This is a genomic window from Ralstonia sp. 110700041-2 (genome assembly GCF_056280165.1).
Genome location: NZ_JBSFAI010000010.1, coordinates 1 through 53,266, shown reverse-complemented (window position 1 = coordinate 53,266; position 53,266 = coordinate 1). Strand labels below are relative to the sequence as shown.

Below are 53,266 nucleotides of genomic sequence, written 5' to 3'. Positions count from 1 at the left end.
ATCGTCACGCCGTACGACAACTGCGTGCTGCTGCAGCCATCGCTGCGGCATCTGGCCCCCGGCGTGACCGTGGTTCGACTGGGCAGGCTGGAAGGATCGGCCTAAACGCCCAGCATGGCGCGCAACGTGCCGAGCACGACTTGCCGGCAGTTGCGCACCATCTTCTCTTCGGGATCTCGATAGCCGGTCAGAAGCCACGCAGCACCGACGTTGGTCAGGGCGCCCACCAGCGCCAGGCCGATGATGCGTTGGTCGGCGCGCAACTCGGCGTCATCGTCATTGTGGGCGCCGGGCAGTTGGGCATTCGCCATGATCTGCTTGCCGAACTCCAGCAGGTTGCGCTGGTAGGTCGCGTCCGTTTCCGGGCTCACGCCCATCACTTCCAGCAGCAGCACGCGCGCCGCACACGGTTCACGCAAGAACACGAAAAACGCGTGCAGGCCGGCGTCGATACGAGCTTCCAGCGTGCCTTCCGCAGCGGCGGTGGCTTCATACACCTGCGCGCGCAAGTCTTCGGCATGCTGCTGATAGGTCGCACGCAGCAGGGCTTCGGTGCTGTCAAAGGCGGCGTAAAAGTACCGGTCGTTGAGCTTCGCTTCCTGGCAGATTGCGCGTACGGTGGCCTTGCGAAAGCCCACCGTGCCGAAGACGCGCGTGCCAGCACGGATCAGCGCATCGCGGCGCTCCGCTGCACGTGCCTCCGGCGCCACGCCGCCATACGGGCGGCCTTTTCTGACTGGGGCGTCGTCTGTTTCAAGTGTTTTCTCCATTTCGCTATTTGACGTCAGGACGCCTGAAAATTAAAGTGGTGACGAATCACACCACATTTAGAGCGAAATTTGCCACGCCTGCCCGCAAGGCTGCAAACAGGAGACCGCATGAATACGACGATGGAGCGAAGCGCCAGCCCCGGCGTGCCCCGCAACCGGGCAGCCGCGCCGGATACCGACCTCGACGTGCTCATCGTCGGCGCGGGCCTCTCGGGCATTGGCGCGGCGTATCACCTGCGCGAGCGCTGCCCGTCGGCGCGTTTCACCATCCTCGAAGGGCGCGAATCCATCGGCGGCACGTGGGACTTGTTCCGCTATCCGGGCATCCGATCGGACTCCGACATGTTCACGCTCGGCTACAGCTTCCGGCCGTGGCACAGCAGCAAGGCCATCTCCGACGGTCAGACGATTCTCGATTACATCCGCGACACCGCAGGCGTGTTCGGCATCGACAAATCCATCCGCTTCCGCCATAAGGTGACGGGTGCGAGCTGGGATTCCGCCGCCGCGCGCTGGACCGTGCAGGCGCTACGCTGCGATGGCTCGCGCGAGGAACCGGTGCTGTTCACCTGCAAGTTCCTCTACATGTGCAGCGGCTACTACGACTACGAAGAGGGCCACGCCCCGACGTGGCCCGCGATGGACACTTTCCAAGGCCGCATCGTCCATCCGCAGCATTGGCCGAACGATCTGTCGTACGGCGGCAAGCGCGTGGTGGTGATCGGCAGTGGCGCCACGGCGGTCACGCTGGTGCCCGCGATGGCCGGCACCGCGCAGCACGTGACGATGCTGCAGCGCTCGCCCACGTACATCGTTTCGCGGCCCGAGCAGGATGCCGTGGCCAACACGTTGCGCCGCTGGTTGCCGTCCGGCCTGGCTCACCGGCTGGTGCGCACGAAAAACGTGCTGCTGACGATGTACTTCTACAGCCTCGCCCGTCGCAAGCCCAAGGCATTCAAAGAGTTCATCATCCGCATGGCCGGCAAGCAGATCGGCCCCGGCTTCGACGTGCGCAAACACCTGACCCCACGCTACAACCCGTGGGACCAGCGCCTGTGCCTCGTGCCGGACGGCGATCTGTTCAAGACGATCCGCGCTGGCAAGGCGTCGATTGCGACCGACGAAATCGAACGCTTCACCCGCACCGGCCTGCTGCTCAAGAGCGGCGAGCATCTTGATGCCGATGTGATCGTCACGGCCACGGGGCTCAAACTAAAAGTACTGGGCGGGGCGGCCATCACTGTCGATGGACATGCCGTGAATCTGGCAGAAACCGTGTCGTACAAGGGCATGATGTACAGCGGTGTGCCGAACCTGGCGTCGTCATTCGGCTATACGAATGCATCGTGGACGCTCAAGGCTGAGTTGATCGCGCAGTACGTCTGCCGGCTGCTCAACCACATGCAGTCCAACGGCTTCGATACCTGCGTGCCGCGTCTCGATGACGAAGCCATGAGCCGCGAACCCGCCGTCGATCTGACGTCCGGCTACATCCAGCGTGCGGCGGCCATCCTGCCCAAGCAGGGCGACAAGCAGCCGTGGAAGTCATATCAGAACTACGCGCGCGATCTGATGATGCTCAAGTTCGGCACACTGGCCGACAGTGCCATGCAGTTCGAACGCCGTGCCCAGCCGACCGGCGCGGCGCAGCCCGCCTAACCGCCTCCCGCTTTGGGGACACTATGACCTACACCATTCTTGGCGTCATCGCGCTTGCCATCCTCGCGCCTGTTGCGTTCACGTTTTTCATCGCTCGCCGCGTCACCAAGGGGTTTCCGCCCGAAGGCAAGTTCATTGATATCGGCGGCGATCGCGTGCATTACATCGATCGCGGAACGGGCCCTGCCATCGTGTTCGTTCATGGCCTGTGCGGCAACCTGCGCAACTTCGCGTACCTGGATCTGGATCGGCTGACGCGCTCGCACCGCGTGATCGTGATTGACCGGCCGGGGGCGGGGCGGTCTGTGCGCGGTGGGGATTCGCCTGCCAACGTCTACGCGCAGGCCCGCACGGTCGCGCAGTGCATCGAGCAGCTTGGGCTCGACAAGCCCGTGCTGGTGGGACATTCGCTTGGTGGGGCGATTTCGCTTGCGGTGGGGCTGAACCATCCGCACGTTATCCGCCGGCTCGCGTTGATTGCGCCGCTCACGCATGCAGAAAGCACGCCGCCCGGTGCGTTCAGGGGCTTGGTGTTGACGTCGCCGCTGGTTCGCAGGCTGGTGTCATGGACACTGGCGATCCCGCTGTCGATCATCAATTCCCGCAAGGCCATCGCTGCGGTGTTCGCGCCCGAGGCCATGCCGAAGGATTTCCCGTTCAAGGGAGGCGGCTTGCTGGGGCTGCGTCCGCACGTGTTCTATGCGGCATCGTCGGATCTGGTCGCTGCACCGGAAGATCTGCCCGACATGGAGCGCCGCTATGCCTCGATGACGGTGCCTGTCGATGTGTTGTACGGCCGCGGAGACCGCATCCTAAACGTCAAGCGCCAGGGCGAAGCGCTCAAGCAGAAGCTCGACCTAGTGAACCTGCGCATCATCGACGGCGGCCATATGCTGCCCGTGACGCAACCGGTATTGACGACGGATTGGGTGTTGGCGGTGGCCGCCGAGGTGCCTGTGCTAGCCGAGGCGCTTGCGTAATGTGATGACCCTGGCGGTCGCCAGGGATGCAGCAGAAAAGCAAAAAGCCCTGCCGAAGCAGGGCTTTTTGGTATTTGGTGGCGAATCAGGGACTCGAAAAATTGCCGTTGAACATTTCAATCGGAATTATGTAAGCCCTTGATTTGTATCGCTAAATTTCACTGGTTGACCGTGTATAAATCAATATACCGACGAATTGCTACGGTTTCAAGGGCTAAAATTGTCACGGTCTGCCGTGGGCAAAAGTCCACGGTATGTGCCGAGCCAAAACAAGCTTGGCCAGCACCTTCTTCCCGGTCGGGTTTGGACCGAGTGCTATCTTCCTGGGGCTGGCATTGTAGAGCTGGAATCGCGCTGAAGCGTGCCTGTCAGACTCTGACAGTACGCGCTAGTGTCGCGCGAGCAAACGTTGCCAAGTGGCGAATGTTCAGCCGGATTGAGTCAGCGCCACTCGATATGAGTTGGGGTTGGGTGGTCTGCGCGGGCCTCTATGTCGACGATGTGGATGCGGCTTTCCGCCAAATCCTGCTGGCGCACTTGATGTGGGTACTGCTCGCCGGCACTGCTGCATCCGTGCTGATGGCGCTCATCGTCCGCAGTATTCGAAACAGCCTGGGCGCAGACCCGGCCCATGCCGCCGATATCGCCAACCTCATCGCGGACGGTGACCTGAGCGTGGTGCAGAACATGGCCACAGGTAAGCCCGGCAGCTTGCTTTACGCGATGCACCAGCTCGAAAAGCAGGCAGCGACGGACGCCTTGACGGGCCTCAGTAACCGCCTGTGCCTCGAGCGGGAAATCGCGCGGGCGTATCACACCCAGGACGCCGAGGCAGGGCAGGCCGCACTTCTGCTCATTGACCTGGACGGATTCAAGCAAGTGAACGACACGTACGGTCATGCCGTGGGAGACGCGCTGCTGAAGCTCTTCGCCAGCGCCCTGCAAGCGCGAATGCGTCGTGGCGACACGCTCGCGCGCTTGGGGGGCGATGAATTCGTGATACTGGCGCGCGATGTGAGCGGCAAGGCTGGAGCACAAGCACTTGCCGACAGCGTTCTTGTCATGCTGGACAATATTCAGACGATTGACGGGCATTCGGTTGCTGTTTCAGCCAGTATTGGCATCTGCCTGTTGCCCGCCCGAGCCGGTAACAGCCCTCTCGATACACCTGGCCTGCTGCGGCAGGCCGACGGTGCCATGTATCGCGCCAAAACAAACGGAAAAAGGCAGGCGGTATTCGCCTAAGACGCCAGCTCCGGGTGGGGTGCGGGACCACCAAGGTGCCAAGGTCGAACCTCCATGGCCTTGCACGATTGTGGCGCGTGGCGACCCTCAGAGGCGCTAGAGCGCTTCGAATCCAAGCTGCAAGGCACCATGGGTTCGGAGGCCGCCTGCCGCAAGCAGCGCCGACGTCGTTCGGGTCGGGTAGTTCAATCTGCGCGCATTGTTCTTGACGTGTTGTTGGCAGTTGCGCTGCGCGAACCGCTTTCTTCAGCGTGCGAAGCGAGCCAACGCTCGATAATCGCTTGCCCCTCAAGTATCCCAGCGGAGATGGCGGCATCAGCGCTATCGAAATCGGCGGCGGTATGGTGGAAGCGCTCGAGCTGAGGGTAGACCATCGCACCGGTTTTGGGAGCGCAGACAAAGCCCGTGTAAGCATAGCCAACTCTGGAGCGGTGCCCCAACACCGACAGCACATGGATGGAGCAGCCCCGGTACTCCTGAACAATCCATGCTTGCATGCTGCTCCCCTTGGTGTTTTTCTAATGCAATTTTGGGTGGGGATGACCGACAGTGCAATGAGAGAGTGCTTCAATCACATATGTAACAAATTTTTGTCATAATTTATTTGTAACTTTCCGCTGTAACGAGCGTAGCCTCCTTCTTTGTGTGAGAACACAGCAGGGTGGCTGTTCTTGGTTATGGCGATGCGCTGCGCACGTTGTCTCCTCCTGCCATCGTCTTCAGGCGCTGCAACATTGCAGCGCCTTTTTTATTACGGGGCAAGCGCGACTGATAGCGCCGCTTCCATTTGGGTGCCGACCGATTGCTTCATGAATTTTCCGTGACGCAGAGTAAACATTCCTCAACGACTGACGTTAGCGGAACTGACATCGCTTCCGTTGGAATCTTTAAGTGCTCCACCCTCCCGAGCTACCCTGGGGGGCGTTGACCTCGGCCAACACTCCGCAAAGCGACAGGGTGCGAGCAGCTGTAGCGTCGCAACACCTTTGGGGGCGGCTCAGATTCGCTGCCCAGTCACTTTTGCTTCTGCCGCCATCATGACGATATCCATTGCAGAGTGCATCGAAAAGCAGCTCCTGAGCGCAGTGTTCCAGCCAATCGGAGACCTCGCATGCGGCGAGATTTTCGGATATGAAGCGTTGATTCGGGGACCGGCCGGCTCGCCCCTTGAACATCCGGTCGGGCTCTTCGAGCGAGCAAGGCAGGAGGGCTGCATGGTGGCACTGGAGCGACTCGCCGCTCGCGTGTGTATTCGGGCGTTCGCAAAGGCCGAGCTAACGGGCAAGCTCTTTGTCAATTTCAGCGCGGATGCACTCAGGGAAATGGTCCAAGACGAGGACGATGTTCGCTCTTTCTTCGAAGAAGTGAATCTTCCGCTCGAGCGCATTGTCATCGAACTCACCGAGCAGCCTCCTCCTGAGCCACTTGGTTCTCTCAAAGACGCCCTGGAGGTCACAAAGCGGGCAGGCGTCCAGTTTGCTCTCGATGACTACGGTACGGGGAACGCAAACCTTAGCTTGTGGGCAGCTTTGCGTCCGAACTTCATCAAGATTGACCGCTCCCTTGTTGACGGGGTTGCGACCTCGGCGTTCCACAGCAGCGCGCTCAAAAGCCTTCAACAATTGGCGTCCCTGGCCGACGCGCTATTGATAGCCGAAGGCGTCGAATCGGTCGATGACTTGATGGTCTGCCGCGATATTGGCATCGCTTACGCACAAGGCTATGTCCTCGGCAAACCTGCGCCCGACCCCACACTCCGACTCGGTGAGCCGGCACTGGCGGCAATCAGAACCAATTCGATTGTCGTGTTTCCGGAGGTGGCCAAGCTGACGACTCGTACTTTCTCTGCAAGCCGACTTTTGATTGACGCGCCCAGCGTGTTGCCAGACACGCGTAACAACGATGTTCTGGCACTATTTTCCAGGCATCAAGACCTACACGCTATGGCTGTTGTCAAGGACGAATGCCCAGTCGGCATCATTAGCCGCCGTTCTTTCATTGATTGGTATGCGCAGCCTTACCACCGCGACCTGTTTGGCAAGAAGCCGTGCATGACCTTTGCGAACTCGACTCCCGTCCTCTTGGAAAAGAGTGCGACGATGGAAGATGTGGTCAATCTGCTGGCCAGCGATGACCAACGCTATCTCGCGGATGGACTGGTGCTCGTCGAGAATGGACGTTATGCAGGGCTTGCACGAGGAGAGGACCTTGTTCGCGCGGTCACGGAAGTGCGTATCGAGGCGGCAAGGTACGCAAACCCATTGACGTTCCTGCCGGGCAACTTACCAATTGACGCCCACATCAAGCGGCTGCTAACAAGCGGAGCTCCCTTCCACGCGTGCTACTGCGACCTAAACAGCTTCAAGCCGTTCAACGACCAGTATGGCTATTGGAAGGGCGATGAAATGCTTAAGTTGGCGGCTGCGGTCCTGAGTGAGGCCTGTGACCCACTTCGTGACTTTCTCGGGCACGTTGGCGGCGACGATTTCCTGATTCTCTTCCAGAGCGAGGATTGGGAGTCGCGCATCCGCACCGCCATGGCGGACTTCAATCGCAAAGCGGTGGAGATTTACACGCCAGCGGACATCAAAGCGGGCGGCATCAACAGTGAAGACCGTCACGGCAACCTCCGCTTCTATGGCTTCGTGACGGTCGCCGTGGGAGTCGTCTCGGTGCCCTCGGACTCTCAACTCGATAGCGATGCGATTGCGACGCTGGCGGCGTCTGCCAAGCGCGAAGCCAAAAAAGCAGTTGACCACTTCTATGAGTGTTCGTGCGACCCCCTTGTAATGAACTGCTGTAGCTGACCTTACTGGGATGCACTCGTGCTCTCCTTTCGGAAGCAAAGTTCTGGCGACGCTACGCTCCCCCCGGCAATGTGTGCATAGTATGCACACTTGCTTGCAAAACGAGCTCCTTGCTCGTCACCCCACGTCATGACGTGTCGAATCAGTCGTCAGTTCCGGATTGATGCCGCAGTCGCGGGCACAGCAATGTGGGTGTTTGCGTGATGTATCGAACGCTACGCAAAGGCGGGAGCACATTTGGCAAGAATCCGCTCAAAAATTGACTAGAATCCGCTCAAAAGTGAGCGGATTCTGAGCGGATTTTTGTGGACACCTGGGTCGCAGAGGCAGGAGCCACACATTGAATCCGTCGGCAGGCGCTCATCGTTGGGTGAATAGCCCATGAAAGCGGCTACTCGGACCAGACCACGTCGGCCGCTGGCAGCAAGTGACCACCGAGCACGTAGTCGCCCAGGCTTGCCGCCTTTGCTTCGAGCCGCTCCAACTCGCCTGCTGGCAGTCGATTCAAGTCAAATCGGCAATAGAGGTTGCGTTGCCGGAATGTCACCTTGGGACGCGTCAAGCCAGCCACCAGCGCCGTCACGGAGCTAACCGCTACGCTCTCGTGACCACGGAATTCGACACTGATGCCAACTTTCTGGCCCAGCCGGCCGAGTTCTACGGCATCCTGCCAGCCGGATTCATAGTCCAGCTCGACGGTCGCGACGCCTTGTGTCTTAAGCAGTCGCAGTGCCTCTTCCCGAGTGCCTGCGCGCGCTGACGCTGGCCCCGTCGGGTTGCTGTCCATGTCGATTTGGGAAGGCATGCGCGCCACCTGTGCTGTTTGCATCATCTGGGTCACGGCGAATCCGTCCGGACTCGCCTGATAAACGTAGTTGACTGGACCGAGGCTGACTAGCCTGACGGAAAAAGGATGTACAAACGCTTGCTGTTCGCTTGCGGGGGTGTATCGGTCACATCTTTGCGGCTCTCATTGACCAAGTGCCGCTAGCTGAAGATACTGTATATATATCCAGTATTAGACCATGGCGGCACGTGACTTTCCAACTCCTGAGACCCAGCGCAAGAAGCTTTCTGCAGCTGCGCTGCGGGCCATATGGCAACGCAATCCCACGCCGGAAGTGCGCGACTTGCTGTGGGAAATCTATCGCCTGCAAGACATCGCTAGGCAGGCGTACGGCGTTGTTACTTTGACCCGCATGTGGGGCATCGATAAGCCGTTCCTGGCGAGATTGGACGCGCTGGATTCAGCGTTGTTTGCCGAGCCCTGTTTGTGGGAGCGGCCGCTTGGTTGGTCGACAGCAGAAGAGCAGGCATTGAAGCGGCTGTCGCGCGGCCGTCGGTAGCTCGGCCAAGTTTGAGGTTCCACAATGACCTTCCCACTGCGACAACGCTTCCCCGCGCTCACCCGGAAGCGCCTGCGCGAGATTCAGCTGCAGTACGGTCACGACCCAGTGGTACGCCGTCTCCTATGGGAAATCCGGTGTCTGCAAGTTGTCATTATGCGGGCGCGTCAGCTCGAGCAGTCGATGGGGCCGGGTGAAGGCACGACTGACACGGGCATCATCGTCGGTGCCCTTCGCAGCGAACTTGCGGGCGAGTCCTGGCTGCAGGAATGGGAGATTGAGTTGGACACCTGCGGAAAGATGCCGCCGTAATGATTGCCTACAACGGGCCATCGCTTCGTGGGTATGGGGAGGAGCATCATGTGTACCAACTACTCGCCAGCGAAGGTCGAGCGCCTCCGCGTTCTGTTGGGCCTCGGCCCTGTAGTGGACTATCCACCTGAGACGTTCCCCGACTACGACTCGCCGCTCGTCTTCATCAACAAGGACGGTAAGCAGGATTGCGTCGTGGCGAATTTCGGCTTTGCGCCAGCCGAGTACGCTCGTTCAGGTATGCCAAACCCCGTCAACGCCCGTGCAGAGACGGTCAGCACCAACCGCATGTTCGGGAAGTACTGGAGAGCGTGCAACCTCTGCATCGTGCCGGTCGATGCCATCTATGAGCCGTGCTACGAGACAGGTCACAACGTTCGGCACAAAATCTGGATTAAAGGTGAGAGCGAGTTTGGCATCGCCGGCATCTGGCGTACCTGGCAAACATCCGAGGGAGTACCACCGCGCTACGCATTCGCCATGCTGACGCTTAACGCGGATGACCACGCCATCTTCAAGCGAATGCACAAGCCGAGCAATCCGGACGGTTCTGCGAAAGAAAAGCGCGGTGTCGTCATGCTGACGCGCGAAAAATGGGACGAGTGGCTGGCTTGCCGGGACCCAGAGGTGGCGCGCAGCTTCTTGTCGCTGTACCCCGCAGACAAGATGGAGGCAGCGCCACCGCCGGCTGACCGGAAGGCACCCAAGACACCAAAGCCGCCGGCATGCGGCTAGCCGTTCGGTTAAGGAGTTGATTAGGAGCCTTAGACAGCTCTAGACTGGGCCCCAGTCAATGACTGAGGCCCTTTCTTGTCTGAGGAAAAATCTTCTTCAGCTTCGGCTGGTTGGCCAGGGCGCTATCCGCCAACGGCAGCAGGCAGGTCGACAGCACCACCACTGGGCGTGGGTGACTATCTGGACATCAAGATTGCAGAGTAGCTTGGCGATTGCTGAGGAGCTGCTGTGGATTGGCGTTTATCTTGAACCCGAAACACCACCGTGCCCGAACGACCAATGCCCGTGGGCAACCTGCTTCGGATACCCTTTGAGACGCAAGTGCGTGAGGTAGGCGATAAGGAGCGCTCCGCCAGCCACTCAAAACTCGAGCGGCTTAATCCTCATTCGCTTTGCATTGCGGGCCAGTACATCATCGAGCGTCGCCATGGCCTTGGCCTTGGCCTCCAGCGCAGACGCAAGGTGCAGTGCATCACCCGCACGGAGCCCCATGGACGCATCCAGGGTTAGCACGGCAGCGCGATGGAACGTGTACGGTTCGACAGGCAATAACTGTAGGTCGCCAGCACACAGGCGTTCGAATGCCTGCCATGCAGATGCCCCCTGTTCGGCTGACAATTGTTTTGTCCGTTTCTTGATGCCGAGGGCGCTCGCGAATTCGGTCACACACCACGTGGCAGAGGCCATTTCGTCGGTACACGCCGCGTACCACTGCGAAACAGCGGGACTCCTCGGCTCATTCACGCAGAGCGCCACCAATACACTCGTGTCAACGTACACCATCAGTAGCGCGCTCCGTGCCGCAGTTCCTCCATGACTGACTGTGTCATCGGCATCGCCTCGCGAGTCGACGCCAGTTCTTGCGCGAAAACCTTCCGGTCCCATTTGGCCGCGTGAATGCTTATTCCGCCATCCACGGTCAGGTTGGCCTGCACTTGGTCGCCCTCCTTGAGGCCAGCGTGGCGAACGTAATCAGCGGGGATACGCAGCGCGAGGCTGTTGCCCCATTTCGCGATTTGCAGGTTCATCATCATCCCTCCATTGATATACATCGACGTGTATACATACTAGTACGTCGCGGATTCCGGGGCAACACGTGGCCAGGAGCAAACGTGCGACAGCTACCGATACATGTGTGGGACCTGCCTCGTCACGCCAGGTTCGGCTACATCGAACGCTCGCTTGAGCCTTTACGCGTAAAAAAGGGCTCAAACCGGGCTATAGATTGCTGACGGTAAGGTAGATGCTGCGCGCCGGGACGTGAAAAAGCCCCCTTGCTCGCGCAAAGAGGGGCTTCGAATAATGCAGGCGAACCTGTCCTTATCAACTCTTTAACCGAACGGCTAGGCCTTCGGTGACGGGGGTGTTCGGTAGCGGGACGCAGGAAACCTGCCCCTCCTCATTGGGCCTTGCTAGTCACCTAGCAATCATGGCAATGACAGTTGCTGCAGCCACCAGTACGCCAAAGACAGCGACGCCCGCACCTAGCCGTGTTGCAACCCAGTCGATATTCTTTTGCGACTCAGCGAAGTGCATTAGTTTGTTCATGCCATAGCCCTCCAGTTTTCATAGCGTAGCACCAACGGCTGTGCCCTACTCATCAGCTAGCCATTAGGGGGCTCATCAGCCACGCTCATTGCCGGCATCAGGCATTTCATCCCAGCCTTCCGCTCGCGGGAAACCGTCGGGCATTTCCGCCAACAGGTCAGCCAACTTGCAGCGTGGTTGGTCCCGAACTTCTATCGTCAGCTTGTTGCCAGCAATTCGGAGCTCGACCTGCGAGCCGGCCCTCAACTGATTCTGTTCGATGAATTTGGCCGGCAGTCGCAGCACCAATTCTCGACCGACTTTTTGAAGCGTTTGGCGCATCGAGTCCTCTTACTTGATGGCAATGCAACAGTGCAATTTCTACCGTTTCTCGTAGGCCTCAGCGGCCTGCTCCACCTGGTCAACATTTCCGCGCGACAGGGTTTGCAGCGGGGTAAGGTTCCTGTCGCTATATCCCGCAGACAAGATGGAGGCAGCACCAGCGTCGGCTGACCGGAAGGCACCCAAAACACCCAAGACACCAAAGCCGCCGGCAAGCGGTGACTTGTTCTAAGCTTTCTCCTGGTCAGCATGAACTGCCGAAAGGCCAAAGCACGGCTTTGTAGTCGTCGCTGAACATAGACTCATTCATCAGATGTCTGTCTACAGGGTTCCTCACGCCACTCCTCGGCCTCGTCGGCGCCAATCAGACCTCGCTCCAGCAGAGCGTCGACATGGGCCGTGCTGAGTTCCCCGCCATTCCGGAAGGTCTCACGCGCGGCATCGAGGAGGGCAGTCTCGATGCTACCGTCGATGTGGACGTGCGCCCTCCGAGCCTCTGCCCGCAGGGCTCTGGCGGCAGCTTGCAGTGATTCATCGCACCACAGGGACGTCAGTTGATTGTTGGCAAACAGCCAGTCGCTTACGTCCCAGACTTCGGACAGAGACTCGTTGTCCAAATTGAGTAGAGTCTCCTCAAGGGTTTCTTCGGCGTCTTGGGCATCACAATCAACCTTGCCCACGAGGTTATTGCCGTCCCAGACGATTTTGACCCCTTGGTACACCCGCCTCGCTAAATCCTGGAATTCATCGGAGTCGAGCAAATCGGCCAGCGTCTCGCCGCTCGTCTCGGCTGGCACTCTGTAGCGCCGGGTTCGTCCGTGGTAAACCTCTTCGGGGACCGCGTTACCGATTTCGCGGGAATACCCGATGGTGACCATGCCGCATTCGCAGTCGATTTCGATATGTGCCGCCTGGGGGTATATCTGACCGCTATAGCGGTGATATAGAGGGGAAGCCTCGCTACGCAACGCATCGGAGTCGTAGTCGAACTGCAACACGCGCTTTGGCGTCGCTTTGGAGCGTGTTTTTGATGTCGTGCTGGTCGGGGCGTCCCCTTCGCAATCATTGCGGTGGGTTACGGTTGGGTCGGATTGCATTGCTGAATCAGAATTCTTCATGAGTAATTGAGTAAATTATTAGACGAGCCTAGTCAACGGCGCGTAGGGCCGCGCCTTCGGTTACTCGTCGTTCAATATCCGTTCGGCCTGCATCAAACGCTCGACCCATCCATGGTCCAGCCTGTCTATCGCCTCCGCAATCGTGTAGCCCATCGAATCCAACCAATCCGGTCGATTCAGCACTAGCGCCGCTGCGAGTTTCTCTCCTGTGGAAAGCCGGCAAAAACCGCCAATCCTGGCGGCACGAGCCTTCTCGGTAATGTGTTGCAGTTGGGAATCCATAAAACCTCTCTTCTCTACGTGTTCGCATAAAAATGGTCGACGCCAAATCTTGCGCGACCGTCCGTCTTTGTGTTTCGATGTCTTTGCGTCATTCAATTTAACGTTGCATGGCGCCAATGTAAATTGACTGACGCGAAATATTTTGTCTTTCAAATGTAGACTAACGCAACCAAATACATCACAACAATAACGTTGCCGGGATGCGACAATTGGATGTTGATAAGAAAAACTACTTTTAATTAGACTGTGTCGAGCGTGGCGACTCCAGTATTGCGTTTTCACTTTTCTGTTACATCGTGGAGCACTGATGTTGTCGCTATACGGATTGCGTCAATCCGACGCATTTCAATAAGGACACCCATGAAGCACACCATCAAGCAGTGCACCTCCGGTGTCGTTGCGCTACCGCCGTTACGCGCGCAATTTGTTGGCGATACCGGAGCGCAGGCAGCGCACCGTCTCTTCGAAATATGCTGGCACCATGCGGGCGGAAGCACGACCGCCCTCGCTCAATTTCTCATCGGTCTGTACAACAAAAATTACGCCTCAGGTGACCCGGCGTCGCTGTGCAAATGGTTGGACGATTCTGCGTTTGAGGACGTGGTTTCGACGATGCGGTGGATGCGTGCCAACCGGCACGACGAAATCCACAACATCTTCACCGACGGTGATGAGGTGATGGCGGAACTGATGCAGAGATTTGGCCTATGGCCGCCCCAATCTTGCAATGCCTGACGCTTGCTGCACTGACTTGAGCATCGGGTCTTTAAGCGTGGGCGTTAGTTAGGTACATCGCGGAGCACTGATGTTGTCGCTATACGAATTGCGTCAATCCGACGTATTTCACAGAGGACAACATGAACGTCGAGTCGTTTGATTTTTACGGTTCGCAAGTGTGCAACGCTCGCTTGATGGAGCCCGCTGAGGTACTGGACGCGGTCCGTAGCCGAAACGGCATTCCCGGTGTGTTTGCGGGTTGGTGCCTGTGCGGCGATACCACTGAGCCGATGTTTGACACCATTGCCACGCGGGGTGAGGGCGTAGACCTGCGATTGTCAGGTTTCTTTGGCTCCGCCAAAGGCGCTTACGCGACCATCACGCAGCAGGTCGGTGGCATGCAACATCGATTCCTCCTGCCACTGTTTGAACCGCAGGTCATCGCGTATCTAGAGGCGCTGGAGCGGCAGCCGATTCAGGTGATGCTCGGCCGCGCAGGGCAGAGCCAGGCACTGATGTTGCACAATTTGTTGCCCTGGCGAACCATTCTGCCTCTGGTTGGCATGTGTCAGCGGGACAGGTGTCTCAGCGTTGGGGAGGCGCTGGAAGAGATGGCCGAGGCCATTCACTCCATCTGCCGGCCAGAGACGATACCAAGCATCTACAAGGGCATTGACCTGACTGAGGTGAGCGTGTCGGTCCTCGCGCCCGCGATGTATTGCGCAGAGGGGGAGGTCGACCTGGCGGGAGAGCCGATATGAAGGCGGAGGGACTGCTGCTGGCGTTGGAACCCGACTGCGCGTACTACGTTGTGAGCGACCCACCAACGCAGGACGTCATCGCGGTGGTCGAGGCGCGCGACGAGCCCGAGGCCAAGGCGTTTTTCGCAGCGCTGCGGCTTATGTTGAGAGCGGCGCCAGAGGTGGATATCCGAATGCTGGGGGATGCCACGCCGCCAAATGGGGCCCCCGTGTTTCGGCTGCGCTACCTCAAGGCCATGCAGGCAAGGGCAGAGGAGGAAGGGCGGATGCCAGATACGACGCGGCACTGACGCGTCCTAGCTTCCGTTCATCGGAGTTGATTCTGCGGCGACCGTACCTGCCTGGGTACTGGTCGCCGCATTTTTATGGGCTCTGTTCGCGATTCGTATTGATTTGACCTAAAATTCGGCCCCCTCATAGGAGATGTGGACCATGAAGGCCGAGTCGTTCTAAGCCTTGCTCGGGCAGGTGCTGCCCCTTACCGAAGGCCAGTTCGACGAGCTGGTGCGGACGGTTGAGAAGCGGCGGTCCAAGACCAAGGCTCTGCGTGTCCTTGAGGGGTGCCTGGGGCAAGCGCCCGCAGTGGTGCCTTGAATTAAGGCCGGACAATGAGCTGGTGGTGAGCGGTCACGCCAATTTCACCACGCAGCTTCCCATGCGATTTCCCGTCTGAGTGATAAACCAGCAAGACGGCATTGTCATGAGTAAGGGGGGCCGGCGATATTGTGGTAATAACAGCTTTGCCTTGCGCATCGGCAACAAAATTGTTGTCGGTGCCGTTGCCGTCGAGCGGTGTGAATCCAATGGGCTTCTGGTCGAAGTGATTCTCGAACAGGCTGTAGTGCCCATTAGGTTTCAGGCCGGACATGGCCACGCTGACTTGTTCGCGGCCGTCGGGCAGACGCGTCAAAATAACTTGTCCCTTGGCGCCAAGCCAGGCGCCAAGCGTCATGTTAAGCGCTTGGCCCGACGCATTCACGATAGGCAGCGTTGGCGAATCGCTCAGTAGCGCATTGCGCAAGTCGGCAACGTGCTTGATGTTCTGCGGGCCAACGACCGCTGGCGCGCCGCGCTCGGCAACGAACACCTGCGGGTCCAGCGTCGCCTTTTGGTGAGTTTCGGCGGAAAAGAAGGCCGCGTGCGTTTCGAAATCGAGCGCACGCATCTCGCCGTCCGCGTGTGCCACTGTGGCTATCAAGCCGGCGAGCCCCGCCAAACAGACGCCAATAATACGTTTGTACTTCAGATGAGTTGCGTTCATCGTTCTCTCCTGGGTAAAGAAAAACACTGCGGGGGACGCGTCCATTGACGTGGCTACGCTTGCTCCTGTTGATATGGCAGCGCTCCGCTGAGCATTCCGTTTTAGCGCTGCCAGGATGCGGCAGTCGTCCAGCGGGAGCACGCTGTGAGTGTATTTACCCATAGGCTGGTCCATGGCGCCCATACGTTAGATTGCAGCCGCAGGCTTGGGAATGCCGCTACCGTAGATTCGCAAGCTTACGTGGCGGTCGAAGTCCTTGGCAGCGACATCAACCTCGATGTTGCCTGCCGCCATCCCGAGGATGCGGTCAGCCCAGCTTCGCGCAAAATCCAACTGATGCAGACTGCAGATGACGGTCACTCCATCATTGCGGCATATGTCGTGCAGCAACGCGAGGACATTGGCACCGCTTTGCGGGTCCAGACTGGCGACGGGCTCATCCGCGAGGATGATGTCGGGACGTTGGGCGAGTGCGCGTGCAATGGCCACGCGCTGTTGCTGTCCACCGGACAACGTGTCTGCCCGCTGTTGGGCTAGCGACAGCAGCCCGACGCGGTCCAGGCACTCCAGAGCGAGCAGCCGGTCCTCTCGGGAAAAGCGGCGCAATAGTCCACGCCAGGCAGGGACGTGGCCGAGCCTACCCGCGAGTACGTTATCCAGCGCTGAGAGCCGACCGATGAGGTTGAACTGTTGAAAGACGACGGCAATCCGGCGCCGCTGCGCTCCGCCGAGCTCGCCGACCCGAGTGCCGTTGAAGAAAATCTGCCCAGCATCAGGCGCATCGAGACCCGCCATGCAGCGAATGAGTGTTGTCTTGCCGGCGCCGCTGGGGCCGAGCAGCGCCAAGCACTCACCTTGCATGGTTTCAAAGGATAGGTCTCGCAGGACCGAGCTGCCGAGGTAGCGTTTGTTGAGCCCGCGCACTTCGAGAATCGCACGGTCGTCGGGGAAACGCGCTGGCACCAGCCGTGCTGTTTGGGAATCATGCATACCTAAACCAACCTGCGACGCATCCATCCGGATAACTGGTCAATCGCGGTAACCACAGCCAAGATGACCAAGATGATTGTGGCCAGGCGAGCGAAGTCCAGCAGGTCCATGCTGTTCTTGAGCTCCTGCCCGATACCGCCTGCTCCGACCACTCCCAGCACGGTCGACGCGCGCACATTGAATTCAAACAGATACAGCGTCGTCGACAGGGTGACGGGGAGCACGTCCGGAATCAACGCGTACGCTGCGGCAACAATACGGCTGGCGCCTGTTGTCTCCACCGCTCGCATTGGCCCGAGGTTGGCGTTCTCGACGTGGTCTGCGATGAGCTTGGCAGCGCTTCCCCAGGTATGTAGTGCGATGCCCAGCACGCCGGCGAATGGCCCCAGTCCGACCGCCGCCACAAACAACAACGCAAACACGAAGGCGTCGATGCCGCGTAGGGCATTCAGGAACCATCGGGCAGGCAGATACAGCTTTGGGAGCGGTGTGATGTTTCGGCTCGCCAGAATCGCCATGGGAATGGCCAGGAACGTCGCCATCATCGTGCCGATTGCGGCCATCCCGACGGTTTCGGCCGTGCGCTCGAGGAAGACGGGGAGTTCATCCAGTTTCGGCGGCCATGCCATCGCCAGCCAGTGTGCAAGCTTTGGCAGGCCGCTGACAAAGCGCTCCAAGTCGACTTGTGCAAGTCGCCAACTTTCAACGAAGAACGCCGCAATCGCGACCGCAAGCGCGTAACGCTTCGCTCTTTGGTACCAGGTCCGCTCTCGGCGGCGCTCGATTGCTTCGAGCGCCCGGCGCGCTGCAATTTCGTGAGTCGACATCAGAAATTTGTCCGCTGCACGCGACCGCCAATCGCGTGTCTCAGCCCAAATTCGGGTCCCTTGATAATGCGGCTGTGGTAAGCCTCGTAGGCGGGTGACCCCGGTGGCCAGTTCGCGAAAAACCGTCGGAGCCAAGCCGTGGTGTCGAAACGCACGGGGACAGCATCAAAGCGCACGCCATGCATGTTGATGCCGTAGAGGCTTTCCGGGGGAATCCGCGTGTCGGTCGAGATGCGCGTGATAAGACCGAAGCCGGTGTTCGCAAAGTTTGGCAAGCCGGCCGCGCCGTTGTTGATGATGAGGCGGTCACTGCCGTCGACGCGATAGTCGCGCGCGTGAGCGAGGCACGTGTGGGTGCTGGCGAAGGCGTGGACTCCGGAATCTCTGAAGTAGCGCTCGATTGTCTGCAGCGGAGTCGGCTCCACATCAGCTTCGTCGCCGGAGCAGCACTTGCCAATCGGCGACAGCCGCTCGGCGGCAAACGCCCAGCCAGAGAGTGCCTCGGCGTCGCCGTGCACAATGCCAATCCGGCATTCGCCGACTTCCAGTACACGAAAGTACGGCAGTCGCCCGAGCGCCTCTCGCAGTTCTGGCGCTTGGGCTGCGGTGTCGTTGAGTCGGCGCATGATGGCGTTCGAGCGCGCAACGTATTCGGCGTTGACGTAGTCAGGGTAGTTGCAACCGCATCCTGCATCCGTGGGCGCCGACAGCTCCGCCTCCACGTTGCCGCGAATGGAGGTGCTCTCAAGAGCAACCTGATTGACCTCTCTGAAGCTCTCGATGTCCGTGTTGAACCAGTTGTGGTCCCCGTTGAACACGAGGTCGATGTGGATGCCACGCTTGGCCTCCGATTCCCGCATGCGCAGAATTTCGTGGAGTGCCTCGAGATTGCCATACAGCCCACCGACGACGTATGCAGTCTCCGCGCGCGAGGTCGTCGCGCGTCGGAATTCGCGTGCGTCGTAGTGATACTCAATCGGGCATGATTGTCCGGGCCTGTTCATTGGTATAGCTCCGGGAACGCGGCTGGTGCGCCGCTGACCAAGCAAGAAGGCCGCCAGAGTTTCGGCTCGCCTCCCGGTGCCGTCAGCTCTTGGCCTTGATACGCCCAACGGCAATGCCCGCGTCTTCAATCATCTTGTAAGTCGCGTGTGTCGCCGAGACGAAGCCGGTATAGCGGGGTGGCATGACCTCCTTGGCTTGCTCGGTTGTCAGCGAGGTGAGAACGGCCTGCAGCTTCTGCGCAAACTCGCGCGGTGCGGATTTCGGCACTGCGAAGGCGTCATTGGGTAGCGGCTCCGAAGTCCAGATAACCTTCGTGCCGTCCGGCTTGATGCGGCCTGCCGCAATCATCGCGTTGCGGTTGCGGTCGTAGTCGGTTGCCAGGTCGACCTGCCCGGCGGCCACGGCAATCTCGTTGGCCGGATGGGCCGCACCCTCGCTGTATTTCCAGAACGCCTTTGGGTCAATCTTCCAGACTCGAGCGGCGTAGTAGGTTGGAATCAACCAGCCCGATGTCGAGCCTAAGTCCGCAAACGAAATTGAGCGACCGCGCGTATCGTCAGGAAAGCGCGAGACGTCCATATCCGGTCGGCCGATGATGATTGCGTGGTAGGTGGGCTTGTCGTCGTACTTGACCGTGGCAATTGCCTGGCAATCGGTCGCGTTGTTGGCAATCACGTAGCCCCATGGCCCCATCCACGCTGCGTCCAACTGGCCCGAGCCCATTGCCACTGCGAGACCGGCCCAGTCTGAGCTTACGGCGAGCTCGAAATCCGGCGCGCCCATCTGCTTGGCGATATATGAAAACAACGGGGTAAACGCTCGCTTGGTGTCTTCCATGGTCGGCATGAAAGGACCCACACCGAAGCGAAGCTTGCGCTGCTGCGCGAAAACTGCCGGGGCGGCGAGTGTAGTGGCGACAATTGCAGCGGACTGCAACAGGAAGGTTCTGCGTGACATTGAGCGTTCCTTGGTTGTGGGTAGAGTGACTTGCTGAGCGAGCCAAGTCCTCGTCCATGCAACCTCGCCGGCCCTCGTTTCAGCTTCGGGTGCCTAGGACTTGCATGAGCGAATGCTGCAGATTGGACGAACGACGCCCAAAATTCCTTACACCGCGCGCAGGGCAACGATACGGAGGCGAGTCACGAGTGGAAGAGCGCGCGGACGGGAGGCCAGTGCGCGGTGGTGAGTGAGAGACATGGCTTGAAGACTACCTCTGCAATTGCAGCGCCTGACGCGGCCACACGATGCGCCGTCCCGTCAAAGGCAACGCCCCATGAGGGCGATGTTTGAGGGAGTAGGTAACGTGCAGGTGGACGCGACACCAAGCGAATAGCCGAGAGTACCTCTCCAAGCGCCGATGGGGCGGTTACTCTTGCGAGCCGTCGCCGACAAGCCTATCGCCGTTGGTAAATCTCGCGCTATCTGCCAATGCGTCGCACCTGTCCGAGACTTAATTGCCATCACCGTAGACATCGAACCTGGATGACTTTGCACCATCTGAGTACACGTTGAACTTGCCGTCACTATAGACATCGAACTTGGATGAGTTTGCACCATCCGAGTAGACGTCAAACGTCGCGGCTTTCGCTCCATGGGTATAGGGGGACGCAGGACCTTGGATGCCAGCATAGGCGGACCAAGAGACAAGCGCGGAACCTGTCACAGCGAGCAAGAGAATTCTCTTCAACATTTTCAATCTCCTTTTCAGGTAGTTACTCCCCCAGTCAACGCTGGGGCAAGACTTCAGACAGCAGTTGCCTCATTACCCAATTCCAGCCAGGTGCCTGCAGCACTGTGGTACTTAGGGCCGACTGGAAGTTGCGGCCCGACACCCTGGCCTTGCTGGTTAGTTCGGTTAACTGCCGGTGTTGGAGATTGGACGGCCGGCGCCCAGACTTCCTTACACGAGGAGCGGGGCAGCGGCTTCGTTGGTGGCTGGCGCAGGTTGATGGATGTCGCTGCGTGGAACGTGATACACGACTATGGTCTTCTTCGTTCGATGTGGCCTCTTCTGGAGGGCCGCGTCCGCGCCGGTCGAGTTCCTTTCAGTGTGTCCGGCACGCCAGTTCTCGTCAGCGGAAATCAGCCCGGTAGAAGGGATTGAATGATTGGGCAGCTACCTTGCTGATTCCCTAGTTCGCACTGGAGCACCAAGTCTGCCAGCGCTTTGCGCATGCTGGTCAGGTCAGCAATCTTGGCGTCAATGAGTGTCAATTTGCGCACGGCCAAATCATGCGTATCGCCGCAGCAGTCGGCTCCCTCAAGCTGCAATAGATTTCCGATTTCTTCCAGTGTGAAACCGAGTACCTGCGCACGCTTGATGAAACTCAGGCGATGGACATCGTCCACCGAGTATTTCCGCTGACCGCTCACCGGCTTTTCCGGCTCCCGAAGCAACCCGCGCCGCTGGTAATACCGCACCGTTTCAACATTGACGTTCGCAGCTTTCGCCACCTGTCCAATCGTCAACATAGTCAGTCTCTCGTTGAATTTCCGCTTGACTCCGTACCTAAGTACGGAGTCTATGCTTTTAGCACGTAGATGACGACTGGAGCTTTCATGTCTTTCTTGGATTCGAAACGCTCACTGACCCTTGGTGTATTCGCCGCGATTGGTGCGTCGGTGTGCTGTGTTGGGCCCCTGGTTTTGCTCGCCCTTGGCGTCGGCGGTGCATGGGTTGGCAATCTAGTCGCGTTTGAGCCTTATCGCCCGGCTTTCATTGCCCTGACACTGTTATTTTTCGGTCTGGCGTTCCGTCGACTGTACTTGGTCAAGCCGGTGTGTGCGCCGAACACTTCCTGTGCCAAGCCCATGGTGCGGACGCGGCAGCGTCTGATTTTCTGGCTGGCAGCCGTGCTCGTACTTGGTCTCTTGGTCACCCCTCTGGCCGCGCCCCTCTTTATTTGAGCGGAGTCTCTATGCGATTCATTACCAAACTTTTCGCTATCGCGCTGCTTCCGATGGCGTCCGCGTTCGCGGCCACGCAATCCGTTGTCCTCGACGTGCAGAATATGACTTGCCCCCTATGCCCAGTGACGGTCAGAAAGGCATTGCAGAGGGTCCCTGGCGTCGAGGACGCCAAGGTCGACTTTGACCATAAAACGGCGACCGTGAGATTTGACCCGACCAAGGCCGATACCGCCATGCTGGTCAAAGCCACGACCAATGCCGGTTACCCATCAACGCCCCACAAGTGAAAATCATGGCCACTGTCAATCTGAATTCGGTTCTGACCTGCCCACACTGCGGATTCGCGAAACAGGAGACCATGCCGACCGATTCTTGCCAGTTCTACTACGAATGTGAGAATTGCAAGACGGTCTTGCGGCCAAAGCCTGGCGATTGCTGCGTCTACTGCTCCTATGGCTCAGTGAAATGCCCGTCAATTCAGGAGAAACAGGGTTGTTGCGGCTGAACTAGCGAGGGGTTGGATGCCCGGATACAGCGTTGTCTATCCGGGCCTCGTGCTTTTCAGCAACCAGCCTTATCGACGCCGAAGTTCCGGCACTGTGGCGGTGCCACTGGCTTGGCCAAAGACGGCATTCACGGGGTCTCCCTCCTTGAAGCTCTTCAGGCTTCCGGCATCCTTAACCGGGAAAGCCATCGTCATCGCTGGCATGCCGAGATTTTCAATCGGACCATGCTTGAGAGTGACCTTGCCAGCCTGCAGGTCAATCTTCTTGATTTCGGCGGTTACGGGCTTGGCCGCTTGGCTGGCCTGCGTCGATGGCTTCATATCCATCGAATCCGTCGAACTTGCGGCGTATGCGCCCGAAGCGATGGCAAAAAGTAGCGAGAGTACGAGGGCGGGTTTCACTTGAACTCCACGGTGAGAGAAGGCTGTTGGGAGCTACTCTTGAATTTCAGTTGCCGCCTGCGTAGCAGCAAGTAGCCAGCCGGCACAACGAAGAGCGACAGCAAAGGGGCGGTGACCATGCCGCCAAGCATGGGCGCAGCAATACGCTGCATCACCTCGGAACCTGTACCGCTGGACCACATGATGGGAATTAGGCCGGCCAAGATAACGGCGACAGTCATCGCCTTGGGGCGCACGCGGAGAGCTGCGCCTTCCTGTATGGCCTCGATAAGAGCCTGAACGTCAGCTCTCCCATTCAGCTCACGGGCAGCCCACGCCTGCTTCAGGTAGAGGAGCATGATGACGCCGAACTCGGCTGCCACACCGGCGAGCGCCAGGAAGCCCACGATACCCGCGACTGACAGGTTGAAGCCCAACAGGTATAGCAACCAGAAGCCGCCAATCAGCGCGAGCGGAAGCGTCCCCATGATGAGCAGGACCTCGTCGATGCGCTGGAAGACCATGTAGAGCAGCACAAAGATGATGAGCAGCGTGAACGGTATGACGACCTTCAGCTTTGCGGTTGCTCGTTCCAGGTATTCGAACTGCCCGGACCAGCTGACCGAGTAGCCGGGAGGCATGGGGACCGCTTTGGCAACAGCGATTTGCATCTCCTGCACGGCAGACCGCAAGTCACGTCCGCGAATATCGACGTAGACCCACCCAGACAGGCGTGCATTCTCGCTGCGCAACATGGGGGCGCCTTGCGCGACGCGAATGTCTGCCACATCAGACAGCAGGACTTGCTGGCCTCGGTCAGTAACGATAGGCAAGCGACGCAACTGCTCAATGGAGTCGCGATAGTCCCGTGGATACCGCACGTTGAGGGGGAAGCGCGCCAGTCCATCCACCACTTCACCAACGTTATCGCCACCGATGGCTGAGGACACGATGCTCTGGACGTCGTCAATATTCAGCCCGTAGCGGCCTGCCGCCGCGCGGTTGATGTCGACGTCGATGTACCTGCCGCCCGACAGCCGCTCCGCCAGCGCTGATGTGACGCCCGGAACCAGCTTGACGGCAGCTTCGATTCGAGTCGTCAGCTGGTCTATCTCCTTCAGGTCTGCGCCGGACACCTTGATGCCGACGGGGCTTTTGATTCCTGTGGCCAGCATGTCGATGCGATTGCGGATGGGCGGCACCCAGATGTTCGACAGACCAGGAACCTTGACTGTGCGGTCCAGCTCCTCGACCAGCTTATCCGTGGTCATACCAGACCGCCACTGGTCTCGCGGCTTGAACTGAATCGTGGTTTCGAACATCTCCATCGGAGCCGGGTCGGTGGCCGTATCGGCGCGGCCTGCCTTCCCAAAAACTGACGCCACCTCTGGCACGGTCTTGATGAGCCGGTCCGTCTGCTGAAGTAGCTGGGCGGCTTTGCCAGCGGACAGGCCGGGCAGCGCGGAGGGCATGTATAGCAGGTCACCCTCATCCATGGGCGGCATAAACTCGGCACCGATTTTCAGTGCGGGCCAAGCGGTCAGGGCCAGCAACACGCCAGCGATAGCCAACGTCGTCTTTGGATAGGCGAGTACGCGAGCGAGGACGGGCTGGTATGCGCGAATGAGCCAACGACTCAATGGGTTCGCTTGCTCTTGCGGAATCTTTCCCCGAATCAGGTAGCCCATCAGCACGGGGACCAATGTCACTGAAAGCCCAGCGGCCGCAGCCATGGAATATGTCTTGGTGAACGCGAGCGGCGAGAACAGTCGCCCCTCCTGGGCCTCGAGCGTAAAGACCGGAACAAACGAGAGCGTGACTATCAGGAGTGAGAAGAACAGCGCAGGGCCGACTTCTGCCGCAGACTCGCTAATCACATTCCAGCGCTCATGCCCATAGAGGCTACTGCTCGGATGCTCCTCGTACCAGCGCTCTAGATGCTTGTGCGCGTTCTCAATCATGACCACGGCGGCGTCGACCATGGCGCCGATGGCAATGGCAATTCCGCCAAGTGACATGATGTTGGCGTTGACGCCTTGGTAGCGCATGACCAGGAAGGCCGACAAGACTCCGAGCGGCAGAGAGATGATGGCCACAAGCGCCGAGCGCAGGTGAAACAGAAAGACTAGGCAAACCAGCGCGACAACGATGAATTCTTCGATGAGCTTGTGCGTCAGGTTGTCCACCGCGCGGGTAATCAGCGAAGAGCGGTCATACGTTGGCACAATCTCAACACCGGCAGGTAGGCTCTTCTGCAGAGTCGCCAGCTTGGCTTTGACCGCGTCGATGGTCTCCAAGGCATTCTTGCCAGACCGCATCACAATGACGCCACCTGCCACTTCGCCTTGGCCGTCTAACTCAGCGATACCGCGACGCATTTCTGGGCCCAATTGCACCGTGGAAACGTCGCCGAGCCGTACCGGGATGCCGGCGCCGCTTGTCACCAGCGGTATCTGCCGGAAATCGTCGAGTGTTTTCAGATAGCCCGAGGCGCGCACCATGTATTCGGCCTCGCCCAACTCCAGCACCGAACCACCAGTCTCCTGGTTGGCCCTTTTGAGTGCCGCGAGAACCTTGGCCTGGGACAGGTTGTAGGCGCGCATCCGGTCGGGTTGCAACACGACCTGAAACTGCTTGACCATGCCCCCGATGGAGGCGACCTCAGCTACGTTGGGTAGCGATTTCAGCTCGAAGCGCAGGAACCAGTCCTGCAGAGCACGCAACTGACTCAGGTCGTGATGGCCGGTCTTGTCGACCAGCGCGTACTCGTAGACCCAGCCCACGCCGGTGGCATCCGGGCCCAGCGCCGGCTTGGCTGCCGCCGGCAGGCGCGATTGCACTTGGTTCAGATACTCCAGCACGCGTGAACGCGCCCAATAAAGGTCGGTGCCGTCCTCGAATAGCACGTAGACAAAGGAGTCGCCGAAGAATGAGTAGCCCCGCACGGTCTTGGCCCCCGGCACCGACAGCATCGTGGTCGTCAGAGGATAGGTGACCTGATTCTCGACAATCTGCGGCGCCTGGCCAGGAAACGGCGTGCGGATGATGACCTGTACGTCGGAGAGGTCGGGCAGCGCGTCGAGCGGCGTGCTGCGCACCGCCCACAGACCCCATGCGGTCAGCATGATGGTGGCTAGCAGCACCAGGAACCGGTTGCGGATGGACGCAAGGATGAGCCGGGTAATCATGGCTTGGTGCCCCCCGCTGCGGGGACCGGCTGCACAGAGGAAAGCACAGGCGTGTCATCCGCATCCATATGGAAGCGGAAGCGGATTTGTTGTCCTGTCTTCAGGCCCTTCGGCATCCCAGTCGGCGGTGCTTTGAACTCCATCGTCATGGCGCCCCAGTGAATGGTCGGAATCGGTCCGTGGGAGATGGTGAGCGCTTGCGGGGAAACGGCTTCGATGCGTCCGACACCTTCGTGCTCAGGGCCCGCCGCTACCGGAGCGGCTGGCGCAGATGCGCTTTCCATACGCGTGGTGGCCCCGCGCAGGCTTGCTTCCGAGTCAAGCAGGAACTGGCCGGAAGCCACGACCTTCTGGCCCACCTTCAGGCCTTCGGTAATCTCCGTTTGTCCGTTCGCCTCGGCACCGGTCTTGACCTCGACCGGGTTGAAGCCGCCATTGCCAGCTTCGGCCATGGCGATGGTGCGAGTACCAGTGCGGATGAGGGACTCCGTCGGGACGAGAATCTTTTCGGCGCCGCCCTGCGAACCAAAGCGGACGCTGACGAACATGCCAGGGACCAGCTGCCGGTTCCTGTTTTGCAGTTCGATGCGAACTTTCAGCGTGCGCGTGGTGGGATTGACGTCCGGCAGAATGGCATCGACCTTGCCTGTCAGCGTCTGCCCGGGTAACGCCGAAGCACTTGCCGTCACCGGTTGACCGGGCTTGGCGACGGAGGCCTGGCTTTCCGGCACTTCTGCCAGCACCCAGACAGTCGAGAGGTCGGCCACCCGGAACAGCGTCATGCCGGGCGTGACCGTCATGCCATCACGAGCGCCGACTTCAGTGACGACGCCGTCGACGGAGCTGGCGATGCTAAGCCGGGGCTGAAGCTTGCCCGTGGTTTCCACCAACCGAATCTGGCCCTCGGTCATGCCAGCTTGGCGCATACGCGCGAGCGCTGCACCACGTAGGTCACCTGGGAGGCCCGCGTTTGCGCGCGCCACGGCCAGGTACTCTTCCTGGGCGGCCACCCAGTCTGGCGAATAGATGACCACCAATGGCTGCCCGCGCTTGACCGAGTCGAGTGTGGTCTTGGCATAGGCGTGCTCAACGAACCCTGCGGTACGTGCCTGGATAACCTCGATGCCGCGTTCGTTGATGGCGACGTTGCCGGGCACCTCCAGCACCGATTCGAGCCGGCCCGATTTCACTTCTACCGTGCGGATGCCCAAGTTCTGCGTGATGCGGCTGTCAATGGTGACGGCGGCCGAGCCGGCGCCGGCGTCTTCGTAGACCGGCACCAGTTGCATGTCCATGAAAGGCGACTTGCCAGGCTTGTCGAAGCGCTGCCCGGGCACCATGGGGTCATGCCAGTACAGAATCTTCTTGCCAGTTTTCGGGTCAACGTCGCCTGCCTTGAGGCCCGAGTTGGCGGTTGCCGTCGCTGGCGGCTGTGCAGAGTTTCGCCCTTGCGTTACGCCAAATCGATAGGTGCCGTAGAGCGCAGCTCCGGCAACCATCAGACCCGCCACGACAGAAATGGCTTGCTTCTTCATTTGGATTCCTTTGTGGCCGGTTCGGTTTGGGCTGTGGGCAACGGGATGAGGTAGGCGAGCTCGGCCCAGAGCTTTGCTGTCCGGGCTTCCAGCGTCAGGCGTTCCAGCGCTGTATCGATGGCGCGGTGATTGGCACCGGCGACAGCCAGCAACGTCCCGGTATTGGCCCGGTAGGCGGTGAGTGCGGCATCTGACTGGGCGTTCGCCAGCGGCAGAAGCTTCTCGTCATAGCGTTGGAGGCGGCCAAGATTCCGTTGCAGTTCGGATAACTTGGCTGAAATCTGCGCCCGGGTTGTGCGTGCGACGACTTCGGACTTGGCCCGGGCTTCTTCCGCTTCCGCCAGCTTTGCTGCGATTTCCCGGTCCTGGCGGTTGGCGCGGTCCCATGGCAAAGGAAAACTAACGTTGACCGAGGCCATATTGGAATAGGCCGAGCCGCGTTGGCTGTACATCAATTCAACGCTCACGTCCGGGTTACGGGCTGCGGTTGCAACGCGAATATCAGCCTCGGCGAGAGCAACGTCGCGTTGGGCCGCCGCCAACTCCGGTATGGCATCCATGTCGGTCTGAGCAAGTTGCTGGATGCGCGGCGGGACGGTGAGGGACGGCCGCTCCGAAAGAGGCCGACTGCTCGCCTGCCCAACCCATCGTTCAAGGTTGGCCCTGGCGGCATCGATGGCAGCCTGATTCTCGTCGCGCTGGTCCTGCAGCTTTTGAATTTCCACCTCAGCGGCCAGCACGTCCGTGCGCGTGCCGCGCCCGCTCCGATAGGCGGCCGTCGCTGCTTGCAGTTCGAGTTGGAGGGGGTGGCTGTGGTGGCTAAGCAGCACGTCAGTCTGCTCCGCATACCAGCGGTCAAGCCAGGCCGCAGCAACACCACGCTGGACGCTGGCAAGGCCAACTGTCCGTTGTGCCTCGGCGGCCGCTGCTTCGGCCTCGTAGCGTCCAGCGCGCGCCCGGCGTTTGTCCGGCCGGGTGAACTCCTGCACCACGCTAATTGAACGCTGGGTCATGAAATCCCGGCCGAGGGAAAACTGGTCGGGACCGTTTATCGGGACATTGTTGACCCCGAGTTTGAGCACAGGGTCAGGCAACTGGCCAGCTGCAACGGCCATCTGCGCAGCCGATTCCACGGAGCCGCGCGAGATTTCAGCGTTGGCCGCACGCGTCGTGGCAAGCGCAATGGCTTCTTCGAGGGAAAGCGCGGACGTTGGCTCCGCGTGTGCAAGGATAAGCGCAGACAAGCCAAGGACAGGCGCAAGAAATAGCGCCTGTAAAAATTGACGAGAAAAAAGCATGTAGCCTCCAGGAGCAACGGTACCTGTCTCGATATAGCGAGACGGACTTAGACAGCGTTGCTCAGAAGGCTACGTTCGATAACAGCAGTGAAGGATGGTGAGTGGCGGCGGCGGGGCTCGCGCGACGGCGCCCTCGTGTACGTGTGCGACGTAGTTCGCGGCGGAGACGGGAGCGGGCTCAACCACGCTCACGAGCACCGGCAGAAATGCCGGGCTCTGGGGAGAGAAGTGGTCGGCAGACTTGGCATTGAACTGGCAATGCTCAAGGCACAGGCCATCGCGCTTTTCACTATCCTTCTGCGCCATCGCTGCCATCTCGGGGCAGGATTCGGTCATCCCGGCCATCCCATTCATGGCGCTGACTGAATACAGACTTCCCGCACAGGCGTACGCGGCCGCTGCCAGTTGAACTGTCAGGAAGGCGACTACGAGGAAGCCGGTCATCCACAGCCGGCGAAGAGATGTGCGCACGCTATGTTGTTGTTCGATTTGGCGAGAATGGTAGCAGTGGTCGGTATCGGTCAGGTAAGGTCACCTGTTGCGCCTTTGCAGCAGATGATAGCGGTCCCGGCGAGCCACCACGGTTCGTTCGCTGGGACCGGGCCCCATGCTTACTTAGGTTGTTGCTGCATCAAGTCCTGGCATGACTGTTTCATCATTGCCTGGCAAGCAGGCATCATGCACGCGTCGGCAAAGATGAGGTAAGCAGGAACAAGTTGCGCCTCATCATCCTGTCGACGAGCAATCGTCTCGAGAGCAGCCAGCAAGTGGTCTGCCACTGCAAAATCCTGCTCACGGCAAGCTCGCTCGAAGACCATGAGCAGCTCCTTCTGTAAAGAGCCCTCGAGGGGTGCGGTGGCATCCGATAATCTCCTGCGCCTCATCATTCTCACCAGGGCGCTTATTACGCCTTGGTCCAGCAGTCGACATGGTGATGATGGACCCTTCCCTTATGGGAAGGTCAAGAGATGTTCTTGTGCCTGCACACCAGTTGATGAACATCAATTGCCAGCTGAAGCGCTGACCTACATTCGCCATAGGGGCCATTGGGCTTCGCAATGAAGGACTACGACTATGGCGAAGAATCGAAGCATCTCACTGTGTATTGCTGTTGCTGCGCTCGCTTGGGCGCCGTTGGCGTTTTCGGCCGCGTCGACGAGTGGGGCGTCCCACAACCGCCATCACGCCCCAGAGCCGCCCGAAACGCCGGCGGTAGCGCATCAAGGGAATCCTGAGCTTGACGCCCAGATTGCCCACTTGCGTGCAATCCGCGAGCGGCTGTCACGAGCCAATACCCCTGAAGAGCGCCAAGCGCTCCTGGCAGAACGAACACAAGTCATGCAGGAAGCCATGGCAACCATGCACAAGACCGTTGGAATGCCTATGGGGATGCGGCCGCCGAAGGGCAAGAGCAAAGACCTGGCTGCCCAAACGCAATTGTGTCAGGGCATGATGGGCCAACACATGGCCCTGATGCAGGAAATGATGCAGTCGATGATGGACGGTCAGGGTATGGGCGGCGGTATGGGAATAGGTGGCGGCATGATGACCAAATAGGTCGCCCGGTTCTCGCTCAGCTCTATTCCGGATAGTGGAACGTCTATTGTGTGCGCCGTGACACATTGACCTTCCTGGTATGGGAAGGTCTAACCTAATTATTCAAAGCGTCCCGCCTGGCTGACTGGGGCAGCTAACTGTATCGCCAGTACGCTTGCCATGGTTTTCCGCCATGCCATGCGGCGCGCACAGGCGGTAACCGAACGGAGCCAAGGTCTATGGATAACCATCGTCATGTGCGTGGCGAGGAGCATGGCCATCACCACATGGACCTCGAGCGTCACCTTCATGTCGTTCACGGTTCGTCTGCGCATCAGCATCACGAGCTCGAAGCATCGGCTGACGAGCTGACCGAGAAAGACCCCGTCTGCGGGATGAGTGTCAGCACCGATTCGCGCTTCAAGGCTGAGCACCAAGGCAAGACGTACAGGTTCTGCAGTGAGCAGTGCGAGGACAAGTTTGTTGCCGAGCCGCAGAAGTATCTGGCCTCTTCGGCCGAAGCCGCTCTCGCCCCTACGCAGGAAGGGACCATCTACACGTGCCCGATGCACCCGGAAATCCGGCAAGACCATCCCGGCAATTGCCGCATCTGTGGGATGACGCTGGAACCGGTCATCCCACAGTTGGAAGAAGAGAATCCGGAGCTGGCCGACTTCCAAAGACGCTTCTGGTGGACGCTCCCCTTGAGCGCTGCGGCTTTAGTCCTGGCCATGTTTGGGCACCGTTTTGGCTGGATGGCAGCGGCCACACAGAGTTGGGTCGAATTGGTCCTGGCGACGCCCGTTGTGCTTTGGGCGGGGTACCCGTTCTTCGAGCGCTGCGTCCGGTCCTTTATCCATCGCAGCCCAAACATGTGGACTCTTATCGGGCTCGGCACCGGTGCTGCTTACGTCTACAGCGTTGTCGCGACTGTCGCGCCCGGCGTATTCCCCGAAACGTTCGTTGAGCATGGCCGCATTGGCGTGTACTTCGAAGCGGCCGCAGTCATCATCTCGCTGACTTTGGCTGGACAGGTGCTTGAGCTCAGGGCGCGGTCTCAGACGTCGGCCGCCATCAAGTCGCTTCTCGGTTTGGCGCCGAAAACAGCGCGTCGCATCAACCCAGACGGTAGCGAGGAAGACGTTCCTCTGACTCACGTACACGTGGGTGACCGTCTCCGTGTCCGCCCTGGCGAGAAGGTGCCCGTTGATGGCGTGGTCATCGAGGGTACAAGTTCTGTTGATGAGTCCATGATTACGGGCGAGCCGATTCCTGTGACCAAGCGGGTGGGTGACCACGCCATTGGCGCGACGATGAATGCCTCCGGCAGCCTGGTCATCGAATCCGAGAGGGTGGGCTCGCAGACCGTCCTGTCTCAGATTGTGCAGATGGTTGCCCAGGCGCAACGGTCCAAAGCACCGATGCAACGGATGGCGGACAAGGTGGCGGGCGTGTTCGTGGTCGCGGTGGTGACCGTTGCTATCCTTACGTTCTTTGCCTGGGGACTCTTCGGGCCACAGCCGAGCTGGGTATACGGTCTCGTCAATGCCGTCGCTGTTCTCATCATTGCCTGCCCGTGTGCGTTAGGGCTGGCGACCCCGATGTCCATCATGGTGGCGAGCGGCAAAGGTGCATCCAATGGTGTTCTGTTCCGCGACGCAGCAGCCATCGAGAACTTGCGAAAGGTCGACACGCTTATCGTCGACAAGACCGGGACGCTGACCGAAGGCAAGCCGGCCTTCGAGCGCAGCGTTGGCACCAACGGCTTTTCCGATATGGAGGTTCTCCGGCTCGCGGCCAGTCTCGACCAAGGCAGCGAGCACCCCTTGGCCGCCACGATTGTGGACGCCGCGCGTCAGCGGGATTTGCCGCTCGACAAGACCGAAGATTTTGAGTCAAGCACAGGCATCGGGGTGCGGGGAACGGTCGCAGGCAAGAAGCTCGCGCTTGGCAACACCGTGCTCATGGAGGCAGAAGGCGTATCAGCAGCCTCGTTGAGCCAAACCGCCGACGAGCTGCGGGCGCATGGTGCCAGCGTCATGTACCTTGCCGTCGAGGGCAAGCTGGCCGGCCTGTTGGCAGTATCCGACCCGGTGAAGGCAACGACTCCGGAGGCCCTCCAACGTCTCAAAGAGAAAGGCATCCGGGTAGTGATGGCCACCGGGGACGGCGTGGTGACCGCCAAGGCGGTTGCCGACAAACTCGGCATCGACGAGTTCCACGGGGAGGTCAAGCCTGCCGACAAGTTGGCGTTGGTCAGCAAATTCCAAGGCGAAGGCCGGGTGGTAGCCATGGCGGGCGATGGTATCAACGACGCGCCTGCGCTAGCCAAAGCCGATGTCGGCATCGCAATGGGCACCGGCACCGACGTCGCCATGAATAGCGCCCACGTCACCTTGGTGAAAGGCGACTTGCGAGGAATTTCCCGGGCCCGTCAGCTGTCGGAAGCGACAATTGCCAACATGAAGCAGAACCTCGGTTTCGCCTTCATCTACAACTCGTTGGGTGTGCCATTGGCAGCAGGTGTCCTCTATAGCACAACGGGTCTGCTTCTGTCGCCGATGATTGCGGCGCTTGCCATGAGTCTGAGTTCGCTGTCCGTCGTCTCGAACGCTTTGCGACTTAGTAAGGCGCAGATGTGATGCGTCTGGAGTCCACTCGCCTGCCGGTGCCGCGAGGCAACCAGGACGTCGTGGCTGGCTGAAGATGGAGCATGCAGACGAGAGCAGGCGCCCGCTATATCCCCGGATGACGCTGCGTGGCAGGTTGTGACGGCAATCCGTCTTCGAAGGGAGAGTGCGAGGCCGCATGGTCCATAGCACGCGCCCTGTCACAGAGACTGTGCGGTAACGTGTCAACGTCTGGTCGAATGCACCGAACGCGATGTTCAAAGCGCCAAGCTTGGGACGATGACGAAATACACGTTCAAGAGATAGAGCCCGGACAGAATAAGGGTGACTCCGCCGGTAATTTCAAATGCCCTCTGCCCCTTGCCCAGAGGCCTCAAATGTTCGAGCCAACCTATCGCTAAAGCTCCCAGCCCAAGCGGAACGGCCCTGCCAAGCGCAAAGGCAAGAAGAAGCGCTGCACCGAAGAAAGGGGACCCTATGCCGGCGGCCACCCCTAGCATGACTACTAACGCCGGCGTGCACACGGGGCAAATCGCGACTGCGAACGGCACGCCCAGTAAGAACGCGCCCCAGGCTCCTTTGACTGGCATCGCGCGAATGCCTACGGCTGGAAGTGGCACTCGCAGCCATCCAACCCATACAAGCCCGAGCACGATGAGCAAGGGCCCCAACGCCAACCCCCACTCACGCCCTAGAAGTTTTTGTACCCAGACTCCGCCCAATCCTGCTGCGAATCCCAGCAGAACATGGGTGAGTACCATTCCAGCGGCAAACATGGTCCCAAAGAACGCCGCGCGAGACGTAGTCTGAGCGCGCGTTACATAGGCGAGCGAAACCGGAATGGCGGCCAAGGCCACAGGATTGAAGCTAAACAGGAAACCAGCAAGAACCGCAACTCCGAGGGCTGGAAATCCAACGTGCTCAACCGCGCTGCGCAATATGTCTATGTTCACTTGCCGCCGCCCAATCTCAGATGTTTTGCGAGTTCTGCGCGTAATGCGTCGGTAGTGGGTAACGAGGTAAACACCAGGGCTCCGTCGATGGCGATGGCGGGAATCGTCAAGACGCCAAGCGACACCGCATAATCCAATTCGTCGAGAACATCGACGTCACGCAGCGTTACCTGGTCGCTTCCAAAGGACGCTATTAGCTCGCGAATGCTGTCTTGTGCAGCGGCGCACTTTTGGCAGCCGGGCGAGGTTAGGAGTTCGACTTTGACCATGCTAGGCTCTGTTATCGCAGCTCGTTAAAGCCATCTTCCAGCGCAGCCAGAATGGGACAGTCGTCCAACGGGAGCGCCCCTTGAGTGCACTTGGCGAGCAGTTGGTCCAGTGTCCCGGACATGCGTTGCATGGTCGCAATTTTTGCCGAGAGCTGTAGCTTCTTCTCAACGGCGAGGTGGCGGACATCGTCGCAACAGGCGGAGTCGCGGCTTTTAAGGGTGAGCAGTTCACGGATGTCCGACAAAGAAAAACCGCATTGTTGTGCGTCTTTGATGAAATGAATGCGTCCAAGCATGGTCGCGTCATACAAGCGGTATCCGGCTTCGGTCTTCGAATCGGGGGCGAGGAGCCCTTCCTTCTCGTAATAACGCAAGGTATCAGTGCTGACGCCGGCTAGGGCAGCCATCTTGCTGATGGTAAACATGGTGTCCTCCAAACTTGATTTTCATTCTAGAGCTTGGAGCTAAGTCCAAAGTCAAGCATCGAAGGCGGAAACAGGCCCGGAGGACTACCTTAGCGATGCGTCAAAGTGGCGTGCCGATACCAGCACCGCGCAGCATCGCTTCATCAACGGCTGCCCCGCAGCAGCATGCCGCCAGCTTGCCGTCCACGATGATGGCCGGCACTCTGTGGATTCCAAGGCGCTTCGCCTCCTTCACCACGTTGATATCGTTCATGTCCCGAACGACCACTTCGCATGAGGAACACGTAATACTCGTGACGAGGTCGATGGCTTCGTGACAGGCAGGGCATCCAGCACTATAGATTTCGATAATTCGTTTGGCAGTCATGGTTTCACTCCGTTCAATGCCTCCCAAAGGCGGGAGGTAAAGAAATGCTAGAGCTTGGACTACGCACCAAAGTCAAGCGAATTGTTTCGAGCGAATCCCTATTGTTGATGGCGGCAGCAGGCCCGGCGCACTACCTAAGGAAGCTTCAAAACAGCATAGCAATATCAATATTCGCTTCAAGCAACAGCGCTTCATCAAAGGTCGCATCGAAACAGCAAGCTGTGGCGCCTTGGACATGGTCGGGATTTCTCGCGTTTGACGTGTACGAGGGCACGCCGCTCCAGCGTGCCCTGCATAACGATTCTAGGAGCCACGTTTTCCAAGAGACGACCTTGCGTGTCGAACTATTGACTGTACGTCTTGGCTATCCACGACGCCACGGTGTGTAGTGCGCGAGACGCTAGACGGTCCGCAACCAAGCTTTAGGTGACGTCCCAAGCTTTCGTGAAAAAGCGCGCGTCAAAGCGCTGGCGCTGCCATATCCCACTTCGATGGCGACGTGCTTGAGGGGGCGACCGGCACGCAGTAGAGCTTGCGCGAGTGTGAGACGCCATGACGAGAGGTAGCTGGCAGGTGTTTGGCCTACCACCTTGCGGAAGTGGAGGGCGAACCGGGCGCGCGACATTCCAGCTACCTGGGCCATTTCACTCAGTTCCCACTGGTGTGCCGCGTCCCCATGAATGGCCGTCAAAACCTTCGCCAGTCGAGGGTCCGCCAAGCCTGAGAGCGTTCCGTTATTTGTGATTCCGTTATCGACGCAATATCGTAGGACGCGAATCATGAGAAGCTCGCAGAGACGGTCCAGCGACGCCTGCTTGCCGCAGTGGTTGGAAAAAGCCTCGTCGTAGAGCAGCTCGAGCAGAGGGTGAGCACCGGCTAATTGCGAAAGGGGAATGAGAACGAGGCTCGGCAGCGAGTCAGCGATGGGATTGTGTCGACCGGCGCCGAGCATAATCGCCGCACACACCACGTCGGCTCCTTCGCGCTCATCGGCTATGAGTTGATGGGCATCGGGACTCGGCATGAACACCAAGGTCGGCTCGGTAATCGAAAAGCAGCCGTCGCGTCCACCAATCAGCTTTACCGGTCCGTGTCTGATGAGGTGCATGTGTCCTCTGCGCGTGTCCTTCTCAAAGCCATGAACGCCGCAGATGTTGCCGGTATAGAAGACCCCGGCGCTGAGAGATAAGCGATTCAGAAGCTCTGAGAGACGTTCCATGTCAGGGTGAGATTTTCGGTCATGACAACGGGACGGGGCATCACCAACACCTGCGGTTGCATCCCTAGACTTTCAAGGGTCCGGCGCTTGGCCGGTACAACCTGTCAGTCTGTATATACAAAATCGGAGAACCCTGATGCAAGTCAATCTTTCGCAGCCTATTCGCCGGCTGTTCCTGTCGGCCATTGCGTCCGCAGCGGTCGCGTTGACCTTGGTCCCTATTTCATCGTTTGCTTACGATGAAGGCTCTCCATCCGCTATGAACGTGGATGCAAAAGGTGTCGCGCTGAAGGGTTACGACCCTGTTTCCTACTTCAGCGGGTCGAAACCCATACACGGGAAGGCCAAAATTACGGCACAGCATGACGGCGCAACCTACTACTTCGCTTCCGTCGCCAATCGCAACAAGTTTAAGGCGGCCCCCGAGCAATATGCTCCGCAGTATGGTGGCTTCTGCGCGATGGGGGTAGCGCTGGGCAAGAAGCTGGACGTTGACCCGCTGGCATACAGGGTTGTGAATGACAAGCTCTACCTGAATGTCAGCAAGGACGTTCAGAAGCGCTGGCTCGACGATGTGCCTGGCAACATCGAGAACGCGGAAAAAGGCTGGCCGGCACTGAAGGACAAGGCTCCCAAGGACCTGTAAATCAGCAAATGACGAGGGGCCTGGCTCGGAACGAGTAGCCCCTACCGCGTGTCTTTTGTAGTTAGATTCGCTCCAACCCCAAGACTTCCTTCCCGCCTCGCAGCCATCTAACCGCCTCGATGATGTCGAACGTCAGAGAAATCGAGTTTACGACAAACACCACCCACGCATACATACGCACGGGACCAGTGGGGAGCGGGCTGGCGCCCCAAAGTTGGCTGGCGAGATAGAGGACCAACGGAACCCAAACGAAGTGCGGGAAGGACAAGAGTCGCGTGAGTCCTCGCTGAAGGACCATTATTGGGACGTTCACCGCAGCGACGATGGCGAACGCCATGGCCGTGTAGCGGCCCACAGGTGAATCCAAGAACGTCAACGACGCCACGTTTGTGACGACAAGAATCGCGAGCCATGTCTGCACCCACGCGGGCAATCCAGCTATCGACTTAAGCAGGTCTTTCAAAGCGTTTCACTCCCGTTCAGGCGCTTCAGGGCATGGACATCGACTAAATCACCTAAGCGAGCCAACACATCGCGCGCCAGGCGAATGTTCTGCTCCGCACGAATCGTCGCCATCTCTCTGGACGTCGTGCACAACTTCATTACACATACGTTGGAAGCCACGAACTGCTTGTCTCCTGCAACCACCGGCTTCGAGTCTATCGAGCGTATTACCGCTAGAACCATTTCGGTGCCCTCCAGAATTTCCAGGACCCTGGACGAAACTACCTGCAGGTCCCCCGATAGCCGTTGCTCTCGGTTGGCAGACTCAATCGCCGCGCGCGAGCGCGCCATTGCCCCTGACATGCTCGCGACAAAGAAGGGAACGAGCATGGTCAAGAGGGCCTTACCCAAGTCAATAGGCAGACCGTGCAGCAGCGCGGAACCCTGGTTGACCAACACCAATGTTGGACCGACCAACGCTGCGACCAGCAGCGCCCTTCGCACGATGGATGCGTCCCAAGGAGTTGCGAGCTTCATGAAATTCAGCGCGAAGCCAACGCAATCCAGTTTGCGAATAGCCGGCCGTCACGTCCCAGACTCAGGGTCGTGTTTCGTCTTGTCCTGAGGAACGTCGACCTGCCCATGCGAGTAAGCTGTTGCTGCTTCATGAAAGAGCCCTATCTGCTTCTTGAAGTTCGAACAGTGCCGGCACATCATCAAATGGGCCTTCATTGCGACCCTCTCACGTAGGCTCAGATGTCGTTCGAGGTCCTGGGAGCAAAGCTCGGTGGTCTCGCGGCAATTCAGCATACCGGCGCCTCCTTTCGTCCCCAGCCGACATCCATGCATTCACGTAGCTTCAGGCGCGCTCGATGCAGGATGACGTGGCAATTGCTCATGGTGATTCCAAGCTGCGTGCAAATTTCTTCGGCCTCAAATCCGAGGAACTCTCGCATCATGAAGACGCGACTCGTCTTGGCCGGTAAGACAGTCAAACAAGCCTCGAAAACATTCCAGAACTGCTGAGATTGAAGCGCCTGCTCCGGATTAGGCCAGGTTGCTGGGCGGTGCCCGTCCTTCCACTTGCCGCCCTCATTGAACAGGACCTCCAAGCGTTGTTCCAAGTCCTCATCTTCCTTGACAAGGCTGGACAGGTTGACGCACCGGTCCGCTTGACGGAGGTGGTCAATGATTCGATTTCGAAGAATGGCGAAAACCCAAGTTTTCAACGTTGAATGGCCAGCAAAGGACGAGGAGCGGCGCAGCGCGGCTTCAATGGCCTCCTGCACGAGGTCTTCCGCCGTCTCCCGGTTTCGAAGCTGAAGCTCAGCAAATCGCAGCATGTCCGCTCGCAGCGCCGTAAGTGCTTCCCAGCTCACGCCAGGGGAAGTCTGCTGTTGGTAGTTGAGGTCAGCGGTATTCCGTCGAGCCATGGCTCTCCTTCCGTGTAACGTCTCGGCATGCCAAGCTTGCCGAGTCAAGTACTGCGGGGCGCAGGACGTAGAAAATGCGGGCCCATCCTAGGGGAGCCAACTCCCAGGCTCTTGACCAGGAGTCTCGGAATCCAGGCCACGCGTTTCATCCTTCCAACGCACCAGCAGCCAGCCGACGGTGAGGCGAGGTAAATGCTGCCGTCAAATTAGACGTGGGGACTCGTCCAAACCTTACACAAGCGCAATCAGTGTAAGTCGGCGACGCCTGTGCTCGTCCAACGCACAAAGGCCACTGTTCCCAAGAAATGCACGCCACCCTCCCGCTACTTCTAAAGTCCGACTTCCCCGCGATACGCCGGCAGTCGGTCGAGACCCTCCAAGTCAATCTCGGATACCGATGCAATCAGAACTGCGTGCACTGTCACGTCAATGCCGGACCGAACCGCACCGAGGAAATGTCTGCCGAAACGGTCGATACCGTCATCGAGTTCCTGGTAGCCAATCCGACGGTGACTACCCTGGACCTGACCGGTGGCGCGCCTGAACTGCACCCGCACTTTCGGCGCCTCGTGGCGGCCGCGCACGCCAGCGGCGTCAAGGTTATCGACCGCTGTAATCTCACCATCCTTGAAGAGCCCGGGCAGGAGACCCTGGCGGAGTTCCTAGCTGCGCACGCCGTCGAGGTGGTGGCATCTTTGCCTTGTTACATGGAAGACAACGTCGACCGCCAGCGAGGTCGTGGAGTCTTCAGTTCAAGCATTCGAGCGCTGCAGCGTCTCAACGCCCTCGGGTACGGCAAACAGGACTCGGCGCTTGTTCTGAACTTGGTTTACAACCCCCAAGGTCCGACCCTGCCGCCTCCCCAGGACAAGTTGGAGCGCGATTACAAGAGCCACCTCGAGAACGAGTTCGGTGTGGTCTTCAACGGACTTTTCACATTGGTCAACATGCCTATCCAGCGGTTCGGCTCCATGTTGGTCTCGAAGGGGCAGTTTAGCGATTACATGCACATCCTCAGGCAGGCGCACCGAGAGCAGAACTTGACCCAGGTCATGTGCCGAAGCCTACTGAGCGTCGACTGGCAGGGGTACTTGTACGACTGCGATTTCAACCAGCAGTTGGGCGTGCCAATTCATGATGCGCATCGGATGCGGGTGCACTTGGGGGACGTCACATTGCCTCAGCTCCTGAACCGCCCGATTCGCGTCGCAGACCACTGCTTCGGCTGCACGGCCGGACAAGGCTCAAGCTGCGGCGGCGCCCTCGAGAACAAGGGCAACACTCTCGTATGTGCTGATGGAGCCTAACCCCATGTCGACGCTCGAACTTGTTCAGGATTACTACGGCCGGCAATTGAAGAGCTCCTCCGACCTCAAGACCAGCGCCTGCTGCGATGCCAGTCAGGTGCCGCATTGGCTCAAACCGTTGCTTGCTCGCATACATCCCGAGGTTCTGTCGCGATACTACGGGTGCGGCCTGGTTTGCCCGACGGCTCTAACGGGATGCCGTGTTCTCGACCTCGGCTGTGGCTCGGGCAGAGACGTCTACGCATTGGCGCAGCTTGTCGGGCCGGAAGGAGAAGTCATCGGCGTTGACATGACGGAGGCGCAACTTGAGGTTGCAGCCAGGCATCATGCGTATCACGCAGGTGTGTTCGGTTACAACAACGTCCGGTTTATCCACGGCTATATCGAACGGCTCGGTGAACTCGGTCTGGACGCCGGGAGCTTTGACGTCATCGTATCGAACTGCGTCGTCAATCTCTCTCAGAACAAGGGGGCTGTGCTTGAGGGCGTTCGTCACCTGCTCACGCCGGGCGGGGAGCTCTACTTCTCGGACGTCTACGCTGACCGTCGAGTCCCCGAGTCGCTTCGCGAAGACCCTGTGCTCTATGGGGAGTGCCTGGGCGGCGCCTTGTACTGGAATGACTTCCTGCGGCTTGCGGGCGAGCATGGCTTTACTGACCCGCGCCTTGTGGAAGACCGTCCCCTCGCCGTCACCGACCCGACGCTGGCCGACAGGCTCGAGGGCGTCGACTTCTACTCAGCAACCTATCGCCTGTTCAAGATTGATGAGCTTGAGCCTGCCTGCGAAGACTATGGGCAGGCCGTCATCTACCGTGGGACCGTGGCAGAAAGCCCGACTCGGTTCGTGCTCGATAAGCACCACGATATCGAAGCCGGCCAGGTGTTTCCCGTCTGCGGAAACACCTGGCGGATGCTGCGCGACTCCCGCTTCTTCCCTCATTTCACGTTTGTCGGCGACTTCCGGCGGCACTACGGCCTCTTCGAGGGCTGTGGCAGCGCCATTCCTTTCGACACCGGCCACGCACAGTTTATGTCTGGCTCTTGCTGCTGAGCGGCTCAATGTCCAAACCGACTTGGCAACTACGCGACGTTCCTTTGTATGAGGCAACACGTTGGAAAGCTCGCCGAGTTCCGACATTCACCGCGACGCTTCGAGCGACCTTGTTGGGCGCTCGAAGCGTGCCCTATTGCCGACATGGAAGGCCAACAAACCAAACACAAAGGAGCAGCATGGAGATTAAAGCATTAGCGTTTGACACCGGCGGAACTGTGCTCGACTGGCACAGTGGCTTGGTACGGGCACTGGCCAAAGTGGGCGCAGCTCATGACGTCTCGCTCGACTGGCATGAGGTGGTGAACGAATGGCGCCGGCGTGCCATGCGGGACATCGTGGGCCAGATATATCCCGCCTTCAACATGGACGACGTTCACCGGCAGACGTTGTCAGAGACTCTGAACCACTTCGGTCTTGCACGGCTGAGCCTAGCTGAGCGCCGAGAGATTTGGGAGGCTTGGCGTCATCTGGACGCTTGGCCCGATTTTCCGGGTGCGCTGGCCGAAATCAGGAAAACTATCCCGGTCGTGTCGTTCACCATGCTCCCAACCGCGTTGGTGGTTGACGTGTCGCGTCGAAACAGCATTTCCTGGGATGCCATCATTTCGTGCGAGATGATAGGGGTGTACAAGCCGCACTCGAGCGCTTACGCGACCGCCGCGAAGTGGATGGGGCTCGAGCCTTCTTCAATTTTGATGGTCGCTTGTCACAACTTCGACTTGAACGCCGCAAAGAAGGCTGGATTCCATACCGCGTTCATCCGGCGGCCCCAGGAATGGGGGCCGCCGGGGCCACCTGACCCCAATCCGAACATGGAGTATGACTTTGTCGAAGATGGATTCCGGGAGCTACAGGCACGCTTGGCGCAGCGGTAGCAGCGAATGTCAATCCGGAACCGGGCCGCTGGACCCGGTTCTTTTTTGTCACTGCGGCCTGTTCAGATTCCCACAGTCAGGTTGACCCACGCATCTGGCAGCCACTGAAGCACATGAGCTTCCACCCACTTGTCCGCTCCGGTCAGGATAAGAACGCCGGACACGCCGAGCACAATCGCAAACACGCTACGAATCCGCTCAATGCGTGCCAACACCCAGTCCCGAGTTCTTGCGAATCCGCTTCTGGACGCGTAAGCAACACCCACAAGCGGTACTGCGGCTCCAAGTCCAAACAGACCGAGGATGAATCCTCCGCGCGCGACGCCGCCCTCGCTGGCGACCAAGGTCAAGGCTGAGCCGAGGAGGGGCCCGGAACATGGACTCCACACAAGTCCCAGGACTGCTCCGAGGAGCGCCGCACCCACGAGAGAGGTGCTGTCTAACTTCGCTGACATCGCGTTGGCACTGCCCGCGACGGGAAGCATCCATCGAGAGAAGCGCTCTCCCTGAGCTGGCACCAGCATCACGACCGCGAACGCGATAAGCATTGCGGCGCCCAGCGTGCGAACTGTGTCGCCGTCGATGCCAAGTACTGGGCCGAGGGCGCCAACAAGCATCCCGACGCCCGCGAAGGACGCTGTCATACCCAGCCCCATCGCGACCGGTGCGAACCTGTTGCCCTGCAGCGCTCCTCCGACAACAAGCGGGAGAACCGGGAACACGCAAGGCGACAAGGTCGTCAGACTTCCCGCCGCCACGCTCAAGGCCAACTGCGGGAGCGATATAGAGAGCGTCGTCGGCAGCATCGTCAGAACGCTGCCTTCAATGCGCGACGAATGCCGTCTGTCGACGTATCACCGACCAGGCGAGTGACTTCTTTGCGCCCATGCAGGACCACCAGCGTGGATTGCGCCTGCACGCCAAACTTGCGTTTCAGTTCCTTCTCGGTGTCATAGTTGGCTTCGAGCACGGTAAGGTCCAGGCCAGGCTCCTTCCGCAGTTCCTGCAATGCCTTGTCCTGAGCTCGGCACGTCGGGCACCAGTCAGCGCGGAAGTGCACCGCGACAGGTTTATCAGCTTGTTGCGCTGCGGCGAGCGTCGAAGCCGAGTACGGCTGAATTTCGAGCGCTTGCGCTAGGGTCGCAGCACACATGGTCAGCATTACAAATATCCATTTCAAGGTCGACATAGCAGTCCTCCAAACTCAAACAGGATTGGCAACATGAGACGGGTGGGGTCTTCCGTTCCCCTGAGGACAGGGTTCTTGGCGGCGTACAAGCTCCGCTTCTAATGCATCCAGGTCGGCGCCCCAGTCGATGGCTACATGGCTCAACACTTCAAGGCGATGGTCCTTCAGAGCCTCCTTCTTGTCCGGTCTTCGCGCTAGCCGCTCGTCTCGGCGAACCAGCAGCTCTGATATGACGGGTCTGTACATGCGAACAAACTCGTTGAGCCACTCGCATGAGTTTGCGTGCCTCCGGACCGCGCTCATCCGGAATCGGTCTACCAGCGCAAGCGTCGTCACGGCGTCGAACCAGTGGCCATCCGTAACCCACTGGTTCACCGTGAACAGCCCGACAGGCAGCCCACGGTCGTCGAGCGAAATCGCAAACAGATGGGAAGGTGCCGTGTTCACCCAACGGACCTTCCCGCTTGGCAGTCGGCGGCGGCGGCCATTGCGCGTAGCGTGCCAAAATAGGTGCACATGGCCGTGCTCCACGCCGCTCCGATGCGCGTGGTAATAGAACTGCGACCCCGAGACCTCGTCGATGACGTCGTCAGGCGGATAGTGGTCGTATTCGACGACCGTCCGCCCTCGAATCCAACTCTGAATCAGCGAACCAGCCTTTGACGTGGCGCGGCTGAAAGCTTCGACGCTCGCTCGAGCGCCATGCACTTGAGCGAGCAAATCCTCGTCCGAAAGCCTGCGCCAAGACTCTCGTAGAACCCTTCCAGCGTTCGTGCGCAATCTCGGGGTGCCCATCGTCAAACTCGTGACGTCATTTCTTGCCGCCGCACGCGCCGCACTTGGTCTTGCATGCGGCGTTCTGCTGTGTCGTCTGTGCGCTGCACTTACGACCAGTACACGCGCGGCACATCATCGCGCAGCCGCTCAGCGCGGCCGTTGTCACGACCGCCGATGCGAGCGTTTTTGCGAGCATTGAAGACAATCCCTGCATAGTTATTGCTCCGTTAGATGGGGAAGGTTATTGCTTCTTGCCAGCACATGCGCCGCATTTGGCCGCACACTTGGCGGCACCACACGCGGCCTTCTTCTTAGCCTTCATCTTCGGGCCACTGGCCTTGCATGCGCTGCAGCCAGCAGCAGCGGCCTGTTTCGGGCTGCACTTTGCGGCGTTGCAGGTGGCAGCGAACGCGTTGCCCCCAAGTGCCGCAGCGGTAATGACTGCGGATGCCACAGCACGCGAGAGTTGGTTAGACAGATTGCTCATAGAATTCCTCAGTAGGTTGACGTTGTAATAACGAGTACCCGGTGTGTTGCCTGGGACCGCTTGCGCGGCCCGAGCCATTGGCGCGTTCCGTTGCAAGAGCGTGGGTAGTCCGCGCAGGGATTGGCCCGTCGCGTCCGAAATGAGATACCAATAGCTGAGTTCATCGCTGGATGCCGATTGCGAACCGTTTTTCCAGCCAGTTATCGACGGATAATCGTCCCGGGCCATGGACAATCAGATATAACAAGACCGCAGCCCACGTACCGTGCGTTGGGTACGCATCGGGATAAACGAATATCTCAATCACGAGCGTCATCACCAAGAGCCCAAACGCGGAGAAACGTGTGGCAAGCCCCATGAGAAGCAGTACAGGAAAGAAGTGCTCTGCGAACGCCGCCATTGGTGCAGCCAGTTCCGGAGACACCAACGGGAGCCGGTACTCGTCCCGAAACAGCGCGACTGCGGAGTCCGACAGTCTGGGCAAGCCGAAGCTGAACTCGCCGCTGACAAAATTGAGCTTGAAGCCTTCCACCTTCGTCTGGCCAGAAAGCCAAAACACAGCGGCAATCGAGAACCTAGCAACCAGCGCCAACAGCGTGTCAGGGAAAGACGACATCATGCGGATGACCGTCTGAACGCACTGAACAAGGGGCTTGCAAATGGGAGAACTGTTCACTTTAGGTTGCCTCCTGCCTCGATAGTTGAATGAGCGTCACCGCCTGTTGTCGCACAAGCGTGGAAAGCGCAAGGGACAGGTTGAAGTCGTTGTGTGATTCCAGCGCGTACTCTGCTGCGGCCCCCAATGGGTGCCCCGACATCAGCGCCTCAACGAATTCGCCCCCTCCCGGCGCCAATCGAACAAGCTCGACTTCCAGGTCCACACGGCAGACCAGCGTGTCTTCCGGTGTGTCAATGTCGATGCTCTCCAGCAATCCCGTTCCGTTGTGGGCTGCCCATAACGAAGCCACCGCAAATTTGGAGCGAACGAGCCTTGCAGAAGGATGAAAGTTGAATCGAAGCGCGCTCAGGGTTGCGCCGCTTGCGCCGACCAACTCTTGGTCGAGCGCAGTAAGCGGCGTAGCGTCTGCAGCGTGATATGCAGCAACGCGTGTGAACTCCAGCCTCGCGACGTCGGCCAGATACGGTACAGACCATGCCGGCTCAAATGTTTCGATGAATGAGGCGAAGTCGCGCCCATACAGTGCCAAGATGGGCGAACTCGGCGGCAACTGGCGGGCGAATAGTGCTGCTGCCGCGCGGAAGAATTCGATGCCAACCAGCTCCTGAACGACGGGAAAGGTCTCGGCAAGGGCATCGACCAGTGAGACCACGACGTTGTTGCGGTACACGGCAAACCGCCTGGACGGGTCTGAGTTGTTCCACGCCTGGATACCCAAAGGAACAGGAGCCTCGGAGTCCAACAGCGCGCGAGCGAAATCGCGTTGAGCCGCCTGTGTGCGCTGACTCATGCTCGTCTCCCGATTTCGCCGTGAAGAGGGCGACTGAAGCCACGCTCAGCGTGCCGCGCCTCAGCGAGCAAATCGCTCAGCGGCGGCACATTGTTGTCCCATTCGATGAGTGTGGGCGTAGGACCCAGCCATGCAATCGTGCGCCTAAACAGGTCCCAAACGGTGGGGCAAACACGGGAACCGTGGTCATCAATCAGAAGAGGGGCACCGTTGGCATCCCTATCGGTAGAAAAGCCCGCGAGATGAATCTCCCCCACTGCATTCAGCGGAAGACGGGACAGGTAGTCCAAACTGCCCCTGTGATGGTTGACGGAGGACACAAGGACGTTCGTCAGGTCGAGTAAGAGCCCACACCCTGTCTTCAGAACCACCTCGCGGATAAACTCAGCTTCATGGAACTCATTGCCCGCGAACTCAACGTAGGTTGCGGGGTTCTCGAGAAGGATGCGACGCTTCAGACGTTCCTGAACTTGGTCGACGTGGTCGCATATCCGCTCGAGCGTCACGCGGTCGTATCGGATAGGCAGTAGGTCGTTGTAGAAGAAGTCGCCGTGTGTCGACCACGCCAAATGTTCTGAGAACGACTCAGGTTCGTATTGCGCAAGCAGTACCGCGAGCCTTTCCAGATGCGCCTCGTCCAAAGGGGCTTCGCCCCCGATGGACAAACCGACACCATGAATCGACAAGGGGTACGCCTCGCGAACCCGGCTTAGCCAGTGGTGAAACGGCCCACCGTCCACCATGTAGTTCTCGGCATGCACCTCGAAGAAACCAACGTCCGGCCTCGTTTCGACTACTTCCTTCGTGTGCTGCGGCTTCAGTCCCACTCCCGCCCTCGAAGGAAGATGGGAATTCCCACGACGCTCGCAGCGAGCTGCGGGTGTGTCATGAGGAGCGGGGGCGAGGAGCGGGAACATGATTAGGACGCTTGCAAGACGGTCAAGCCTTCTTCTCGGCCGTGAACGCCTGCAGCTGGCCAAAGCCGGTCGGCGACGTCTTCGAGACCGTCTTGTCGCACGTACCCTTCGGAACAAACGACCAGGCGTTGGACTGGTGGTCGACTTTGGAGGTACCGGCACAGGTCGTTCCGGGGCCGGCTGCGCAGTCGTTCTTGCCCTTGAGTGCCACGCCAAAACACTTTTCCTTCTCGGCCGATTGGGCCAAGGCCGGTTGCGCCGCAAAGGCGGCGCCCAGGGCGAGGGCCAGCGCGGCGGCGGGCACCTTGGAAGAAATGCGCAAGTTCATTTGAATCTCCATGATTCGGTGTCGATGGTTTGAGCCTGCAGGACTCGGCGGCCGTTCGGTTGCTGACTGCTAGATAACAGCGGCGCGCTGCCCTACGTTCGAATAGACGAAGGAGTGCCCCGTCGGCTTACAGGTGTGCGTGCTTATTTCGCTAGTGCATTGCCCTGCGCTGACGTATCGAAACGGGCTAGCAGTACCCCCAGGCGCCGACGCGTTGTTTCAGGAATCGCAGAAGGCGGTGTGACCAAGGCGCTGTCGAGCGCGCGATGCGCCAAGGATTCTGGCCAGAGCTTGGCCAGCCGCCGCACGGTCGCCGATACGACTTGCTGGGCCCGCGTAGCGTTCTGCTGAAGGTTGGCAATCGCCAACTCTGCGGTGACACAGGCTTGATGGGGATGCCAGCAATCCCAGTCGGTGACGAGCGCCAGCGTTGCGTAGGCGATTTCGGCTTCGCGCGCCAGCTTCGCTTCCGGCATGTTCGTCATGCCGATGACCGACGCATTCATCGAACGATACCAATGCGACTCGGCCCGTGTAGAGAATGCGGGACCTTCGATGCACACGTAGGTGCCACCTCGGTGGACTTGGACGTCATTCGACGCAACCTCAGTGGCCGCGTCGGCCATCGTCTGCTCCAATTGGGCGCAGACTGGGTCGGCCATCGATACGTGCGCGACCGCCCCACCGCCAAAAAATGTCGATGAGCGCTGTTTCGTGAGGTCGAGGAACTGCCGTGGAAGAACCAGGTCCAGAGGCCTGATGTCCTCCGCCAACGAGCCCACCGCCGATACGGAAATGAGGTACTCGACGCCTAGCTGTTTGAAGGCATGAGTGTTTGCTCGGTACGGGATTTCGTGCGGCAGCAGCGAGTGCGAACGGCCGTGCCGAGCCAAGAAGGCGACCTCCACCTCACCTAGACGTCCCATCAAGAAGGCATCCGAGGGTGCGCCGAATGGGGTTTTGATGCCTATTTCGGAAACGTCGGTAAGCCCCTCCATGCGGTACAACCCGCTTCCGCCTATCACGCCAATTCGCGCTCTGCGCATGACTCCTCCTCCCGTAGGTTGAGTCGTTCTTGACGATTGAGGGGCGGATTTCCTTACGTTTGTCCTGTGTAAGGAACGTTGGCGCTGCATCGTCTATCAAGTGCGGCCAGCACTTTCGCGGGCCCCGAACCTCGAGGCGTCGATGCGTTTGGATAAACGGTGGGTATTTTTGAGCCTTTTCGTCGCGATGGTAGCGACGCTGCATGCTCTCGGCGTTGGGCAGCACCTCAGCCTGGAAGGCTTCAAGCATAGCCAAGCCGGCCTGCTTGTGTGGCGCGATGCAAGCCCCCTCGTCGCTGCCGGGGTGTACTTTGCAATCTATACGGCGGCCGCCGCGCTTTCGCTACCGGGGGCGGCCATTCTCACGCTCGGTGCCGGAGCCATTTTTGGGACGCTCTGGGGAGTGGTTATTGCGTCTTTCGCGTCCACACTGGGCGCAACGGCCGCTTTTCTCAGCGCCAGGTGGCTGATTCGTGACTGGGTGCAAGCTCGGTTTGGAAACCGGCTCCGCGCGTTGAACGCTGGCATTGCGAAGGATGGCGGGTACTACCTATTCAGTCTGCGCCTTGTTCCGGTGGTGCCGTTTTTTGCCATCAATCTCTTGATGGGGCTCACGACCATCCGGACGTGGACGTTCTACTGGGTGAGCCAACTGGGAATGCTCGCCGCCACCATCATCTATGTCAACGCGGGCACGCAGCTCTCGCGTGTCGACTCTATCTCTGCAATCGCTTCGCCCGGTTTGCTAGGCTCTCTGGCATTGCTCGGCCTGTTTCCTCTCGCCGCTCGCAAGATTGCCGACTCGGTCCAAGCGCGAGCGGTCTACAAGCGATGGCCCAAGCCGAGACGATTCGACCGGAACCTCGTTGTCATTGGCGGCGGGTCCGCCGGCCTAGTCACCGCATACATAGGCTCCGCCATGCGTGCCAAGGTGACGCTGGTCGAAAAGCACAAGCTGGGAGGTGATTGCCTGAACACGGGGTGCGTGCCGTCCAAGGCGCTTATCCGTTCCGCGAAGTTTCTGTCGCATGTGCAACGAGCGCAAGACTTCGGTGCCCGCTCGGCCAGCGTCGACTTCGACTTCGCGCAGGTGATGGAGCGCGTGCAGAACGTCATCCAGCGCATCGAGCCGCACGATTCAGCGGAGCGATACACCAGTCTTGGTGTCGACGTCGTCAACGGCGCGGCTCGAATCGTCAGTCCGTGGGAGGTGGAGGTTAGTCAACCGGATGGAACGACTCGACACCTCACGACGCGAGCCATCGTTATCGCCGCCGGTGCACGGCCCACCATTCCGCCTCTGCCCGGCATCGACAAGATTCAGGTGCTCACCTCTGACAACGTCTGGAGCCTCCGGGCGCTGCCACGCCGTCTCGTAGTTCTCGGGGGAGGCCCCATCGGCTGCGAATTGACGCAGGCGTTTGCGCGGCTGGGCAGCCAGGTAACACAGGTTGAGATGGCACCTCGCCTCTTGATGCGCGAAGACCCTGACGTCTCGCAACTGATTGCGCAAAGATTCAGGCTTGAAGGCATTGACGTACGCTTGGAACATGGTGCAAAGCGCATTGAGGTGGACGAAGCGAGTAAGCGGCTCGTTGTCGAGCATCACGGCATTGAGTCTGCCATTGAGTTTGACGAGCTGCTGGTGGCGGTCGGGCGGACGCCAAATCTCTCGGGGTACGGTCTGGAGGAACTCGGTGTCAGTCTCGGTCGAACAGTCGAGGTCAACGGGTATTTGCAGACGAACTATCCGAATATCTACGCTGCGGGCGACGTGGCGGGGCCCTACCAGTTCACACATACGGCGGCACACCAAGCCTGGTACGCGGCCGTCAACGCGTTGCTTGACCCGTTCAAGAAGTTTCGAGCCGACTATCGTGTCATCCCTTGGGCAACATTTACTGAACCCGAAATTGCCAGAGTTGGTTTGAACGAGACCGAAGCGACGGACCGCAACATCCCATATGAGGCCACCGTTTACGGAATCGACGACCTGGACCGTGCCATCGCCGACAGCGAAGCGCACGGCTTCGTCAAGGTGCTCACCGTGCCCGGAAAGGACAAGATTCTGGGCGTCACCATCGTCGGAGAGCATGCGGCGGACTTGCTGGCTGAGTACGTGCTCGCCATGAAGCATGGCATCGGGTTGAACAAGATTCTGGGGACCATACACACGTATCCGACGTTCTCCGAAGCGAACAAGTACGCGGCGGGCGCCTGGAAACGCGCACATATTCCTCACCGGCTGCTCGGTTGGTTGGAGCGCTTCCATGGCTGGCGACTCGGCAGTCAATCATGAAATTGACACTGGCGCGCGGATTCGAATATCGCAGCCGTTCGTGGCGCAACGAGTTCATGGAGACCACGACGTGAGGCCAGCACTATGCATCATCTTGCCGGTCCTCAACGAGGCGCCAACCCTCGAAGAGCGCCTGCGCGCGCTGCAAGCCATGCGCAAACGCGGAGCACGCGTCGTGGTTGTCGACGGTGGCAGCGACGACGACACCCTATCTATCGCCCGCCAACATGCAGACCTGGCGTTTCTGGCACCTCGAGGGCGTGCTTCTCAAATGAACGCGGGTGCGGCCGCTTGCCCGGCCGACATTTTGCTGTTTCTCCATGCGGACACCCTGTTGCCGTCATCGGCTGATGTCCTGGTCGCGCGTGCCTTACGTGGCCCGCGCCAATGGGGACGATTTGACGTCCGCCTGGATTCGCGTCGCCCAGCACTTCGTCTTGTGGAAACGCTGATGAATGTTCGGTCCAGGTGGACCGGCATTGCTACCGGCGACCAAGCCATGTTCGTCAGGTATGAGGCGTTTCAGGAAGCGGGGGCGTTTCCGGACATTCCACTGATGGAGGACGTCGTGATGTCCAAACGACTCAAGAAGCTGAGTCCGCCCGCATGCTTACGGCAAAGGGTTGTCACCTCGGCGCGTCGCTGGGAGCGCTATGGCATCTGGCGAACAGTTCTTCTTATGTGGCGCCTTCGCCTTGCATTCTTCTTTGGCGCCGACCCGAACAAGTTGGCGGTTCAATATGGCTATCAAATCCCATCGCGCTAGGCGTTCTTTTTCTGGCGTTCAGATTGCTGTCTTTGCAAAGGCGCCACTGCCGGGGTTCGCCAAGAGCAGGCTCATTCCAGCACTTGGCGCCACAGGCGCTGCGCATCTGCAGCGTGCGTTTATCAGGGGCACAGTGGCAACGGCTATTGCGGCAAACCTAGGCCCCTTAACGCTCTGGTGCACACCGGATACTGAGCACCACCTCTTTCGCGCCCTGCGGCACCACTATGGAATTCAGATTCTGATACAGGCTGACGGAGACCTCGGTGCCAAGATGACCGACGCTTTCGCGCGCCATTGCGCTACAGGGCCGCTCCTCCTTATCGGGACAGACTGTCCTGCACTTTCTCCTGCGCATCTCCGGCTTGCAGGAGAAGCTCTCTTGCGCGGCAATGACGCGGTATTTATCCCCTCGGAGGATGGAGGGTATGCGCTCGTTGGGTTGCACGAGCCGCAGCCTGCGTTGTTTGACGGTATTCCATGGAGTACTTCGGATGTATTGCGAGCGACGCTCGAGCGTGCGGCTTCACTTGGTCTGAGGGCAGAACTGCTTGACATGCTTTGGGACGTTGACGTGCCTTCGGACTTAGCACGGCTGGAGCGGCTATCCGAGGTGAAAGCCAGCAGTTCGGAGAGAGGTCATTGGTCAAATTGGCACCGGCGTGTCAGACGGGCAGCAGCTTCCTCTGAGTCTGTTCGGTCGACAACCGCTGCGCAGACAGAGTCCGCAGCAGAGGACTACACGTGAAACGGCTCGTTCTCCTTGGCGGCGGACATGCTCACGTCCACGTGCTCACCGAACTTCGCAAGAAGCCGATTGCCGGATGGGAAGTTCACCTGATTTCGCCATACCCGCGCCAAATCTACTCGGGGATGCTCCCAGGTTGGATTGCCGGGCACTACGACATCGAACAGTGCGCGGTGCGCCTCGATGCCCTCACCGCAGCGGCTGGGATACCGTTCCATCGGACATCCGGCATCGAAATCGACCTGCGCCGGAACGTCATTGCATGCGAAGACGGGAGTCAGGAGCCCTTCGACGCGCTATCCATCGACACGGGGCCGCAAACCTCGCTCGATGGCATCGTCGGAGCCACACGAAATGTCATCCCAATCCGACCCATCGAGGCGTTTGTGGCGGCCTTGCCAGAGCTCGCTTCCCGCATCGCTTCGCACCATGGTCCCTTTGACCTGGCTGTCGTCGGCGCCGGTGCAGCAGGTGTCGAGCTTGCTTTTGCCATTCAGCGTCGCGCCATCAGCGAGGGTTGGTCGCATTTGCGTCTGTCCTTAATCGGCTCCAGTTCGCTGCCACTGGATGGGGTCTCGCGTGTGGCTCGTCTTCGCGCCGTGCGGTTGCTGCATCGACTTGGGGTCGGTTGGATTGGCGGTCGACGTGTTACGGCTGCGTTCAAGGACAACCTCACTTTCGAAAGCGGACCTCCGCTAAAGGTTGACGCGTGCCTTGCTGTGACGGGCGCTTCTGCGCCGGCGTGGGCGGTACAAAGCGGGCTTTCCACAGACGCCGCAGGTTTTATCGCGGTTGAACCGACTCTCCAGAGCACATCACATCCCAACGTTTTTGCAGCAGGAGACGTCGCGGCGTACCACTCGGCTCGCCCCAAGGCAGGGGTCTACGCTGTTCGAGCGGGGCCGGTGTTGGCCTCGAACCTTCGTGCCTTCTGCGAAGGGCGGACGCTGGTCGATTGGGAGCCGCAGGAGCGAGCGCTGTATTTGGTAAGCACGGGAGGCCGTCACGCAATTGCATCCTGGGGCAAATGGTCTTGGAGCGGGTCGTGGGTCTGGTATTGGAAAGATTGGATTGACCGCCGTTTCGTAAGGCGCTTCTCCATTGTGGGCGGTCAGCGATAGGGGGATGGCAGAAATGCGACTGTGGAAATCTCGTGTCGAGACAGAACACGACAAGGATGTAAATCAGCATGCGGCACACGGCGAGCAGTTGCTTTCGAACCTGCTCGCTTTGGCCTGGGTTATTGACTCCAGGGACCCATTCTCGGGAGGCCGACTCTGGAGAGTCTCGCGCTACTGTGCTTTGCTGTGCGAGGGCATCGGTCTACCCATCGAACAGAGCGCCAGCATTACGCTGGCTGGCTTCGTGCATGACCTCGGCAAAATCGCCATGCCGGATAGCGCCCTTCGCAAAGACGGCCCATTGAATGCACAGGATTTAGCGGTTATCAAGACGCATCCGGACGTTGGCGCTCGGCTTATGTCGGGGGGTAATGCCCCCGTTTTCCACAGTCGGCAGAAGTAGAAACTAAGCGGCCATGGCCAGCCGCTGCTTCGGGGTAAAGCCGCCCAATGCCATATT

At 59.5% G+C, this 53,266-nt stretch carries 63 protein-coding genes and 1 pseudogene (1 of these 64 cut by a window edge); 27 read left to right on the top strand and 37 right to left on the bottom strand.

From position 1 onward, the window contains the following. Positions 1–105: the final stretch of a M14 family metallopeptidase gene (locus tag ACUXH0_RS15920; protein WP_182594188.1), read on the top strand. It extends 882 nt beyond the left edge of the window; 105 of the gene's 987 nt are visible here — the last part of the coding sequence; its start codon lies off the left edge, out of view; the stop codon is at positions 103–105. Here the strand turns inward: ACUXH0_RS15920 and ACUXH0_RS15915 are convergent. After that, positions 102–770 carry a TetR/AcrR family transcriptional regulator gene (locus tag ACUXH0_RS15915; protein ID WP_012434899.1) on the bottom strand — a complete coding sequence of 223 codons (669 nt, stop codon included), beginning with the start codon at positions 768–770 and terminating at the stop codon, positions 102–104. The genes ACUXH0_RS15920 and ACUXH0_RS15915 overlap by 4 nt on opposite strands. 108 nt (positions 771–878) lie before the next feature. Between ACUXH0_RS15915 and ACUXH0_RS15910 the strand changes: the two genes are divergently transcribed. The 4 genes from ACUXH0_RS15910 (at position 879) to ACUXH0_RS15895 (ending at position 4,654) form a co-directional block, all read left to right on the top strand. After that, a complete protein-coding gene (locus ACUXH0_RS15910; RefSeq protein WP_404944693.1) occupies positions 879–2,429 on the top strand; it encodes a flavin-containing monooxygenase in 1,551 nt (516 codons plus the stop codon). Between the two features lie 23 nt (positions 2,430–2,452). Beyond that, positions 2,453–3,409, top strand: coding sequence for an alpha/beta fold hydrolase (locus ACUXH0_RS15905; protein WP_182594187.1), 957 nt, complete (start codon positions 2,453–2,455; stop codon positions 3,407–3,409). Between the two features lie 4 nt (positions 3,410–3,413). Continuing rightward, positions 3,414–3,551 (top strand): hypothetical protein, encoded by a 138-nt coding sequence (locus ACUXH0_RS15900; RefSeq protein WP_182594186.1) that lies wholly within the window; start codon positions 3,414–3,416, stop codon positions 3,549–3,551. 281 nt (positions 3,552–3,832) lie between these two features. Further along, positions 3,833–4,654 carry a GGDEF domain-containing protein gene (locus ACUXH0_RS15895; protein WP_080693839.1) on the top strand — a complete coding sequence of 274 codons (822 nt, stop codon included), beginning with the start codon at positions 3,833–3,835 and terminating at the stop codon, positions 4,652–4,654. Between the two features lie 185 nt (positions 4,655–4,839). Here the strand turns inward: ACUXH0_RS15895 and ACUXH0_RS15890 are convergent, their stop codons facing one another. Beyond that, on the bottom strand, positions 4,840–5,151 hold the full coding sequence (locus ACUXH0_RS15890) for a hypothetical protein (protein ID WP_024973601.1): 312 nt from the start codon (positions 5,149–5,151) through the stop codon (positions 4,840–4,842). Between the two features lie 540 nt (positions 5,152–5,691). On the opposite strand from ACUXH0_RS15890, the gene ACUXH0_RS15885 reads away from it, so the two are divergent. Continuing rightward, complete coding sequence (locus ACUXH0_RS15885) at positions 5,692–7,461, top strand: EAL domain-containing protein (RefSeq protein ID WP_024973600.1); 1,770 nt, start codon at positions 5,692–5,694, stop codon at positions 7,459–7,461. Positions 7,462–7,852: 391 nt separating this feature from the next. On the opposite strand, the gene ACUXH0_RS15880 is transcribed toward ACUXH0_RS15885, so the two are convergent. After that, complete coding sequence (locus ACUXH0_RS15880; RefSeq protein WP_235202057.1) at positions 7,853–8,266, bottom strand: PHA-granule associated protein 4; 414 nt, start codon at positions 8,264–8,266, stop codon at positions 7,853–7,855. 220 nt (positions 8,267–8,486) lie between these two features. Here ACUXH0_RS15880 and ACUXH0_RS15875 point away from each other — a divergent pair, with 220 nt between their 5' ends. The 3 genes from ACUXH0_RS15875 to ACUXH0_RS15865 are packed head-to-tail and all read left to right on the top strand — an operon-like array spanning position 8,487 to position 9,854. Beyond that, a complete protein-coding gene (locus tag ACUXH0_RS15875) occupies positions 8,487–8,807 on the top strand; it encodes a hypothetical protein (protein ID WP_024973598.1) in 321 nt (106 codons plus the stop codon). A 24-nt stretch (positions 8,808–8,831) separates the two neighbouring features. Next, positions 8,832–9,119: a hypothetical protein gene (locus ACUXH0_RS15870; RefSeq protein ID WP_024973597.1), complete on the top strand. Its 288-nt coding sequence runs from the start codon at positions 8,832–8,834 to the stop codon at positions 9,117–9,119. A gap of 48 nt (positions 9,120–9,167) precedes the next feature. Further along, positions 9,168–9,854 (top strand): SOS response-associated peptidase family protein, encoded by a 687-nt coding sequence (locus ACUXH0_RS15865; RefSeq protein ID WP_257019852.1) that lies wholly within the window; start codon positions 9,168–9,170, stop codon positions 9,852–9,854. A 360-nt stretch (positions 9,855–10,214) separates the two neighbouring features. Here the strand turns inward: ACUXH0_RS15865 and ACUXH0_RS15860 are convergent, their stop codons facing one another. From ACUXH0_RS15860 to ACUXH0_RS15835, 6 genes are all read right to left on the bottom strand, one after another. After that, positions 10,215–10,637, bottom strand: a complete 423-nt coding sequence (locus ACUXH0_RS15860) for a type II toxin-antitoxin system VapC family toxin (RefSeq protein WP_024973595.1) — start codon at positions 10,635–10,637, stop codon at positions 10,215–10,217. Then, positions 10,637–10,888, bottom strand: coding sequence for an AbrB/MazE/SpoVT family DNA-binding domain-containing protein (locus tag ACUXH0_RS15855; protein WP_430715396.1), 252 nt, complete (start codon positions 10,886–10,888; stop codon positions 10,637–10,639). The genes ACUXH0_RS15860 and ACUXH0_RS15855 overlap by 1 nt, the downstream gene beginning before the upstream one ends. 382 nt (positions 10,889–11,270) lie before the next feature. Next, entirely contained in the window at positions 11,271–11,402 is a 132-nt protein-coding gene (locus ACUXH0_RS15850; protein WP_257019851.1) for a hypothetical protein, read from the bottom strand. Positions 11,403–11,477: 75 nt separating this feature from the next. Continuing rightward, positions 11,478–11,723 (bottom strand): AbrB/MazE/SpoVT family DNA-binding domain-containing protein, encoded by a 246-nt coding sequence (locus ACUXH0_RS15845; protein ID WP_024973593.1) that lies wholly within the window; start codon positions 11,721–11,723, stop codon positions 11,478–11,480. A gap of 302 nt (positions 11,724–12,025) precedes the next feature. Continuing rightward, complete coding sequence (locus ACUXH0_RS15840) at positions 12,026–12,841, bottom strand: hypothetical protein (protein ID WP_182594185.1); 816 nt, start codon at positions 12,839–12,841, stop codon at positions 12,026–12,028. Positions 12,842–12,901: 60 nt separating this feature from the next. Further along, the gene (locus ACUXH0_RS15835; RefSeq protein WP_024973591.1) at positions 12,902–13,123 is read right to left on the bottom strand and encodes a hypothetical protein; all 222 of its coding nucleotides are present in this window, start codon (positions 13,121–13,123) and stop codon (positions 12,902–12,904) included. A 360-nt stretch (positions 13,124–13,483) separates the two neighbouring features. Here ACUXH0_RS15835 and ACUXH0_RS15830 point away from each other — a divergent pair, with 360 nt between their 5' ends. The 4 genes and pseudogenes from ACUXH0_RS15830 to ACUXH0_RS15815 all read left to right on the top strand — a co-directional run. Next, on the top strand, positions 13,484–13,858 hold the full coding sequence (locus ACUXH0_RS15830; protein ID WP_024973590.1) for a DUF7673 family protein: 375 nt from the start codon (positions 13,484–13,486) through the stop codon (positions 13,856–13,858). Between the two features lie 122 nt (positions 13,859–13,980). Continuing rightward, complete coding sequence (locus ACUXH0_RS15825) at positions 13,981–14,601, top strand: hypothetical protein (RefSeq protein WP_024973589.1); 621 nt, start codon at positions 13,981–13,983, stop codon at positions 14,599–14,601. After that, positions 14,598–14,891, top strand: coding sequence for a hypothetical protein (locus ACUXH0_RS15820; protein ID WP_024973588.1), 294 nt, complete (start codon positions 14,598–14,600; stop codon positions 14,889–14,891). Before ACUXH0_RS15825 ends, ACUXH0_RS15820 begins: the two co-directional genes overlap by 4 nt. A 166-nt stretch (positions 14,892–15,057) precedes the next feature. After that, positions 15,058–15,235: pseudogene (locus tag ACUXH0_RS15815) on the top strand (IS1595-like element ISCARN29 family transposase); the annotation flags it as partial. On the opposite strand, the gene ACUXH0_RS15810 reads toward ACUXH0_RS15815, so the two are convergent. From ACUXH0_RS15810 to merR, 6 genes are all read right to left on the bottom strand, one after another. Continuing rightward, positions 15,197–15,862, bottom strand: a complete 666-nt coding sequence (locus ACUXH0_RS15810; RefSeq protein WP_024973587.1) for a hypothetical protein — start codon at positions 15,860–15,862, stop codon at positions 15,197–15,199. The pseudogene ACUXH0_RS15815 and the gene ACUXH0_RS15810 sit on opposite strands and share 39 nt — an antisense overlap. Before the next feature lie 186 nt (positions 15,863–16,048). Then, a complete protein-coding gene (gene phnC / locus ACUXH0_RS15805; RefSeq protein WP_051539935.1) occupies positions 16,049–16,852 on the bottom strand; it encodes a phosphonate ABC transporter ATP-binding protein in 804 nt (267 codons plus the stop codon). A gap of 2 nt (positions 16,853–16,854) precedes the next feature. Continuing rightward, positions 16,855–17,679 (bottom strand): phosphonate ABC transporter, permease protein PhnE, encoded by an 825-nt coding sequence (gene phnE / locus ACUXH0_RS15800; protein ID WP_024973585.1) that lies wholly within the window; start codon positions 17,677–17,679, stop codon positions 16,855–16,857. Then, a complete protein-coding gene (locus ACUXH0_RS15795; RefSeq protein WP_024973584.1) occupies positions 17,679–18,683 on the bottom strand; it encodes a THUMP domain-containing protein in 1,005 nt (334 codons plus the stop codon). Before ACUXH0_RS15795 ends, phnE begins: the two co-directional genes overlap by 1 nt. 82 nt (positions 18,684–18,765) lie before the next feature. Continuing rightward, positions 18,766–19,641 carry a phosphate/phosphite/phosphonate ABC transporter substrate-binding protein gene (locus ACUXH0_RS15790; RefSeq protein ID WP_024973583.1) on the bottom strand — a complete coding sequence of 292 codons (876 nt, stop codon included), beginning with the start codon at positions 19,639–19,641 and terminating at the stop codon, positions 18,766–18,768. A 1,125-nt stretch (positions 19,642–20,766) separates the two neighbouring features. After that, positions 20,767–21,156 carry an Hg(II)-responsive transcriptional regulator gene (gene merR / locus ACUXH0_RS15785; protein ID WP_037056936.1) on the bottom strand — a complete coding sequence of 130 codons (390 nt, stop codon included), beginning with the start codon at positions 21,154–21,156 and terminating at the stop codon, positions 20,767–20,769. An 87-nt stretch (positions 21,157–21,243) separates the two neighbouring features. On the opposite strand from merR, the gene ACUXH0_RS15780 reads away from it, so the two are divergent. The 3 genes from ACUXH0_RS15780 to ACUXH0_RS15770 are packed head-to-tail and all read left to right on the top strand — an operon-like array spanning position 21,244 to position 22,099. Next, positions 21,244–21,591: a mercuric transporter MerT family protein gene (locus ACUXH0_RS15780; RefSeq protein ID WP_024973580.1), complete on the top strand. Its 348-nt coding sequence runs from the start codon at positions 21,244–21,246 to the stop codon at positions 21,589–21,591. 11 nt (positions 21,592–21,602) lie between these two features. Continuing rightward, positions 21,603–21,881, top strand: coding sequence for a mercury resistance system periplasmic binding protein MerP (merP, locus tag ACUXH0_RS15775; RefSeq protein ID WP_024973579.1), 279 nt, complete (start codon positions 21,603–21,605; stop codon positions 21,879–21,881). 5 nt (positions 21,882–21,886) lie between these two features. Continuing rightward, positions 21,887–22,099: a GDCCVxC domain-containing (seleno)protein gene (locus tag ACUXH0_RS15770; RefSeq protein WP_080693836.1), complete on the top strand. Its 213-nt coding sequence runs from the start codon at positions 21,887–21,889 to the stop codon at positions 22,097–22,099. Positions 22,100–22,168: 69 nt separating this feature from the next. On the opposite strand, the gene ACUXH0_RS15765 is transcribed toward ACUXH0_RS15770, so the two are convergent. The 6 genes from ACUXH0_RS15765 to ACUXH0_RS15740 form a co-directional block, all read right to left on the bottom strand. Next, positions 22,169–22,501, bottom strand: coding sequence for a copper-binding protein (locus tag ACUXH0_RS15765; RefSeq protein ID WP_024973578.1), 333 nt, complete (start codon positions 22,499–22,501; stop codon positions 22,169–22,171). Beyond that, the gene (locus ACUXH0_RS15760; RefSeq protein WP_024973577.1) at positions 22,498–25,668 is read right to left on the bottom strand and encodes an efflux RND transporter permease subunit; all 3,171 of its coding nucleotides are present in this window, start codon (positions 25,666–25,668) and stop codon (positions 22,498–22,500) included. The genes ACUXH0_RS15765 and ACUXH0_RS15760 overlap by 4 nt, the downstream gene beginning before the upstream one ends. Continuing rightward, complete coding sequence (locus ACUXH0_RS15755) at positions 25,665–27,203, bottom strand: efflux RND transporter periplasmic adaptor subunit (RefSeq protein WP_024973576.1); 1,539 nt, start codon at positions 27,201–27,203, stop codon at positions 25,665–25,667. The genes ACUXH0_RS15760 and ACUXH0_RS15755 overlap by 4 nt, the downstream gene beginning before the upstream one ends. Beyond that, positions 27,200–28,501 (bottom strand): TolC family protein, encoded by a 1,302-nt coding sequence (locus tag ACUXH0_RS15750; RefSeq protein WP_024973575.1) that lies wholly within the window; start codon positions 28,499–28,501, stop codon positions 27,200–27,202. The genes ACUXH0_RS15755 and ACUXH0_RS15750 overlap by 4 nt, the downstream gene beginning before the upstream one ends. 69 nt (positions 28,502–28,570) lie before the next feature. Continuing rightward, entirely contained in the window at positions 28,571–28,945 is a 375-nt protein-coding gene (locus ACUXH0_RS15745; RefSeq protein ID WP_218909884.1) for a copper resistance protein, read from the bottom strand. Positions 28,946–29,112: 167 nt separating this feature from the next. After that, complete coding sequence (locus ACUXH0_RS15740; RefSeq protein WP_179817544.1) at positions 29,113–29,319, bottom strand: hypothetical protein; 207 nt, start codon at positions 29,317–29,319, stop codon at positions 29,113–29,115. A 256-nt stretch (positions 29,320–29,575) separates the two neighbouring features. Here ACUXH0_RS15740 and ACUXH0_RS15735 point away from each other — a divergent pair, with 256 nt between their 5' ends. Continuing rightward, complete coding sequence (locus ACUXH0_RS15735) at positions 29,576–30,058, top strand: hypothetical protein (protein WP_024973572.1); 483 nt, start codon at positions 29,576–29,578, stop codon at positions 30,056–30,058. Positions 30,059–30,276: 218 nt separating this feature from the next. Continuing rightward, positions 30,277–32,679: a heavy metal translocating P-type ATPase gene (locus ACUXH0_RS15730; RefSeq protein ID WP_024973571.1), complete on the top strand. Its 2,403-nt coding sequence runs from the start codon at positions 30,277–30,279 to the stop codon at positions 32,677–32,679. A gap of 245 nt (positions 32,680–32,924) precedes the next feature. Here the strand turns inward: ACUXH0_RS15730 and ACUXH0_RS15725 are convergent, their stop codons facing one another. The 5 genes from ACUXH0_RS15725 to ACUXH0_RS15705 form a co-directional block, all read right to left on the bottom strand. Then, positions 32,925–33,620 carry a cytochrome c biogenesis CcdA family protein gene (locus tag ACUXH0_RS15725; protein ID WP_024973570.1) on the bottom strand — a complete coding sequence of 232 codons (696 nt, stop codon included), beginning with the start codon at positions 33,618–33,620 and terminating at the stop codon, positions 32,925–32,927. Continuing rightward, positions 33,617–33,889, bottom strand: coding sequence for a thioredoxin family protein (locus tag ACUXH0_RS15720; protein WP_024973569.1), 273 nt, complete (start codon positions 33,887–33,889; stop codon positions 33,617–33,619). Before ACUXH0_RS15720 ends, ACUXH0_RS15725 begins: the two co-directional genes overlap by 4 nt. A gap of 11 nt (positions 33,890–33,900) precedes the next feature. Beyond that, positions 33,901–34,314: a heavy metal-responsive transcriptional regulator gene (locus ACUXH0_RS15715; protein ID WP_024973568.1), complete on the bottom strand. Its 414-nt coding sequence runs from the start codon at positions 34,312–34,314 to the stop codon at positions 33,901–33,903. Positions 34,315–34,414: 100 nt separating this feature from the next. Next, positions 34,415–34,681, bottom strand: a complete 267-nt coding sequence (locus tag ACUXH0_RS15710; protein ID WP_024973567.1) for a thioredoxin family protein — start codon at positions 34,679–34,681, stop codon at positions 34,415–34,417. A gap of 400 nt (positions 34,682–35,081) precedes the next feature. Next, positions 35,082–35,900: an AraC family transcriptional regulator gene (locus ACUXH0_RS15705; RefSeq protein WP_024973566.1), complete on the bottom strand. Its 819-nt coding sequence runs from the start codon at positions 35,898–35,900 to the stop codon at positions 35,082–35,084. A gap of 136 nt (positions 35,901–36,036) precedes the next feature. On the opposite strand from ACUXH0_RS15705, the gene ACUXH0_RS15700 reads away from it, so the two are divergent. Further along, entirely contained in the window at positions 36,037–36,546 is a 510-nt protein-coding gene (locus ACUXH0_RS15700) for a YHS domain-containing (seleno)protein (RefSeq protein ID WP_051539929.1), read from the top strand. A gap of 459 nt (positions 36,547–37,005) precedes the next feature. Here the strand turns inward: ACUXH0_RS15700 and ACUXH0_RS15695 are convergent, their stop codons facing one another. From ACUXH0_RS15695 to ACUXH0_RS15685, 3 genes are read right to left on the bottom strand one after another with little or no spacing between them, the layout of a single operon-like run. After that, complete coding sequence (locus ACUXH0_RS15695; protein ID WP_024973563.1) at positions 37,006–37,527, bottom strand: hypothetical protein; 522 nt, start codon at positions 37,525–37,527, stop codon at positions 37,006–37,008. Between the two features lie 48 nt (positions 37,528–37,575). Continuing rightward, positions 37,576–37,800: a zf-HC2 domain-containing protein gene (locus tag ACUXH0_RS15690; RefSeq protein ID WP_024973562.1), complete on the bottom strand. Its 225-nt coding sequence runs from the start codon at positions 37,798–37,800 to the stop codon at positions 37,576–37,578. Then, on the bottom strand, positions 37,794–38,423 hold the full coding sequence (locus tag ACUXH0_RS15685; protein ID WP_024973561.1) for a sigma-70 family RNA polymerase sigma factor: 630 nt from the start codon (positions 38,421–38,423) through the stop codon (positions 37,794–37,796). The genes ACUXH0_RS15690 and ACUXH0_RS15685 overlap by 7 nt, the downstream gene beginning before the upstream one ends. 305 nt (positions 38,424–38,728) lie before the next feature. Here ACUXH0_RS15685 and arsS point away from each other — a divergent pair, with 305 nt between their 5' ends. The 3 genes from arsS to ACUXH0_RS15670 all read left to right on the top strand — a co-directional run bounded on the left by arsS (position 38,729) and on the right by ACUXH0_RS15670 (position 41,659). Further along, positions 38,729–39,730: an arsenosugar biosynthesis radical SAM (seleno)protein ArsS gene (arsS, locus tag ACUXH0_RS15680; RefSeq protein WP_024973560.1), complete on the top strand. Its 1,002-nt coding sequence runs from the start codon at positions 38,729–38,731 to the stop codon at positions 39,728–39,730. A gap of 4 nt (positions 39,731–39,734) precedes the next feature. Next, complete coding sequence (locus tag ACUXH0_RS15675) at positions 39,735–40,781, top strand: methyltransferase domain-containing protein (protein WP_024973559.1); 1,047 nt, start codon at positions 39,735–39,737, stop codon at positions 40,779–40,781. A gap of 179 nt (positions 40,782–40,960) precedes the next feature. Beyond that, the gene (locus ACUXH0_RS15670) at positions 40,961–41,659 is read left to right on the top strand and encodes a haloacid dehalogenase type II (protein WP_024973558.1); all 699 of its coding nucleotides are present in this window, start codon (positions 40,961–40,963) and stop codon (positions 41,657–41,659) included. Positions 41,660–41,721: 62 nt separating this feature from the next. Here ACUXH0_RS15670 and ACUXH0_RS15665 read toward each other — a convergent pair whose 3' ends face one another. The 8 genes from ACUXH0_RS15665 to mtnP form a co-directional block, all read right to left on the bottom strand. After that, positions 41,722–42,465, bottom strand: coding sequence for a cytochrome c biogenesis CcdA family protein (locus ACUXH0_RS15665; RefSeq protein WP_024973557.1), 744 nt, complete (start codon positions 42,463–42,465; stop codon positions 41,722–41,724). Between the two features lie 2 nt (positions 42,466–42,467). Continuing rightward, on the bottom strand, positions 42,468–42,848 hold the full coding sequence (locus tag ACUXH0_RS15660; RefSeq protein ID WP_024973556.1) for a thioredoxin family protein: 381 nt from the start codon (positions 42,846–42,848) through the stop codon (positions 42,468–42,470). A gap of 15 nt (positions 42,849–42,863) precedes the next feature. Beyond that, a complete protein-coding gene (locus tag ACUXH0_RS15655; RefSeq protein ID WP_125472832.1) occupies positions 42,864–43,568 on the bottom strand; it encodes a DUF6969 family protein in 705 nt (234 codons plus the stop codon). A 704-nt stretch (positions 43,569–44,272) separates the two neighbouring features. Further along, a complete protein-coding gene (locus ACUXH0_RS15650) occupies positions 44,273–44,731 on the bottom strand; it encodes a DoxX family protein (RefSeq protein ID WP_051539952.1) in 459 nt (152 codons plus the stop codon). A 58-nt stretch (positions 44,732–44,789) separates the two neighbouring features. Continuing rightward, positions 44,790–45,581, bottom strand: coding sequence for an HvfC/BufC N-terminal domain-containing protein (locus ACUXH0_RS15645; RefSeq protein ID WP_024973552.1), 792 nt, complete (start codon positions 45,579–45,581; stop codon positions 44,790–44,792). After that, entirely contained in the window at positions 45,578–46,498 is a 921-nt protein-coding gene (bufB, locus tag ACUXH0_RS15640; protein WP_024973551.1) for an MNIO family bufferin maturase, read from the bottom strand. Before bufB ends, ACUXH0_RS15645 begins: the two co-directional genes overlap by 4 nt. 22 nt (positions 46,499–46,520) lie before the next feature. Then, positions 46,521–46,826 carry a BufA1 family periplasmic bufferin-type metallophore gene (locus tag ACUXH0_RS15635; protein WP_024973550.1) on the bottom strand — a complete coding sequence of 102 codons (306 nt, stop codon included), beginning with the start codon at positions 46,824–46,826 and terminating at the stop codon, positions 46,521–46,523. 143 nt (positions 46,827–46,969) lie between these two features. Then, a complete protein-coding gene (gene mtnP, locus ACUXH0_RS15630; RefSeq protein WP_024973549.1) occupies positions 46,970–47,872 on the bottom strand; it encodes an S-methyl-5'-thioadenosine phosphorylase in 903 nt (300 codons plus the stop codon). A 142-nt stretch (positions 47,873–48,014) separates the two neighbouring features. Between mtnP and ACUXH0_RS15625 the strand changes: the two genes are divergently transcribed. From ACUXH0_RS15625 to ACUXH0_RS15605, 5 genes are read left to right on the top strand one after another with little or no spacing between them, the layout of a single operon-like run. Then, positions 48,015–50,171 (top strand): FAD-dependent oxidoreductase, encoded by a 2,157-nt coding sequence (locus ACUXH0_RS15625; protein ID WP_024973548.1) that lies wholly within the window; start codon positions 48,015–48,017, stop codon positions 50,169–50,171. Then, a complete protein-coding gene (locus tag ACUXH0_RS15620) occupies positions 50,143–50,937 on the top strand; it encodes a TIGR04283 family arsenosugar biosynthesis glycosyltransferase (protein ID WP_080693833.1) in 795 nt (264 codons plus the stop codon). Before ACUXH0_RS15625 ends, ACUXH0_RS15620 begins: the two co-directional genes overlap by 29 nt. Continuing rightward, a complete protein-coding gene (locus tag ACUXH0_RS15615) occupies positions 50,825–51,685 on the top strand; it encodes a TIGR04282 family arsenosugar biosynthesis glycosyltransferase (RefSeq protein WP_306456160.1) in 861 nt (286 codons plus the stop codon). The genes ACUXH0_RS15620 and ACUXH0_RS15615 overlap by 113 nt, the downstream gene beginning before the upstream one ends. Next, the gene (locus ACUXH0_RS15610) at positions 51,682–52,806 is read left to right on the top strand and encodes an FAD-dependent oxidoreductase (RefSeq protein WP_024973546.1); all 1,125 of its coding nucleotides are present in this window, start codon (positions 51,682–51,684) and stop codon (positions 52,804–52,806) included. The genes ACUXH0_RS15615 and ACUXH0_RS15610 overlap by 4 nt, the downstream gene beginning before the upstream one ends. Positions 52,807–52,810: 4 nt before the next feature. After that, the gene (locus ACUXH0_RS15605; RefSeq protein WP_182594184.1) at positions 52,811–53,209 is read left to right on the top strand and encodes an HD-GYP domain-containing protein; all 399 of its coding nucleotides are present in this window, start codon (positions 52,811–52,813) and stop codon (positions 53,207–53,209) included. Positions 53,210–53,266 lie beyond the last annotated feature (57 nt).

Bases quoted from the DNA above. Each gene is read 5' to 3' on its own strand.
- ACUXH0_RS15915 (WP_012434899.1), bottom strand. From the start codon at position 770: ATGGAGAAAACACTTGAAACAGACGACGCCCCAGTCAGAAAAGGCCGC.
- ACUXH0_RS15910 (WP_404944693.1), top strand. From the start codon at position 879: ATGAATACGACGATGGAGCGAAGCGCCAGCCCCGGCGTGCCCCGCAAC.
- ACUXH0_RS15905 (WP_182594187.1), top strand. From the start codon at position 2,453: ATGACCTACACCATTCTTGGCGTCATCGCGCTTGCCATCCTCGCGCCT.
- ACUXH0_RS15900 (WP_182594186.1), top strand. From the start codon at position 3,414: ATGACCCTGGCGGTCGCCAGGGATGCAGCAGAAAAGCAAAAAGCCCTG.
- ACUXH0_RS15895 (WP_080693839.1), top strand. From the start codon at position 3,833: ATGTTCAGCCGGATTGAGTCAGCGCCACTCGATATGAGTTGGGGTTGG.
- ACUXH0_RS15890 (WP_024973601.1), bottom strand. From the start codon at position 5,151: ATGCAAGCATGGATTGTTCAGGAGTACCGGGGCTGCTCCATCCATGTG.
- ACUXH0_RS15885 (WP_024973600.1), top strand. From the start codon at position 5,692: ATGACGATATCCATTGCAGAGTGCATCGAAAAGCAGCTCCTGAGCGCA.
- ACUXH0_RS15880 (WP_235202057.1), bottom strand. From the start codon at position 8,266: ATGCCTTCCCAAATCGACATGGACAGCAACCCGACGGGGCCAGCGTCA.
- ACUXH0_RS15875 (WP_024973598.1), top strand. From the start codon at position 8,487: ATGGCGGCACGTGACTTTCCAACTCCTGAGACCCAGCGCAAGAAGCTT.
- ACUXH0_RS15870 (WP_024973597.1), top strand. From the start codon at position 8,832: ATGACCTTCCCACTGCGACAACGCTTCCCCGCGCTCACCCGGAAGCGC.
- ACUXH0_RS15865 (WP_257019852.1), top strand. From the start codon at position 9,168: ATGTGTACCAACTACTCGCCAGCGAAGGTCGAGCGCCTCCGCGTTCTG.
- ACUXH0_RS15860 (WP_024973595.1), bottom strand. From the start codon at position 10,637: ATGGTGTACGTTGACACGAGTGTATTGGTGGCGCTCTGCGTGAATGAG.
- ACUXH0_RS15855 (WP_430715396.1), bottom strand. From the start codon at position 10,888: ATGATGATGAACCTGCAAATCGCGAAATGGGGCAACAGCCTCGCGCTG.
- ACUXH0_RS15850 (WP_257019851.1), bottom strand. From the start codon at position 11,402: ATGAACAAACTAATGCACTTCGCTGAGTCGCAAAAGAATATCGACTGG.
- ACUXH0_RS15845 (WP_024973593.1), bottom strand. From the start codon at position 11,723: ATGCGCCAAACGCTTCAAAAAGTCGGTCGAGAATTGGTGCTGCGACTG.
- ACUXH0_RS15840 (WP_182594185.1), bottom strand. From the start codon at position 12,841: ATGAAGAATTCTGATTCAGCAATGCAATCCGACCCAACCGTAACCCAC.
- ACUXH0_RS15835 (WP_024973591.1), bottom strand. From the start codon at position 13,123: ATGGATTCCCAACTGCAACACATTACCGAGAAGGCTCGTGCCGCCAGG.
- ACUXH0_RS15830 (WP_024973590.1), top strand. From the start codon at position 13,484: ATGAAGCACACCATCAAGCAGTGCACCTCCGGTGTCGTTGCGCTACCG.
- ACUXH0_RS15825 (WP_024973589.1), top strand. From the start codon at position 13,981: ATGAACGTCGAGTCGTTTGATTTTTACGGTTCGCAAGTGTGCAACGCT.
- ACUXH0_RS15820 (WP_024973588.1), top strand. From the start codon at position 14,598: ATGAAGGCGGAGGGACTGCTGCTGGCGTTGGAACCCGACTGCGCGTAC.
- ACUXH0_RS15810 (WP_024973587.1), bottom strand. From the start codon at position 15,862: ATGAACGCAACTCATCTGAAGTACAAACGTATTATTGGCGTCTGTTTG.
- phnC (WP_051539935.1), bottom strand. From the start codon at position 16,852: ATGCATGATTCCCAAACAGCACGGCTGGTGCCAGCGCGTTTCCCCGAC.
- phnE (WP_024973585.1), bottom strand. From the start codon at position 17,679: ATGTCGACTCACGAAATTGCAGCGCGCCGGGCGCTCGAAGCAATCGAG.
- ACUXH0_RS15795 (WP_024973584.1), bottom strand. From the start codon at position 18,683: ATGAACAGGCCCGGACAATCATGCCCGATTGAGTATCACTACGACGCA.
- ACUXH0_RS15790 (WP_024973583.1), bottom strand. From the start codon at position 19,641: ATGTCACGCAGAACCTTCCTGTTGCAGTCCGCTGCAATTGTCGCCACT.
- merR (WP_037056936.1), bottom strand. From the start codon at position 21,156: ATGTTGACGATTGGACAGGTGGCGAAAGCTGCGAACGTCAATGTTGAA.
- ACUXH0_RS15780 (WP_024973580.1), top strand. From the start codon at position 21,244: ATGTCTTTCTTGGATTCGAAACGCTCACTGACCCTTGGTGTATTCGCC.
- merP (WP_024973579.1), top strand. From the start codon at position 21,603: ATGCGATTCATTACCAAACTTTTCGCTATCGCGCTGCTTCCGATGGCG.
- ACUXH0_RS15770 (WP_080693836.1), top strand. From the start codon at position 21,887: ATGGCCACTGTCAATCTGAATTCGGTTCTGACCTGCCCACACTGCGGA.
- ACUXH0_RS15760 (WP_024973577.1), bottom strand. From the start codon at position 25,668: ATGATTACCCGGCTCATCCTTGCGTCCATCCGCAACCGGTTCCTGGTG.
- ACUXH0_RS15755 (WP_024973576.1), bottom strand. From the start codon at position 27,203: ATGAAGAAGCAAGCCATTTCTGTCGTGGCGGGTCTGATGGTTGCCGGA.
- ACUXH0_RS15750 (WP_024973575.1), bottom strand. From the start codon at position 28,501: ATGCTTTTTTCTCGTCAATTTTTACAGGCGCTATTTCTTGCGCCTGTC.
- ACUXH0_RS15745 (WP_218909884.1), bottom strand. From the start codon at position 28,945: ATGACCGGCTTCCTCGTAGTCGCCTTCCTGACAGTTCAACTGGCAGCG.
- ACUXH0_RS15740 (WP_179817544.1), bottom strand. From the start codon at position 29,319: ATGGTCTTCGAGCGAGCTTGCCGTGAGCAGGATTTTGCAGTGGCAGAC.
- ACUXH0_RS15735 (WP_024973572.1), top strand. From the start codon at position 29,576: ATGGCGAAGAATCGAAGCATCTCACTGTGTATTGCTGTTGCTGCGCTC.
- ACUXH0_RS15730 (WP_024973571.1), top strand. From the start codon at position 30,277: ATGGATAACCATCGTCATGTGCGTGGCGAGGAGCATGGCCATCACCAC.
- ACUXH0_RS15720 (WP_024973569.1), bottom strand. From the start codon at position 33,889: ATGGTCAAAGTCGAACTCCTAACCTCGCCCGGCTGCCAAAAGTGCGCC.
- ACUXH0_RS15715 (WP_024973568.1), bottom strand. From the start codon at position 34,314: ATGTTTACCATCAGCAAGATGGCTGCCCTAGCCGGCGTCAGCACTGAT.
- ACUXH0_RS15710 (WP_024973567.1), bottom strand. From the start codon at position 34,681: ATGACTGCCAAACGAATTATCGAAATCTATAGTGCTGGATGCCCTGCC.
- ACUXH0_RS15705 (WP_024973566.1), bottom strand. From the start codon at position 35,900: ATGGAACGTCTCTCAGAGCTTCTGAATCGCTTATCTCTCAGCGCCGGG.
- ACUXH0_RS15700 (WP_051539929.1), top strand. From the start codon at position 36,037: ATGCAAGTCAATCTTTCGCAGCCTATTCGCCGGCTGTTCCTGTCGGCC.
- ACUXH0_RS15695 (WP_024973563.1), bottom strand. From the start codon at position 37,527: ATGAAGCTCGCAACTCCTTGGGACGCATCCATCGTGCGAAGGGCGCTG.
- ACUXH0_RS15690 (WP_024973562.1), bottom strand. From the start codon at position 37,800: ATGCTGAATTGCCGCGAGACCACCGAGCTTTGCTCCCAGGACCTCGAA.
- ACUXH0_RS15685 (WP_024973561.1), bottom strand. From the start codon at position 38,423: ATGGCTCGACGGAATACCGCTGACCTCAACTACCAACAGCAGACTTCC.
- arsS (WP_024973560.1), top strand. From the start codon at position 38,729: ATGCACGCCACCCTCCCGCTACTTCTAAAGTCCGACTTCCCCGCGATA.
- ACUXH0_RS15675 (WP_024973559.1), top strand. From the start codon at position 39,735: ATGTCGACGCTCGAACTTGTTCAGGATTACTACGGCCGGCAATTGAAG.
- ACUXH0_RS15670 (WP_024973558.1), top strand. From the start codon at position 40,961: ATGGAGATTAAAGCATTAGCGTTTGACACCGGCGGAACTGTGCTCGAC.
- ACUXH0_RS15665 (WP_024973557.1), bottom strand. From the start codon at position 42,465: ATGCTGCCGACGACGCTCTCTATATCGCTCCCGCAGTTGGCCTTGAGC.
- ACUXH0_RS15660 (WP_024973556.1), bottom strand. From the start codon at position 42,848: ATGTCGACCTTGAAATGGATATTTGTAATGCTGACCATGTGTGCTGCG.
- ACUXH0_RS15650 (WP_051539952.1), bottom strand. From the start codon at position 44,731: ATGATGTCGTCTTTCCCTGACACGCTGTTGGCGCTGGTTGCTAGGTTC.
- ACUXH0_RS15645 (WP_024973552.1), bottom strand. From the start codon at position 45,581: ATGAGTCAGCGCACACAGGCGGCTCAACGCGATTTCGCTCGCGCGCTG.
- bufB (WP_024973551.1), bottom strand. From the start codon at position 46,498: ATGTTCCCGCTCCTCGCCCCCGCTCCTCATGACACACCCGCAGCTCGC.
- ACUXH0_RS15635 (WP_024973550.1), bottom strand. From the start codon at position 46,826: ATGAACTTGCGCATTTCTTCCAAGGTGCCCGCCGCCGCGCTGGCCCTC.
- mtnP (WP_024973549.1), bottom strand. From the start codon at position 47,872: ATGCGCAGAGCGCGAATTGGCGTGATAGGCGGAAGCGGGTTGTACCGC.
- ACUXH0_RS15625 (WP_024973548.1), top strand. From the start codon at position 48,015: ATGCGTTTGGATAAACGGTGGGTATTTTTGAGCCTTTTCGTCGCGATG.
- ACUXH0_RS15620 (WP_080693833.1), top strand. From the start codon at position 50,143: ATGGCTGGCGACTCGGCAGTCAATCATGAAATTGACACTGGCGCGCGG.
- ACUXH0_RS15615 (WP_306456160.1), top strand. From the start codon at position 50,825: ATGGCATCTGGCGAACAGTTCTTCTTATGTGGCGCCTTCGCCTTGCAT.
- ACUXH0_RS15605 (WP_182594184.1), top strand. From the start codon at position 52,811: ATGGCAGAAATGCGACTGTGGAAATCTCGTGTCGAGACAGAACACGAC.